General features: G+C 54.1%; 47 protein-coding genes. 21 read left to right on the top strand and 26 right to left on the bottom strand.

Annotation, left to right across the window (positions count from 1 at the left end):
- Positions 1 to 46 precede the first annotated feature (46 nt).
- Genes HMPREF0494_RS08530 through amaP form a run of 3 tightly spaced genes read right to left on the bottom strand, consistent with a single transcriptional unit; the run spans position 47 to position 1,223 of the window.
- Positions 47 to 451: an Asp23/Gls24 family envelope stress response protein gene (locus HMPREF0494_RS08530; RefSeq protein WP_007124553.1), complete on the bottom strand. Its 405-nt coding sequence runs from the start codon at positions 449 to 451 to the stop codon at positions 47 to 49.
- 23 nt (positions 452 to 474) lie between these two features.
- Complete coding sequence (locus tag HMPREF0494_RS08525; protein WP_007124552.1) at positions 475 to 666, bottom strand: hypothetical protein; 192 nt, start codon at positions 664 to 666, stop codon at positions 475 to 477.
- A gap of 11 nt (positions 667 to 677) precedes the next feature.
- A complete protein-coding gene (gene amaP / locus HMPREF0494_RS08520) occupies positions 678 to 1,223 on the bottom strand; it encodes an alkaline shock response membrane anchor protein AmaP (RefSeq protein ID WP_007124551.1) in 546 nt (181 codons plus the stop codon).
- A gap of 403 nt (positions 1,224 to 1,626) precedes the next feature.
- Between amaP and HMPREF0494_RS08515 the strand changes: the two genes are divergently transcribed.
- The 3 genes from HMPREF0494_RS08515 to HMPREF0494_RS08505 all read left to right on the top strand — a co-directional run bounded on the left by HMPREF0494_RS08515 (position 1,627) and on the right by HMPREF0494_RS08505 (position 5,353).
- Entirely contained in the window at positions 1,627 to 2,379 is a 753-nt protein-coding gene (locus HMPREF0494_RS08515) for a LytR/AlgR family response regulator transcription factor (RefSeq protein ID WP_040458995.1), read from the top strand.
- Between the two features lie 128 nt (positions 2,380 to 2,507).
- A complete protein-coding gene (locus tag HMPREF0494_RS08510; RefSeq protein ID WP_007124549.1) occupies positions 2,508 to 4,997 on the top strand; it encodes an SEC10/PgrA surface exclusion domain-containing protein in 2,490 nt (829 codons plus the stop codon).
- A gap of 122 nt (positions 4,998 to 5,119) precedes the next feature.
- Positions 5,120 to 5,353 (top strand): hypothetical protein, encoded by a 234-nt coding sequence (locus HMPREF0494_RS08505; RefSeq protein WP_007124548.1) that lies wholly within the window; start codon positions 5,120 to 5,122, stop codon positions 5,351 to 5,353.
- A gap of 15 nt (positions 5,354 to 5,368) precedes the next feature.
- Here the strand turns inward: HMPREF0494_RS08505 and HMPREF0494_RS08500 are convergent, their stop codons facing one another.
- Entirely contained in the window at positions 5,369 to 5,836 is a 468-nt protein-coding gene (locus HMPREF0494_RS08500; RefSeq protein ID WP_007124547.1) for a hypothetical protein, read from the bottom strand.
- A gap of 133 nt (positions 5,837 to 5,969) precedes the next feature.
- Between HMPREF0494_RS08500 and HMPREF0494_RS08495 the strand changes: the two genes are divergently transcribed.
- The 3 genes from HMPREF0494_RS08495 to HMPREF0494_RS11740 all read left to right on the top strand — a co-directional run bounded on the left by HMPREF0494_RS08495 (position 5,970) and on the right by HMPREF0494_RS11740 (position 8,697).
- Positions 5,970 to 7,271, top strand: a complete 1,302-nt coding sequence (locus tag HMPREF0494_RS08495; protein ID WP_007124546.1) for a replication-associated recombination protein A — start codon at positions 5,970 to 5,972, stop codon at positions 7,269 to 7,271.
- Positions 7,272 to 7,434: 163 nt separating this feature from the next.
- The gene (locus tag HMPREF0494_RS08490; protein ID WP_225430200.1) at positions 7,435 to 8,550 is read left to right on the top strand and encodes an MFS transporter; all 1,116 of its coding nucleotides are present in this window, start codon (positions 7,435 to 7,437) and stop codon (positions 8,548 to 8,550) included.
- A 15-nt stretch (positions 8,551 to 8,565) separates the two neighbouring features.
- A complete protein-coding gene (locus tag HMPREF0494_RS11740; RefSeq protein WP_007124544.1) occupies positions 8,566 to 8,697 on the top strand; it encodes a hypothetical protein in 132 nt (43 codons plus the stop codon).
- A gap of 76 nt (positions 8,698 to 8,773) precedes the next feature.
- Here the strand turns inward: HMPREF0494_RS11740 and glsA are convergent, their stop codons facing one another.
- Together glsA and HMPREF0494_RS08480 are read right to left on the bottom strand one after the other, a co-directional pair.
- The gene (gene glsA / locus HMPREF0494_RS08485; RefSeq protein WP_040458994.1) at positions 8,774 to 9,694 is read right to left on the bottom strand and encodes a glutaminase A; all 921 of its coding nucleotides are present in this window, start codon (positions 9,692 to 9,694) and stop codon (positions 8,774 to 8,776) included.
- Positions 9,695 to 9,765: 71 nt separating this feature from the next.
- On the bottom strand, positions 9,766 to 10,602 hold the full coding sequence (locus tag HMPREF0494_RS08480) for a metallophosphoesterase (RefSeq protein WP_040458993.1): 837 nt from the start codon (positions 10,600 to 10,602) through the stop codon (positions 9,766 to 9,768).
- Between the two features lie 184 nt (positions 10,603 to 10,786).
- Between HMPREF0494_RS08480 and HMPREF0494_RS08475 the strand changes: the two genes are divergently transcribed.
- From HMPREF0494_RS08475 to HMPREF0494_RS08455, 5 genes are all read left to right on the top strand, one after another.
- Positions 10,787 to 11,887, top strand: a complete 1,101-nt coding sequence (locus tag HMPREF0494_RS08475; RefSeq protein ID WP_040458992.1) for an AAA family ATPase — start codon at positions 10,787 to 10,789, stop codon at positions 11,885 to 11,887.
- A 104-nt stretch (positions 11,888 to 11,991) separates the two neighbouring features.
- Positions 11,992 to 13,845 (top strand): DUF6933 domain-containing protein, encoded by a 1,854-nt coding sequence (locus tag HMPREF0494_RS08470; RefSeq protein WP_007124540.1) that lies wholly within the window; start codon positions 11,992 to 11,994, stop codon positions 13,843 to 13,845.
- Positions 13,846 to 14,033: 188 nt separating this feature from the next.
- Entirely contained in the window at positions 14,034 to 14,333 is a 300-nt protein-coding gene (locus HMPREF0494_RS08465; protein ID WP_007124539.1) for a KxYKxGKxW signal peptide domain-containing protein, read from the top strand.
- 130 nt (positions 14,334 to 14,463) lie between these two features.
- Complete coding sequence (locus tag HMPREF0494_RS08460) at positions 14,464 to 17,100, top strand: serine hydrolase (RefSeq protein ID WP_007124538.1); 2,637 nt, start codon at positions 14,464 to 14,466, stop codon at positions 17,098 to 17,100.
- Between the two features lie 13 nt (positions 17,101 to 17,113).
- On the top strand, positions 17,114 to 20,056 hold the full coding sequence (locus tag HMPREF0494_RS08455; RefSeq protein WP_040458991.1) for a peptidoglycan amidohydrolase family protein: 2,943 nt from the start codon (positions 17,114 to 17,116) through the stop codon (positions 20,054 to 20,056).
- Between the two features lie 87 nt (positions 20,057 to 20,143).
- On the opposite strand, the gene HMPREF0494_RS08450 is transcribed toward HMPREF0494_RS08455, so the two are convergent.
- Positions 20,144 to 20,980: a DegV family protein gene (locus HMPREF0494_RS08450; protein ID WP_007124536.1), complete on the bottom strand. Its 837-nt coding sequence runs from the start codon at positions 20,978 to 20,980 to the stop codon at positions 20,144 to 20,146.
- A 147-nt stretch (positions 20,981 to 21,127) separates the two neighbouring features.
- Here HMPREF0494_RS08450 and HMPREF0494_RS08445 point away from each other — a divergent pair, with 147 nt between their 5' ends.
- A complete protein-coding gene (locus HMPREF0494_RS08445) occupies positions 21,128 to 21,613 on the top strand; it encodes a DUF1836 domain-containing protein (RefSeq protein ID WP_003711362.1) in 486 nt (161 codons plus the stop codon).
- 186 nt (positions 21,614 to 21,799) lie between these two features.
- Here HMPREF0494_RS08445 and HMPREF0494_RS08440 read toward each other — a convergent pair whose 3' ends face one another.
- Together HMPREF0494_RS08440 and HMPREF0494_RS08435 are read right to left on the bottom strand one after the other, a co-directional pair.
- Complete coding sequence (locus tag HMPREF0494_RS08440) at positions 21,800 to 22,228, bottom strand: hypothetical protein (protein WP_007124535.1); 429 nt, start codon at positions 22,226 to 22,228, stop codon at positions 21,800 to 21,802.
- Between the two features lie 11 nt (positions 22,229 to 22,239).
- Positions 22,240 to 23,208, bottom strand: a complete 969-nt coding sequence (locus HMPREF0494_RS08435) for a hypothetical protein (RefSeq protein WP_040458990.1) — start codon at positions 23,206 to 23,208, stop codon at positions 22,240 to 22,242.
- Between the two features lie 127 nt (positions 23,209 to 23,335).
- On the opposite strand from HMPREF0494_RS08435, the gene HMPREF0494_RS08430 reads away from it, so the two are divergent.
- Entirely contained in the window at positions 23,336 to 24,355 is a 1,020-nt protein-coding gene (locus HMPREF0494_RS08430) for an ABC transporter substrate-binding protein (protein ID WP_040458989.1), read from the top strand.
- Positions 24,356 to 24,397: 42 nt separating this feature from the next.
- On the opposite strand, the gene HMPREF0494_RS08425 is transcribed toward HMPREF0494_RS08430, so the two are convergent.
- From HMPREF0494_RS08425 to HMPREF0494_RS08415, 3 genes are read right to left on the bottom strand one after another with little or no spacing between them, the layout of a single operon-like run.
- Positions 24,398 to 25,195, bottom strand: coding sequence for an ABC transporter ATP-binding protein (locus HMPREF0494_RS08425; RefSeq protein ID WP_007124532.1), 798 nt, complete (start codon positions 25,193 to 25,195; stop codon positions 24,398 to 24,400).
- Positions 25,192 to 26,187 carry a FecCD family ABC transporter permease gene (locus tag HMPREF0494_RS08420; protein WP_007124531.1) on the bottom strand — a complete coding sequence of 332 codons (996 nt, stop codon included), beginning with the start codon at positions 26,185 to 26,187 and terminating at the stop codon, positions 25,192 to 25,194. The genes HMPREF0494_RS08425 and HMPREF0494_RS08420 overlap by 4 nt, the downstream gene beginning before the upstream one ends.
- Positions 26,180 to 26,620, bottom strand: coding sequence for a flavodoxin domain-containing protein (locus HMPREF0494_RS08415; RefSeq protein WP_040458988.1), 441 nt, complete (start codon positions 26,618 to 26,620; stop codon positions 26,180 to 26,182). Before HMPREF0494_RS08415 ends, HMPREF0494_RS08420 begins: the two co-directional genes overlap by 8 nt.
- A 131-nt stretch (positions 26,621 to 26,751) precedes the next feature.
- Between HMPREF0494_RS08415 and HMPREF0494_RS08410 the strand changes: the two genes are divergently transcribed.
- From HMPREF0494_RS08410 to HMPREF0494_RS08400, 3 genes are read left to right on the top strand one after another with little or no spacing between them, the layout of a single operon-like run.
- The gene (locus tag HMPREF0494_RS08410) at positions 26,752 to 27,153 is read left to right on the top strand and encodes a molybdenum cofactor biosynthesis protein MoaE (RefSeq protein ID WP_003711384.1); all 402 of its coding nucleotides are present in this window, start codon (positions 26,752 to 26,754) and stop codon (positions 27,151 to 27,153) included.
- The gene (locus tag HMPREF0494_RS08405; RefSeq protein WP_003711342.1) at positions 27,153 to 27,398 is read left to right on the top strand and encodes a MoaD/ThiS family protein; all 246 of its coding nucleotides are present in this window, start codon (positions 27,153 to 27,155) and stop codon (positions 27,396 to 27,398) included. The genes HMPREF0494_RS08410 and HMPREF0494_RS08405 overlap by 1 nt, the downstream gene beginning before the upstream one ends.
- 45 nt (positions 27,399 to 27,443) lie before the next feature.
- On the top strand, positions 27,444 to 28,637 hold the full coding sequence (locus HMPREF0494_RS08400) for a nitrate/nitrite transporter (RefSeq protein WP_007124529.1): 1,194 nt from the start codon (positions 27,444 to 27,446) through the stop codon (positions 28,635 to 28,637).
- Positions 28,638 to 28,727: 90 nt separating this feature from the next.
- Here the strand turns inward: HMPREF0494_RS08400 and HMPREF0494_RS08395 are convergent, their stop codons facing one another.
- From HMPREF0494_RS08395 to HMPREF0494_RS08340, 12 genes are all read right to left on the bottom strand, one after another.
- On the bottom strand, positions 28,728 to 29,633 hold the full coding sequence (locus HMPREF0494_RS08395; protein ID WP_007124528.1) for a hypothetical protein: 906 nt from the start codon (positions 29,631 to 29,633) through the stop codon (positions 28,728 to 28,730).
- A 4-nt stretch (positions 29,634 to 29,637) separates the two neighbouring features.
- Complete coding sequence (locus HMPREF0494_RS08390; RefSeq protein ID WP_007124527.1) at positions 29,638 to 30,612, bottom strand: hypothetical protein; 975 nt, start codon at positions 30,610 to 30,612, stop codon at positions 29,638 to 29,640.
- A gap of 2 nt (positions 30,613 to 30,614) precedes the next feature.
- Positions 30,615 to 30,890: a hypothetical protein gene (locus tag HMPREF0494_RS08385; RefSeq protein ID WP_007124526.1), complete on the bottom strand. Its 276-nt coding sequence runs from the start codon at positions 30,888 to 30,890 to the stop codon at positions 30,615 to 30,617.
- Positions 30,891 to 30,988: 98 nt separating this feature from the next.
- Positions 30,989 to 31,642, bottom strand: coding sequence for a response regulator (locus tag HMPREF0494_RS08380; RefSeq protein ID WP_007124525.1), 654 nt, complete (start codon positions 31,640 to 31,642; stop codon positions 30,989 to 30,991).
- A 14-nt stretch (positions 31,643 to 31,656) separates the two neighbouring features.
- On the bottom strand, positions 31,657 to 32,679 hold the full coding sequence (locus tag HMPREF0494_RS08375) for a sensor histidine kinase (protein ID WP_007124524.1): 1,023 nt from the start codon (positions 32,677 to 32,679) through the stop codon (positions 31,657 to 31,659).
- Positions 32,680 to 32,959: 280 nt separating this feature from the next.
- Positions 32,960 to 33,394 carry a GAF domain-containing protein gene (locus HMPREF0494_RS08370; protein ID WP_003715374.1) on the bottom strand — a complete coding sequence of 145 codons (435 nt, stop codon included), beginning with the start codon at positions 33,392 to 33,394 and terminating at the stop codon, positions 32,960 to 32,962.
- Between the two features lie 12 nt (positions 33,395 to 33,406).
- Positions 33,407 to 33,691: a hypothetical protein gene (locus HMPREF0494_RS08365; RefSeq protein WP_003711331.1), complete on the bottom strand. Its 285-nt coding sequence runs from the start codon at positions 33,689 to 33,691 to the stop codon at positions 33,407 to 33,409.
- Complete coding sequence (locus HMPREF0494_RS08360) at positions 33,688 to 34,245, bottom strand: molybdenum cofactor guanylyltransferase (RefSeq protein WP_007124523.1); 558 nt, start codon at positions 34,243 to 34,245, stop codon at positions 33,688 to 33,690. The genes HMPREF0494_RS08365 and HMPREF0494_RS08360 overlap by 4 nt, the downstream gene beginning before the upstream one ends.
- The gene (gene mobB, locus HMPREF0494_RS08355; RefSeq protein ID WP_007124522.1) at positions 34,242 to 34,736 is read right to left on the bottom strand and encodes a molybdopterin-guanine dinucleotide biosynthesis protein B; all 495 of its coding nucleotides are present in this window, start codon (positions 34,734 to 34,736) and stop codon (positions 34,242 to 34,244) included. The genes HMPREF0494_RS08360 and mobB overlap by 4 nt, the downstream gene beginning before the upstream one ends.
- Positions 34,715 to 35,935, bottom strand: coding sequence for a molybdopterin molybdotransferase MoeA (locus HMPREF0494_RS08350; protein WP_007124521.1), 1,221 nt, complete (start codon positions 35,933 to 35,935; stop codon positions 34,715 to 34,717). The genes mobB and HMPREF0494_RS08350 overlap by 22 nt, the downstream gene beginning before the upstream one ends.
- Positions 35,925 to 36,422 carry a MogA/MoaB family molybdenum cofactor biosynthesis protein gene (locus tag HMPREF0494_RS08345; protein WP_003715383.1) on the bottom strand — a complete coding sequence of 166 codons (498 nt, stop codon included), beginning with the start codon at positions 36,420 to 36,422 and terminating at the stop codon, positions 35,925 to 35,927. The genes HMPREF0494_RS08350 and HMPREF0494_RS08345 overlap by 11 nt, the downstream gene beginning before the upstream one ends.
- Complete coding sequence (locus tag HMPREF0494_RS08340; protein WP_007124520.1) at positions 36,419 to 37,456, bottom strand: HesA/MoeB/ThiF family protein; 1,038 nt, start codon at positions 37,454 to 37,456, stop codon at positions 36,419 to 36,421. Before HMPREF0494_RS08340 ends, HMPREF0494_RS08345 begins: the two co-directional genes overlap by 4 nt.
- Positions 37,457 to 37,604: 148 nt before the next feature.
- Between HMPREF0494_RS08340 and HMPREF0494_RS08335 the strand changes: the two genes are divergently transcribed.
- Genes HMPREF0494_RS08335 through narI form a run of 4 tightly spaced genes read left to right on the top strand, consistent with a single transcriptional unit; the run spans position 37,605 to position 44,075 of the window.
- Complete coding sequence (locus tag HMPREF0494_RS08335) at positions 37,605 to 41,270, top strand: nitrate reductase subunit alpha (RefSeq protein ID WP_007124519.1); 3,666 nt, start codon at positions 37,605 to 37,607, stop codon at positions 41,268 to 41,270.
- Positions 41,260 to 42,819, top strand: a complete 1,560-nt coding sequence (narH, locus tag HMPREF0494_RS08330) for a nitrate reductase subunit beta (RefSeq protein WP_003711383.1) — start codon at positions 41,260 to 41,262, stop codon at positions 42,817 to 42,819. Before HMPREF0494_RS08335 ends, narH begins: the two co-directional genes overlap by 11 nt.
- Positions 42,812 to 43,390, top strand: coding sequence for a nitrate reductase molybdenum cofactor assembly chaperone (gene narJ, locus HMPREF0494_RS08325; protein WP_007124518.1), 579 nt, complete (start codon positions 42,812 to 42,814; stop codon positions 43,388 to 43,390). Before narH ends, narJ begins: the two co-directional genes overlap by 8 nt.
- Entirely contained in the window at positions 43,383 to 44,075 is a 693-nt protein-coding gene (gene narI / locus HMPREF0494_RS08320) for a respiratory nitrate reductase subunit gamma (protein WP_003711345.1), read from the top strand. Before narJ ends, narI begins: the two co-directional genes overlap by 8 nt.
- A gap of 271 nt (positions 44,076 to 44,346) precedes the next feature.
- Here narI and HMPREF0494_RS08315 read toward each other — a convergent pair whose 3' ends face one another.
- Positions 44,347 to 45,240: a DMT family transporter gene (locus HMPREF0494_RS08315; protein WP_040458987.1), complete on the bottom strand. Its 894-nt coding sequence runs from the start codon at positions 45,238 to 45,240 to the stop codon at positions 44,347 to 44,349.
- Positions 45,241 to 45,567: 327 nt separating this feature from the next.
- On the opposite strand from HMPREF0494_RS08315, the gene HMPREF0494_RS08310 reads away from it, so the two are divergent.
- A complete protein-coding gene (locus HMPREF0494_RS08310; protein WP_040458986.1) occupies positions 45,568 to 46,908 on the top strand; it encodes an FAD-dependent oxidoreductase in 1,341 nt (446 codons plus the stop codon).
- A gap of 38 nt (positions 46,909 to 46,946) precedes the next feature.
- Here the strand turns inward: HMPREF0494_RS08310 and HMPREF0494_RS11500 are convergent.
- A partial coding sequence (locus HMPREF0494_RS11500; protein ID WP_204365259.1) for a hypothetical protein occupies positions 46,947 to 47,151 on the bottom strand: 205 nt, incomplete at its 5' end.

Genomic DNA, 47,151 nt, shown 5'->3' with positions numbered 1-47,151 from the left:
GTGGATTGTTTGTATTAGCATTTAGCCCTTGAAGCCTGCCCAGTGCTTACGAACGTTGGGCAGCCTTCTGGGCGTCGCTTAGTTCTGCCTTAGTTTTGACGTCGTTGATGTGGAGCTCAAACTTGACCAGTTTCAGGCCGGTCATCTGCTCAATTGCGGCGGCGACCTCCTTGCAGGCGGCTTTGAAGATTTCCGGCGCCGACTTGCCATACTCAATCGTGGCGTCCATTTTAACGGCAACCTGCTTCTCACCGGTGTCGACCTTAATCCCCTTGGTCACATCGGTCCCGGACGTGACCTTATCAGCAAATTCGCTGAACATATTGCCGTCGAGGGAAACAATCCCGTCAACGCGGCTCGCGGTAATCCCGGCGATCTTTTCAATTACCTGGTCATCAAAGGTTAATTGCTGGTCAACAGTTGGGTTGGTCGTTTGATTAGTGTTAGGCATGATAGTTCCTCCTTATTGTGCGCTTAGTCGCCAATCTTGGCGAGCAGCTTCCGTGTGAAGTGGTTGAGTGAGTATCCTAGAATGTCTAATGCGTAGCCAATTGTGCCCAAAATTGCGGTGGTGAGCAGGATCGCCAGCATGGGGAGAAAGCCCCAGGCAACCCAGCTGATGCTGATGATTAGACCAGCTACCGCGAAAATTCCCGCGAGTTTCATAAACGCACCTCCTAAACGATCGCGACTTTTTGCTTATGGTTATATGGCGTGAGCTTAACCTTCAGCTTGCGCAGGTCAATGTCAAACTGCTGCTTTAAGTCGTTCGCAATGGTCCGGTGAAGGTCAGCCCGCAAGTGCCGGGCCTCGCTGCGTTGGGAAAGCATTCCCGTAATCGTCACGTCGGCCTGCCGGCGCTTTTTATGCATCCGGACCTTGGCATCCGCGTTGTAGAGTTCGTAAGGTGCCAGGGTCAAACGGAGGTTCTTTTCCACCGCTCCCTGGTCAACCTTGACCTGGTAGGCTCCATCGTGAACAATCGTCAGCTGCTTAACCGTGGTCGGCCGGAAAACGGCGGCCGCGATGGTCCCAAGTGCCAGGACGATGAGGTAAGCGGCCACGCCCACCATGGTTGCCTGGCCCGGCGGTGTTGCCAGCCAGCCCAGGATTAGCTGGGCTTCCGGTTCGCTCTGGAAGTACCACAGCAGGATTCCCCCACCGGCAACCAGCGCCTGGATTAAGAAGAACAGGGTGACCCACCATTTTTGCCATGCTGCCATCGGTTCTCACTCCTTTCTGTCTTGCCTGGGTTCTTGCGATGGTTTAACTATACCAGCTTGGGGACTTCAATGGGGCGGTTTGCCGGTGAACTAAAGGGATAGTTAAGCAGTCCAAGGGATAATTAAGCTGGTGTTCGTAATTCCTTCATAGTCGAACAGATCACCCAAATTCGTCTATTAAGCGATAATGCTTCAGGGAGCTGGGGACGCGGCGGCCTCCTTGGATTCTAGTTATCACAGCTGGTTAAGGACGCCTCGCTGGTCGGCAGAATGCATTCAACTGACGTTTTAATTCATTGAGCTGTAAAAAAACAAGAAGTTAAATTCGAACCCCGATTAAAGCCAAGATAGTCTGATATTATTATGGTTAATTGACTTATTCGTGGGAGGAGGTAACGACGAATTGTTAGACGTCTATATTTTAGAAGATAATCCGGTTGAATTATCGCAGATTGATAACTACGTTCGTCAAGTTGGTCAGCGGCTGAAAATCCAGTTAAATATCCACCTGTTTTCATCATTGGCGCAAATTAACCAGTCATTGCCGGAACCTTCGCTGCGCAACGTTTATATTTTAGATCTCGAAATTGGCGATGATGATCAGGCCGGACTTAAATTCAGCCAAAAGATTCGTCAGTATGATTTGGCGGCGTCGATCATTTTCCTGACGGTTCACGACGAATTACTGCCGACGACTTACCGGTATCAAGTTGAAGCCCTTGATTTTATCGTGAAGAGTCCTGAAAATGTCGAAGCTAGTCTAGCCCGGGACTTAACAAAGGTTTTGAAGAAGCTGGAAATGCCGCACCGGGGAAAGACGATTGCTCTGCGGAGTCACTACGAAATTATGAAGGTCTACGTGAACGATATCTTGTTCTTCCAAAGCAATCCGGATAATACCCACGCTTCGTTCATGTACACCACTAATAACCAGCGCATCCCGATTAATATGTCGTTGCGGGAGCTGGAAGAGCAGGCGGACGAGTTATTCCGGGTTCACCGGAGCTACCTGGTCAACGTTACCAATATTCGGAGCCTGAACGTGAAAAAACACCAGGTGCGTTTTGTCGCGAGTGAGCTTACGGTGCCCGTTTCGCGGCTCAAGATGCGCAAATTGATGGAAGTTTTGAATAACTATTCTTCCATTCAGTGGTAAGGCCGCCCAGCCCTTTAATAAAAATTCGGTTAATGATGAATATGACCGTTGGCTGAATCATCAATTTACGGTTTCTTGTACAATAAGCACTGTTAAATGGACATTATCTAATACTGGGGGATTGAAAAATGAAAGAACATAAGAAATTGTACAAGTCCGGCAAGCTATGGATGACGGCGACGGTATTGGCCGTCGCAGCCGGGGCCATGGCGACGACCACGACGGCCCATGCGGACACGGTCGGCCAAGCTGCTGGGCAGGCAGCAGGCCAGGTTGCCAATGACCGGGGCAGCCAAATTGCGGCCCTGCAGGCTGACGCCAAACAACAGCAGGCCACAATCAATGATGCCCAGTCCCAGCTGGCGACCCAGCAAGGGAAGCTGACGGACACCCAAAAGCAGCTTGATACGGCCCAAACGGATTACCAAACGGCCCTTGCTGAACAGGACCAGGCGACCCAAAACGACCCTGACGTTCAGTCTGCTACGACCGCCGTCAACCAGGCCCAGCAAAAGGTTTCTACGGCCCAGGACGGTGCTAAGCAGGCAGCAACGGCATTGTCAGACGCGCAGAGCCGGCAGCAACAGGCCAGCGACGAATTGGCCCAGGCCAAGAGCGGCAGCAGCCAGCAAACCGGCTTTCAACTTCCGGCCGGCTACACCCGGGACAACTACTACAAGCTCCAGGACGCTCTAGCCGACGGCAACATGGCTGTCCGCGACGCGTGGGATAACATGGCTGGCCAGAACTACATGAAGTTCAAGTATGTTCACAGTGCGCAGGACAAACAAGAAGCGGTTGATCCCGCCCACTTGACGAACCAGCAGCGGATCGAAATCAGCCAGTTTGTCGTTGACCTGCTCAACCCCCTGCGGGAAAAGATTGGGGCGCAGCCATTCGTCGTCAGCCAGGGATCGGTTGACCTAGCGCAAGCGGTGGCGGACCAGTACAATGCCGACCACGTTTACGGCGGCCACGATTACCAGGGCTTAAACAAGGTGGAAGTTGCTAATGCCCGCGCCTTCCGGGAAGCGGTTGAGGGGCTGGACACCAGCATCAACAACATGGACGACCTGAAAGCGGCAATCTTCAGTGCCATTGATGACATGATCTTCCACGATACGCCGGACTGGGGTCACGCTCGGACACTGCTTGGCTTGTTGAACGACGCGGACCTGAATAACGAAAGCGACCCGGTAACCCAGTCTTATTTGGGAATGTCAGTCAGCGGGGACGCCACCAACGGGATGACGATTCACTTTATTCCGACTTATGACGATGTCGATGAACTGGAAGGCACCCCGGCCCACCCGTTTGACAAGACGGTGATCAAGGAGGCCCAGCAGGACAACAGCGCCGCAATTAAGGCGGCTCAGGATAAGCTGGACAAGGCCACTACCGACGTCACGAAGGCTCAGCAGACCAAGAAGGGCGCTGATGACCAGCTTACCCAAGCCCAAGCCGAATTGGCCGCTGCCGAACAATCCTTAGCAGCAGTTAAGGCTACTGCCAGCGCCAAGACGGCCCAGCACGTCAGCGACGCTAAGGCACGGGTAACGGACCTGCAAGGTCAAGTTGCCGACTTGAAGGGCGCAATCGAAAAGACTAACCAGACGATTGCGGCTGCTCAGACCAAACTGGACCAGGACAAGCAACAGTTAGCGGAACTTCAACAGCCGCAGGTCCAACCGGACAACGAAAAGTACACGACCCTCGACCCGAGTTTGGTGGTTAAGGTCAACGTCACTGCTGGTGACACCAATGTCCCGGCACCAACGCTGTCTGCCGGTGCCTTTATCAAGGATGCCGACAATGGAACGGCTTCCGCGGCACTGTTCCTGGCGCTTGCCCAGACCAACGGGACCTACCCAGCGGGGACCAAGCTTGAATGGGCCGACCCTGCCAAGGTCCAGCGGGACGCCCAAACCGCTGGCAGCTATGACGAAGCCGTGATCCTGGACTTCCCAGACGGGACCAAGTCCAAGGCCTTCAACGTACCGGGGGTCTTGGTGGTAGCTGCTAAACCGTCTACTGGTGATGATGGTCACCAGACTAGTCCAACGACGCCAACGGAACATACCCTGACGGTGCACTACATCGAAACGGTCGGCTACCAGCCAATGGGGGCGCCGATTACCAAGGTTGTTGGGACGCAAATCTTGACCGGCAAGACCGGGACCGACTTTAGCGGTGCCCAGATCAGTCTGCCAGCGGGCTACAAGCTGGCAATGCCAGGGTTGACCCTGACGATTGGTGACCAGGACGACCTGATTGAAGTGCCGGTTCTGTCAGTTAACACGCCGACGGACGGCCACTCTGGTGCGGGTCAGTCCGCAGGCAGCGACCAGAATGCAAGTGCCCTGCCGACCGGCGCTAAGGTCGTTAACGGCCGGGTGGTTGATGCCAACGGGAACGTTCTGTCCGGCTGGACCGTGGTTAATGGCCAAGCGGTGAAGAGCGGCAGGGCAGTGGCCGTAAGCGTGCAGGAACCGGCAGCTGCATCCGCAACGCGCCTACCACAAACTAGTAATGATAACAGCCTCGCACTGGCGGGTTTAGGGGCCGCTAGCCTGCTGGGGATGTTCGGCCTGGCCGGCTTGAATAAGAAGCGCGGCTAGTTTCACAAGTAATATAGAAAAGCAAAAGGTGGTTGATGAAATCAAGTTGCGATTTCGTCAACCACCTTCTTTATTACTTGTGTGCGGATTGTGATGCTGTATGATAGGGGTGAGGTGAGAACATGAATCCAGAAACGTACCAGGCTTTGAGCAAATGGCTCGCGGGCCGCAAGTACCAACTATTGCAAACCGGCGCTGCTTACCAGCTCGTTCGCCACGGGCAAACGCTGGCAGTCATCACGCCACCCGACCGTTACCGGGTCATGAATGTTGATATGACCTTTGCCGAGTGGGTTGAGTTCAATAAGTGCATCCGCAACGTCCGCCACTACCTGCTGACCCGCCAGGAAAAATAGCTGCGGGCAACCAGCTCAACGATAAAAATTGATTACCAACACGAGCATATCGATCAGGCAAGCGTAATTGGCAATCGCAATGAAGAGGTCGAGCAGGACTTTGGGCCGTTCTAGCTTAACGTTAGTGACCCCCGGGATCGGGTAGATGAAAATGACCATGGAATTTCCGAGGATGGTTAGTAGTAGGGAGGTTGCGGCAACGTGGGTTAAGAGCGGAACGGCAAACGATTTTGACAGCCGGAATAAAGCGAACTGCACGAGGATGACCAAAATAGACGTAACACCGTATGCTGCGGCCGTTAAAATTTTAAACCGTCGTTCGCCGAGCAACGTCCGCGAATCTTGAAAGTCAGCTTTGTCGCGGCCGGTCCACTCTAAATAGTCCCGCTTGAACAAGAGGTGGTAGTAAAGACGGGTGTCGGTAAAGGTATCTAGTACCAGCACTCCGCACAGGATAATGACGAAAATAATTTGGTGAAACAAGTTAACCCGCTCCGTTCTTCGTAGTTACTAATCAATAATAGCATAGTGCTTAGGTTGTTATCAGTGGCAATCGCCAGCTGTTTACCTTATCATTAGTAAGTACAAACCACACAGAGGGAAAGGAGCGGTTAAGATGGCGTTTAAGCAACCACTGGCCGACTTAATGCGGCCAGCTTCATTGGACCAGATGGTCGGACAGGAGCACCTGCTGGCTCCGGGCCGGCCACTATACCAAATCATTACGGAGCACCTGGCGGTTAGTCTGCTCTTGTGGGGACCGCCGGGGTCAGGCAAGACGACCCTGGCCTACGTGATGTCGCAAACCCTCCAGCTGCCTTTTGAGAAGTTCAACGCGTCAATTCAAAATAAGGGCCAGCTGCAAAAGCTGGTTGACGCCCACCCCGACGAGAGTTTTGTCCTCCTCTTGGATGAAATCCACCGCCTGACCAAGCCCCTTCAAGACTACCTGCTGCCCTACTTAGAGAACGGGCACATCCTCCTGGTCGGAACGACGACCGAAAACCCGATTATGGCGATTCAGCCGGCAATTCGCTCCCGCTGCCAAATTTTTGAGTTTTTCCCGATTGGTGCCAAGGCGATTGAGCCGGTCCTGGTCCGGGCGGCCGCCGACCACCTGGGCTTCACGTTGCCGCCGGAGCAGGCCCACGCGATTGCCAACAGTGGTAACGGGGACGTCCGGGTTTCATTGAATATCCTGGACACCCTGCACGCGATGCACCCGAAAGGACTGACGATGAAGGACATCGCAGACTTTGCCCGCAACCAGCACTTCGCCTTTGATAAGGACGCGACCAGGCACTACGATTACCTGTCGGCCTTCCAAGACTCCATCGAGGGTTCTGATGCCGACGCAGCTCTCTACTACCTGGCGGTGATCCTAAAGTCGGGGGACTTAGAATCGGTCGTGCGGCGGCTCAAGGATTCCGCGGCCCTTGATGTTGGCCTAGCGGACCCCGCCCGGGCCACCCAGGTGATCACCCTGGCGAATACCGCCCTGGAAATCGGTCTGCCCCGGGCCTCGACCCATGTAGCGATGGCGACCATCCTGCTGGCGGTCGCGCCGCGGTCGGATTCGGCCATGCAGGCTTACTACCAGGCCGCCAAGGACGCTGAACACCCGGCCAGCCACCCGATGCCAAAGTACTTGCAGGATTCGCATTATCGGGGTGCGGCCAAGCTGCGGGGCGCGGGGGTAATGCAGAATATGTTTGACCTGCCGCACAAGATTGCCCGGCAGGAGTACCTGCCCAAGGACCTGGTCGGCAAGCACTACTACCTGCCAGCGCCGAATCAGGCGGAGCAGAAGCTCTATGCGCAGTACCAGGCACTGTTCAAGTACATCTACCAGCAGCCCTTTGTCCCAACCAAATTTGCCGACCACTTTGAACACTTCACGAGCGGGCATATTAAGTAAACTGGTGTAAGCCGAGCCTTACTTGCGGCCGCGGGCCGTCCGTGTATAATGGGGAACTGGAAAATACCAGTTACAATGAGGTGGAGATTACAAATTGAATAACGTAGATAGACACGCAGTTGTTAAGCGCTGGGGGACGTTTGCGCTGCTGTACCTTGGTTACATGTTGCTGTTTGCCGACCGGACCGTCATGAACATTTCGCTGGCCTACGTCGGCAGGGACTTTCACGTGGGGGCGGCCGCGCTAGGGGCCACGGCCAGCGCCTTCTTCCTCGGCTACACGCTGATGCAGATTCCGGGCGGCTACCTGACCGACCGCTTTGGCAGCAAACGGCTGATTATCGTTTCCCTGCTGGCCTGGTCAGTGCTAACGATGGTGACCGGCTGGGCCTGGTCGCTGGCCGCTCTGGTGGCGATTCGTTTCCTCTTCGGCATTGCGGAGGGGCCGTACCCGGCTGCCGCACTGAAGCGGATCTCTGAAAACTATGGTAAGGACGAGAAGTCGCAGGCCACTTCGGCGCTGATTTCATCCAACTATGCCGGAGCGGCGGTCGCACCCCTGCTGATCGTGCCGATTATCGCCAGTGCCGGCTGGCGAAACGCCTTCGTTTGGCTTGGCGTGATCGGCCTGGTTGTGCTGGTCGCCTACTACCTGGTGGAGCGGCCGATCAAACAGGCGGCGACGAGCGGAGCCCAGCGGCCGAAAATCGAGTGGCGCAACATCGACTCGCGGGTCTGGGTGTTCGTGGTCATCGGCCTGGCGCTGAACATCATCACCAAGGGGCTGGAAACCTGGATGCCGGTCTACTTCCTGCAGGCGCGGGGGATTAACCTCAAGAACCTGACCTGGCTGGTGCCGCTGCCGGTGATTTCGGGTGGGATTGCCGCCCTGATTTCCGGCTTCGTGATGGTTCACTGGTTCAAGGGGCGGGAGCGCTGGATGATCAGCATTGCGTCCTTTTTGACCCTGGTCTTCATGTTCGGCCTGTTTAAGTCTTCGTCGCTGGTCGCGGTGGTCATTTTTGACGTGCTGATTTACTTTGTGAAGTCCCTGGCCTTTACCGGGATTTTCAGCTTTACCGCCCAGATTTTGAGCGAGCAGACCTATGGCTCGTCGATCGGGATTGTCAACTTTGGCGGCCAGCTCGGCGGCTTCATCGGGCCGCTTCTGATCGGCTGGCTCGTCCAGTTTGCCGGCTCCTACTCGGCGGCCTTCCTCGGCCTGGTTATCAGTGCCCTGGTTGCCGCGGTCGCCTGTTTGTTTATTCGGAAAAAATAGGCAGGAGGCATTATAATGGCAAACCCAACTGAGAAGGTCCCGGCAACCATTGAAGAGCTGTTCGAGAATTGGCATGGTAAATATCAGATGCCCACAGATTTAAAGGGATGGCAGTCTATGGGAGCCGTGGGAAAAGAATTGTGGTAGATTCCTAATTTAATCGCAACTAGAAAAAGCCATTGGTGGCGGTACGATCCATTTGCCAATGGCTTTTCAGCTATTCTTAATACTTAAAAATATCCAATTTCAGTTCCCTGCTAATCATTTCCAGCAGGGCGAGCCCGGCGACGCTATTGCCGACCGGGTTGAGGGCCGGACTGAAAATGCCGATCCCGCAGTGGCTCGGGGCTGCGGCAACGAGGCCGCCACCGACGCCGCTCTTCGTTGGCACGCCGATTTGGACCGAGTAAGTCCCCGATTCGGTGTACAGGCCGGTGGTCATCATCACTGACTTGGTGTAGGTTGCGGCCTGGCTTGAAATAAGCCGTTCACCATTCCACGGGGCCACCCCGTCGTTTGCCAGCACGGCCCCCAGGTTAGTGAGGCTTTCGCAGGTGACCATCATCGAGCACTGGCGGAAGTAGGTATCGAGGCTGGTCGTGACGTCGTTGCTGAGGCTTCCCCGGGCCTTGAGGTAGTAGGCTAGCGACCGGTTGCGATCCCCGGTGGCCAGCTCCGAACGGTAAATTTCATGGTCCAGCGTAATCCCCGGGTCGTTGCAGATTTTCCGGCTAAAGGCCAGAATCCGCTCGAATGGCGACTGGCCGTCCCGTTCTTCAATCAGTGAGGAGATCAGGATCGCTCCGCTGTTGACGAAGGGGTTGAGCGGACGGCTTTCTCCCGTGATTTCCATATTCAGGATGGTGTCAAAGGGGAAGCCGGTCTGCCGGGTCCCAACTTGGGAGCTGACTGCTTTTAGGCCCAGCTGGTCGATTGCGTAGAGCAGTGCGATCACCTTCGACACGCTTTCAATGGCGAAACGGACTTGGGACGCCCCGGCCTGTTCCTTGCGGTCGGTGGTGACGTCAAAGAGGCAGACCCCAAGCTGGTAGGGGTTAACGTTGGCCAGGGCCGGAATATAGGTTGCCACGTGCCCCTCGTCAATTTTGCCCCAGCATTCATGAATTGCGTTTTTCAGATCCATCAAAAACTCCCCCTGCATCAAATAATTACTGACTATATCATAGTCGAAAACGCCCCGGGTCGCAAAAGGGGCTAAAGTTCAATTACCCGGACCGTCCGCTCCCACTGGGCGGCGAAGGTGGGGGTCTGCCATTCGTCATGGCGCTTCTTATGGACCCCGACCGCCTGGTTAAAGTAGGTCAGGCCGTTGCGGGTCAGCGGGGGATGAACCCCGTGGACGTGCCCGTAGAAGACCGTTTTGACGTTGGGGTAGCTTTCCAGAAGCCGGCCCAGGCGGTTGCTGCCGAGCATGGCGTTAATCATCTGGTAGAAGCGTTCCATCCGGGCCGTTTTAATCCCCGCCGGCTTCGGTGCGAGTAGGTGCTGGCAGGGGACGAAGTGGGTGAGGAAGAGAACCCGCTTGTGGTCGCGCTGGGCCTGATCGAGCAGGACCCTGGTTTGCTGGAGGACCCGTTCCATTCGTGCCTGGTCGGTTTCGTGCTGGTCGATCGAGCCGTCGAGCCAGTAGACCTTCTTCCAGGCCTCCACGGCGGCCAGCTGCTGGTAGTAGAACGAGAAGGAGTAGTCATACCAGCCGTTGTTGCCAATCAGGCGCCAGTCGCTGCCGGGCAGGTCGACGGCGCGGTTGTGCAGATAGTGCGGGTCAGCGGCGTGTTCAGCCTGGTCGGCAGTCACGTGGTTGAGCAGGTCGTGGTTGCCCAGGATGTAGTAGATTTTGGTTTGCGGCACCCGGGCTTGCAAGCGGGCAAAGTAGTCGCGGGTCTTGAGGTAGTCGTTGAAGAGGTCCCCCGCAAAGAGGTAGTAGTCAACCGACCGTCGGCTTAGCCATTCAGCCTGTAAATCCAGGGCAGTGTTAACGGGCACCCGGTTGACGTCCAGGTGGTTGTCACTGCTAACGGCGATTTTCATCATTATTCACCTCCCAGAATAATCATGCCAAGCGGCGGGTAAAAGGTCAAGACACACGGCGGGAACAATTCGCTGGCTTTTTTATTCAGCAAAGATCTAAAGAGATATAAAACTTGCGGGAAGATATAAACAGATATAAAATGAAATGGTAAATATAAACGGATATAAAACGGAGGAGGGCCAAATGAATAATCCTTTTAACCCGAGTTTTGGGATGCAGCCAACCGTACTATTGGACCGTGAGCAGACCTTGGAAACCCTCGTTGGTGACATTAAAGCAATGAATACCCCTTACCGGACCACCCTGGTTTACGGGGTGCGAGGGGTCGGCAAAACGGTCTTTATGAACGCGGTTGGTAATCGTCTAGCGGAGGATCCGCACTGGCTAGCAATTCACCTCATCATTGGTGACAACATGGTGAGCCGGCTGACGGAACTGCTTTACCAGCAGGCGACGAGCAAGGTGCAAAAACTGTTTAACGGAATTGCTGGTGTCGACATTAACATTGCTGGAGTTGGGGTCAAGTTTGACCTCAGCAACGGGCAGACGTCGAACTACCAGTATTTATTGATGCAAATGCTGCAAATCCTCAAACGGGAGGGCCAGCACGTGTTGGTAATGATTGACGAGGCGCAGGATACACCGGGGATGGTGGAGCTGGCATCGGTTTACCAAGTGATGATTAGTCAGGGCCTGCCGATCAGCATTATCATGACCGGCCTCCCCAAGAACGTCCAGGAGCTGCAAAACAACCATGTTTTGACCTTCCTCCTGCGGAGCGGCCGCGTGGACCTGTCGCCGTTAAATTACTTTGACATCCGTGCCCAGTACCAGCGGGAGCTTAGCAAGCGGGATCCGCAGATTGCGCCCGCAACTGTCCGGCGGATTGCGTTGCTGGCCGATGGTTATGCCTATGCCTTTCAGCTGCTGGGCTTCCTGCTCTGGCGGGCACCGGACGAACACATAACCGAGCAAACGGTTGATGAGGTGCTGCCTGAATACCAGGCGCAGCTAAGCCGCAACGCGTATAGCAAGATGCTGGAAGAGCTGTCGACGGTCGACCAGCAGTTTGTCATTGCGATGGCGAAGGCGCCAGACTATCCGGTTTCTACGACCTACCTGGGTAGGGTGTTGGATAAAAAGCCTGGCTACATTGGGGTGTACCGGCGGCGGTTAATCGATAGTCAGATCATCGCCACGGCTGGCTTCGGCCAGGTTAAGTTTGCCCTCCCGCTATTTAAGGAATTCCTGCTCCAAGACGGGCAGTACCTGGTGGGGCTTTAGGGAAAATGGACACCAGCGTCGGCTTGCCGAAAGCGGCCCAATGCTTTATTCTGGTATAAACGAAAACGGTACCAGTACGATTAAATGAGGGGGAGCATCACTTTATGTATATTAACGTCACCGCTAAGGCTCAGTCGGTCTTTCGCAATTACCCACCGGTCAAGGATCCAGCGGCAGCTAAGGCCGCGGCCCTTGCCAACCCGCTGTATTCTTGGCACGCGACTTACTTTTCCGTCCAGCACCACCGGCAGGTTGCCTTCATTAATGATGCTGCGGACCTGCTGGTGGTCCTGCCAAACGTTTATGCGCATGACTACCCGCGCCTGCAGGAGCTCTTTGAGGAGCAGCTAGGCAACCAGCTCCACCGCTTGGGGTTGACGAACCAGCAGATTCGCCAGTACCTGAGGCAGGCGGGACCGTGGGAAATTAACCGGACGATCAACCGCGGGGTGGTCGGCAACCTGACCCAGGCAATCCGGGATAACAAGCCGCTGGTTGGCGGTCGGGACCGGCAAACACTGGCGAGCCTGGCGCAGCAGCTAAAGCGTGCGGTCACTGAAGACAATTCCCTGACCAAGACGGTGATCTTTACCGATTTGCCGGCATGGCAAGAGAGCACAGTGCCAGCCGCCCAGCCGGCAGGTACGGACCGCCGCCTGCAAAACGCGGCCAACCAGCTTCGCTACATTGAAGACCACCGCAGTAAAATTCCCGAAACGGATTACGAAAAAAACGTGGCGCGGATTGGTGAATTAAACCAGCTGTTAATTGATGCCTTCGTTACGGCCAACCCGGATGGGCTAAGCGCCAAGACCATGCACCGCCACCAGGAGCGGCTGGAATTCTTCCTCAACAGCATTGTTGCCTACCAGCTCGGGACCATCTATGGTTCGACCGCCACTGACCTGGAGACACCGCTGGCCCACGGGGCGACCTTTAACGAAATGCGCCAGGTGCGGACGGCCTTAAAGAAGTTCTTCCAGTACCTCCATGACCAGGGCCTGCTAAGCGCTGCGGAGCTGAAGGAAAATAAGGAGGCACTGACCTACCAGCTCATGGACCCGGAACTGGAGGAGAGCAGCATTCTGGACAATTTGGACTTTGCTAATTTCTTCAGGCCGGACCAGCTGAGCCTGCCCATTTTTGATGCGGACACGGAGCAGCTGCTTGCCAGTTACTGCGCGGCCTTTGCCAACCTTTACGGACTGATTTCCTGCGACCAGGCCTACCGGATGATCCTGAAGCAGAATCCCCAGTTGCCGGCTGGTCCCCACCGCTTGGCGGACTGGTTTGAGGCCCACCGTGGTGACCAGGATCCGGCCTTCATCATTGACGAGGTCGGCGGGGACGTGTCAATTATTCATCCGGCGATTTACCGTCAGGAATTGCAGCAAAACCTGCTGACTGACCAGCTGGGCCTGCCCTTTTATCTGCCGAATAAGGACCAGCTGCTGAAGTACCGGCTTTCTGGCTACCAGGAAGATGTCCTGGCGGTTCAGAAGTACCAGCAGAGCCTTGAACAAAACGCACACGTGCCGCGAGCGGATGCTTTGCAGTGGACCTCCCGGGTGCGCCGCCTGTTTAATCACCAGTTTATTCAGTCATTTGACGACAGCCAGGCGGCCTTGGAACGGGAGCTGACCGCTCAGGGCTATACCTGGACGAATCCGGCGGACCGGGAGCAGTGGCGGGCCGCACTGCGGGAGTTGGTCCCGGGCCTGCGCTTGTTTGTCCGCCGCGGCCTGACGATGGCCGAGCGCAACCAGCGAGCATCGGTAATTGATGAAGTCCAGCGGCACCAGCAATTAACCCCCGCGGTGACGGCAGAAATCAAGGCGGCCCGGGTCGATCCATTGGATATCGTTATTGGGACGGCCTTCCTCGATGACCTGACCGAGGAGCAAAAGAACGCCATCGTTGAGCAGCTGAGTGAGCTGGACATTCCAACGTTGGGCTAGGCAGACTTGAAACCATTAATTTAAATTAGAGGACCTGCAAAGCGGCCTCCCGAAGACGGTTAACGCCAACTTCGGGGGGCCGTTTTCAGTCGTTAACTGAAACAATCAGCAGATTAATGAAAACGGTGCCGCAAACCAAGCTCGTATAGTAGAATTGACGAGAAAGTTTAAAATTGGGGGATTATTAAATGACTAAAGAGCACAAAAAACTATATAAGAAGGGGAAATTGTGGTTAACCGCGACCATCCTGGCACTGGCGTGGGGAATCGCGGCTGGCAGCGACAGTGCTGCCGCCGATACGGGCGTTCAGCAATCGCTAGCGACTGCCGCTGTGGACCAGGCGCCTGCTGGGACGACCACTAGCAAACTAAGCACGTCTGCTACTGATCAGCCAACCGCCCCGGCCGTTAGTTATGACCACCAGGACCAGGGCAACTACGCAAACCTAGATAGTGTAAAGCTGAACAATCTGGGGGGTAGAAGTTAGCGGCTGGCACGCTACGAACGCCTCCCTTGACCGGCCTAACCACTGGCTGATTGCTTACGACCAGACGACCCGGACCGAGCTTAGCCGGGTTCAGGTTACCACACCCGTTAGCCGCCCGGATGTTGCCCGGGTGCACGATGTTTATAATGCCGGGCAGTCCGGCTTTCAAGGCCAGCTGACCCTGGGCGCTGACCCGATTGCCCGCGGCGATTCGATTTCTATTATCAGCCGGTTTAGTCGCGATGCGGCCGGCAACCAGGACTACGTTGATTACTGGTTCAGTCCCTTTGCGCTGGACCGGCAAAATGTTGCCTGGCTGGATCAGGTGACGCTGAGCGATGGCCAGTTAACGCTAACCGGCTGGCACGCCAGCAACCAGGCGGCCAACAAGGCCAACCATTACATCATTGTTCTCGACAGCAGCGACCATAACCGGGAACTTACGCGAATCAAGGTTGCGCCTTGTGTACGCCCAGACTTAGGGCGGGTCTACCCCGGGATTATGAACGCGGACCAGTCCGGATTCCGCACCCAAATTGCCTTGCCAAACGACGTGATTGCCCGCGGGGATACCCTGACGGTCATCAGCCGCTACTCCGGCAGTGCGGATGGCAATAGCGACTACCTTGACTACTGGTTCAGCCCGCTTGCTTTGGGACAGCAAAACGCCGCCAGCCTTGACGGGGTCAGTGTTGTTAAGGGCCAATTGCAGCTAAGTGGCTGGCACGCAACCAATGCGGCCGTTAGCCGGCCGTACCATTGGGTAATCGTGCTTGACCGGACGACTGGTCAAGAAGTCGGCCGGGTTAAGGTCAACGCGGCGGTCGCCCGGCCCGACGTTGCGAAGGTCTACCCGTTGGTCAGCAATGCGGGTCAGGCTGGATTTTCGGTCCAGCTCAGCACGGCGAACATGAATTTCAGCCACCAGCTGCAGGCGATTAGCCGGTATAGCGGCAGCGCGGATGGCAACAGCGACTACGTTGACTACTGGTTTAACCCGATTTGCGGCAACGAAACGAACCAGGGCTACCTGGATGGCTTTGACCTATCCGACGGGCACCAGCTGAAAGTGGTCGGCTGGCACGCCAATGATATTTCTCGCTTGGAAAACAATCACTTTCTAATCCTCTTTGATAACACCGCTCAGCGTCAGGTTGCCGTTACGACCGCGGTTACCGCCAACCGTCCGGACGTGGCGAGAAGCCTGCCGAACGTTGTGACGGCCGCCCGTGCTGGATTTACCGGGAGCTTTGACCTCGCGGCCGCTTCCCTGCCAGCGGGCCACAGCTATTCAGTGGTGAGCCGCTACTCCACCAGCAGTGCCGGAAATGGTGGCGGCGGTCAATATACCGACTACTGGTTTGCACCGGTGACGCTCGACCAGCGGGCTTCCTGGCTGGATAATATTAAGATGACCAGGGACGGCCTCCACGTCGCCGGGTGGATGGTCGACGCAAAACACAGTGACCGGCAATACGCCTACGCGATCGTAATGAACGATGGCAAGGAGGTGGCCAGAAAACAGCTGACCCTCCGCGTGCGGCCCGATATTCAAAAACTCTACTGGACGACCTTCGGGAGCCTGTACAGCGGCTTTGACGACGTGGTTAATTTGGACCCCGCAATGGTGACCGGCAACCTGCAAGTGATCCTGCGCTTTACCGACGATCAAGCTGGCAACGGGAACGCCAGTGACCAGTGGAGCCAGGGCTACGCTGCTAACGTCGGCAACTTTGATACGATCAATGTCAATGGGAGCGGGATGTACGTTAGCGGCTGGCACGCTGCTAACACGTCCGTAAACCAAAAGTACCAGTACCTCATCTTCCTCGATGCCCAAAGCGGGCAGGAATTGTACCGGGTTAGTGTTCCCGATGCAAGCCGGGAGCGGGCTGACGTTGGTCGGGCTTTTCCGGCGATTTACAATAGCGACCACTCTGGTTTCCAGATCGGGTTCACAATCCCTGACCAGATGCAGCACCATGTCGTCCGGATTATTCACCGCTACAGCACCGATGCGGCCGGCAACCAGCAGTATACCGACTACTGGTCGGGACCAGTGGATGTCAACAGTTACGCCCAGCGGTTAGTTGCGGCTTGGAGCCAAATTATCAATAACTTTGGGGCCCCGGTCGATATCGCCATTCAGCTGCCGTCCACGGGTCAGGTGATCTCGTGGACTAACGCACCGGGACACCAATTCATTACGGCCAGCTCGGTTAAGGTCAGCATTTTGTCGCTCCTGATGCACAATACCGGCGGCAACCTCAACGGCTACCAGCAGGACCTGGCGCAACGGATGATTCGTTATAGCGACAACAATGCCACCTCAACGATTACCGCTAATTACCTCGGCGGTAACGGCGGGATTAACGCTATCTTCCGTGCGTTGGGGATGAACTCTTCCTACACCGGTGAGCATTGGGGCTGGACGGTAACGACGGCCGCCGACCAGTTGAAAGTACTCAACGAAATTTTCTTAAAGCCGCACTCAGACTACCTGAACGACGGTTCCCGCAACTACATTAAGTACCTGATGAATACCGTTTCACCGGCTCAGAATTGGGGAATCTCTGCTGGCAGCAGCAACTTCTACATTAAGGACGGCTGGAACTATATCGACAACCCGTATGCCTGGAATGTCAGCAGCATTGGCTACATTCCGGACAAGTACACGATTGCGATTTACACGGAAGGCAAGCCACTGGCAAACGCGCGGGTGGTAATTGAACAGCTGGCCCGGGTAACCCGGTCGATCGTTGGTTAAGGGGGAGAATAAAATGAAAGAACATAAAAAGATGTATAAGCGGGGGAAGCTCTGGGTCGCGGCAACGCTCTTTGCCCTCGCGCTCGGAATTCAAATTGGGAGCAGCACAACGGCCTCTGCTGACACGGTAACGTCGGCCCAGCAGGTGATCACGCAGACTAGCGTGGCTGCCCAGCCTGCCCCACAAACTGTAAATAGCAGTTATAATAAAGCGGATCAGGGCAACTACGCGGCCCTGGATTCGGTTCAGTTAACCCAGCAGGGCCAGCTGAACGTCAGCGGCTGGCACGCGACCAATGCGGCAGTGAACCGGCCGAACCACTGGCTGATTGCCTATGACCAGACAGCCCAGCGGGAACTCAGCCGGGTTCAAGTACAGGCCCCCGTTGCCCGCCCGGATGTGGCCCGGGTCCACGATGTATACGGAGCAGCTAACGCGGGCTTTCAGGCCCAGTTGGCACTGACCCCGACCGCGATTGCGCATGGTGACGCCATCCAAGTGGTGAGCCGCTATACCGATGATCCGGCGGGTAACGGCAACCCGGTCGACTACTGGTTTGCGCCCGTTAAAATCGATTCAAGCAACGTGGCGCACTTGGATCAGGTTCAGCTGAGTGCTAACCAGCTGACCATTACCGGCTGGCACACAACCAACCTGGCGGCGGATAAGCCCAATCATTACCTCATCGTGCTGGATTCCAGCGACCACAACCGTGAATTGGGGCGGATTAAGGTCGATAACGTTGCCCGCCCCGACGTTGCGCGGGCCTTTCCAGGAATCGTTAATGCGGGGAATTCCGGCTTTGCCGATCGGTTGACGTTAACGGCCGGGGTGGTGAGCCGCGGTGCCGAGTTAACCATCATCAGCCGCTATACCTCATCGGCGGACGGCAACAGCGACTACGTTGACTACTGGTTTCCGCCAGTCCGCCTAGGACAGGAGAACGTTGCGAACCTTGATAACATCAGCGTGGTCGATGGCCAGCTGGTGGCCAGCGGCTGGCACGCCGCTAATCAGGCTAGTGGCCGCGGGCACCACTACTTAATTCTGCTTGACCAGACCGCAAATAATCGGGAGCTTGGGCGAATTGAAGTCACCAACCTCGCCCGTCCTGACGTTGCCCTCGCGTTTCCCCTGATTAACAACGCGGCAAACGCGGGTTTTCGGGCCGGCTTTCAGGCCAACCGGCTCAATTTTAACCATCAGCTGCAGTTGATTAGCCGTTACAGCGGCAGTGCGGACGGCAACAGTGACTACGTTGATTACTGGTTCCCGCCGTTTGCCGGCCCCACGGAAAATCTGGCGCACCTGGATGGCTTTGACTGGTCCAACGGTCACCAGCTCAAGGTGACCGGCTGGCACGCCAATGATATTACCCGCTTTGAAAGCAACCACTACCTGATCCTGTTTGATAATACGGCTGGCCGCCAGGTGGCCGTAACGATGAGCCAGCCGGTCGCACGGCCCGACGTTGCCCGGGCCTTTCCGGCAATTGCAACGGCGGCCCGGTCTGGCTTTAGCGGTAGTTTTGACTTGACAAACTGGCACCTGGACCCCCAGCACCAGTATTCAGTAGTCAGCCGCTATTCAACGTCGGCTGACCCGAACGGCAACGGCGGGGACGGCCAGTACACCGATGAGTGGCTCAGCTTGCCGCTAGCAAATCGACGCAGTTTTTACTTTGACCAGCTTCAGATGACAGCTGCGGGCCTGCGGCTTGCTGGCTGGGCCGTTGATAGCAGCGCACCGGCAAGACCATATGCCTACGTGATCGTGCTCAGCGATGGTCATGAGATTGGCCGGAGTCAGCTGACCTTAACGGCCCGGCCTGATATTGCCCGCCTTTACCCGCAGACCTTTAACAGCCTGAATAGTGGCTTCAACACCGTTGTCCGCTTTGACCCGGCCAAGGTCGGCCAGCAAATGCAGGTGCTAGTCCGCTTTACCGATGACCCGGCGGGGAACGGCAACGCTTCTGACCAAGCCAGTCCGATTTATTCAAACAGTGCCGGCTACCTTGATCAGCTGGTTGTTACACCGACTACATTGCAGCTTGCTGGTTGGCACATTAGTGACCAAACCGCCGGCAAACCCTACCAGTACCTGATTGCGCTTGGGCAAAACGGGAGTGAGCTGAAGCGCTGGCGGCTGACCGACTTGGCTGCGCGCCCTGACGTCACAGTCAGCTTCCCGGCAATCCTGGGAAATGACCAGTCCGGTTTTGCCGCGTCGTTTGCGATTCCGGCTAATATGTATGGGCAAACGATCCAGCTGATCCATCGTTACAGCGATGACCAGGGCGGAAATGGTCACTATACCGACTGGTACGCCGCCCCGTTCTATATTCCAGCGGCGGTGGCCGACCCACGGGGGATTCAGCGCTTTGCGGGAAACACCTACTACTTTGACCCGACAACCCGCCAGCCAGTGACAAACCGGTGGGTAGATGGGGTCTACTTTGGTGCGGATGGCCGGATGACCAACGGCCAGTTCTCAGCCCGAATCATCAACTGGTTTGTGGAGCACGAAGGAAAGCTAACCTATTCCCAGCGTGGCGCCCGCAACGGCAGTGACGGGACCGCGGATTGTTCCGGTTCAATGACGGCCGCCCTGCAAGCGGCGGGGGCGACGGCACCCGCGTACGTCTACGCCACGAGCAACATTACGCCGTACCTGTTGCAGAACGGCTACCGGCTGATTTATCAGGGTGATAATGAGTACATCCCCCAGTATGGTGATATTGTCATCTGGGGACACATCAATAATCCATGGGAAAGCCGCCACATCGTGATTGCCAGTGGTTCGTCTGATAACCAGCGGGCGATTTCAGTCTGCTGGCTGACCCAGGGCCAACCGGGTACCGCGGTTCAAGAAGTCGGCTATGATTGGTATTGGAACAGCCACGGGCGAAAGTACCAGTACGTCTTTCGGCTGGCTGACCAGGGCCGGAATTAACCGCCTTACTGGTCCGTGACGGTTACCAATGAAACGAGGTCCAGAGTTCATCGTTTGAGCTCTGGACCTCGTTTGCGTATTACCGGACTATTTTTCAAAGCCGATCATTAAACCGCCGTTTTCCGCGTAGTAGGAACACAGGGCCCCGCAGGCTGTGATGTTAATGATGGCGTTGGGGTAGCGGGCGCTAATCGCACTCGCCAAGCGCGCCGCTTTTTCCCGGCAGTCAACGTGGTCAATGAAGACCCGGCCGCCGATGTAGCCCTGCTTTTCCATGACCATAACGATCTTTTGCAGCATTCGTTTGCCGCCCCGCAGTTTGCCGAGTAGCTTAAATGCCCCCACATCACTGGCGGTGCCGTAGACATAGAGGTTGAGCAGGTGGGTCAGCTTGGCAATTGCCGGACTCACCCGGCCGTTATTGGCGAGGTTGTCGAGTTCCGCGAGGACGAAGAGCAGGTCGGTCTGCTGGATCTGCTGGTTCATGAGCTGGATAATTTCGTCAAAGGGGTACCGGTGGTTGATGAGGGTTGCCAGCTGGGAAGCGAGCAGCCTGACCTGGGGACCGGCCGACTTGGTGTCGAAGACGTGAATCTTGGTTTCCGGGTGGTCCGCCAGGTATAACTTTGCGGCCTGCACGGCGGAGTTGTAGCTGCCGGACAGGGCACTGGTAATGGTCAGGACGTATACCTGGTCTGCGCCGGCAAAGGACTGGAGCCAAGCCCCTACACTTGGGCAGGCTGAGGAAGTGGCTGTCTTGGTGTTTTTAAGCGCTTGCTGGAAGTTGGTCAGGTCTAATTGGGGGTCGTCTGACCATGACTGGCCGTTGACGATTAGGGTCAGGGGAACGCTGCGGTGCGGAACTCCGCCAATCAGCGGTTCAAACGAATTGGCACCAGAGTCCGTAATAATTTTAACTATCATCTTGTTGATCTCCCATTGGTAATTATTTTTAACAGCATAGCCATTTTAACAAAACTTGTCAACGGTTTTTGAAAAACTTATCGTTAAGCGCGCTGTTGACACCGAAACTGGCGAATCGGTAAAATGGGACCCAGGAGGAATAGCCGAATGAGTGCAGACGAAGTCAATGAAAAATTTAACCTGCCGCCGTACCAGGAGCTGCCAGACATGGGGCTCTACTTGAACCAGGTCGTGACCTACCTGCAAAAATGCGTGGCGCCCTTTCCGAGCGTCAAGGTCACCAGCTCGATGGTTAGCAATTACGTTAAGCACCAGTTGGTGACCCGGCCGCAGAAGAAACTGTACCGGCGCGAGCAGATTGCCCAGCTGCTGTTTATTGTGGTCGCGAAAAACGTTCTGGAGCAGAGCAACTTGTACAAGGCAATTCAAATCCAGCGCGAAAGCTACCAGACCAGGGTGGCCTATAATTACTTTGCTGAGGAGCTGGGCAACGTTTCCCGGTACGTCTTTGGCCAGCAGGACCAGTTAGAACGGGTGGGGCATGAGCAGACCAAGCAAAAGCAAATGCTGCGCAACGTGATTATGGCCTTTGCTTATCGGGAATACCTTTACCAGTTCTTTGAAGGGCAGTAAGCGATGGGGGCAGCTAATTGTTTACCGGAGGGCGCTGTTAATTAAAAATAGGCGAGTTTGGGAAGAAACTATGGAACGCCTTAATATGAAGAGCCGGACGATGGATCAATTGTAGATTCACCGTCCGGCTTTGCTAGTTAGGCCAGATATTTTTTAAGCAGTTTTTGTTCATTGTGGAAGCCGGTTTCAAGGCCGAAAGCGTTCAGCGATGTGCTCGTCAAAATAGCCCAGGTGGTTAACCTCTAACGTTTTGAGGTAGGCCACTAGTTCGACCGCGCCGCTGGGACTTAATTCGTTGACCGCGTTTAATCCCATCCCCGTCGGTACGGTTTCACTCATTGCGGTTACCTGCCGGTCAGCAGTGACCGTTGCCTGGGAACAAGAAATGGCCCAACGGCCGCCAACGTTGGGAGCAAAAACGAAGAAGAGGCTGAAGTCGCTTGCAAGGTAGGCCGGCAGCGCCCAAGCCACGTCATCTAACCGCTGGGGGTACAGGTCGCCTTGGATAGCAAAGCGGTCAATATTGAGTTCGGTCGGCGCAGTTGTCAGCATGAACATGGTATTTTCAAATTCCTTCATTCCCAGTTTCATTTCGGGGCGGATTTCAGGATGCATTTTTCATTCTCCTAACTAAAGTGTTCGCGGTAGTATTGGTACTTTTGACGAATGTCTTTGACCGGGGCGTCTAGGACGTGCTCGTGGCCTTGGTCATCGACTAGGAAGTGCTGGTCTACGAGCTGCCCAAACTTGATCCGGAGGAGGGGAGCATGCCTAAACAGTTCGTCGAGGTTGGTCGTCATAATGTCGACGTGGTCCAGGTAGTTGGGAACAACCAGGTGGGTGAAGTCGGTAAAGCAATCCGCAAGGACGTCGGCATAGGCGTGGTCGACGTATTTCAGCTCATTGGTTTCAAGCTGGTTGTAATATTCCCGGCTGGTCAATCCGCGCCGGTTTTTAATGTTATGCTGCTCATCGTACTGGTGGGTCAGGTAGGCATCCCAGTCCCGGTAGGCATAGACGGTCAGTCGGGCGACCAGTTGACGGCCCTCCTTATTGACGTTTTGGGGAACCATGGCCCCCGCCTGATCGATTAGGTAGGGGCGGACCAGGTGCTGAGCAATCAGGTAGTAGAAGGTATGCGGCCGTAATTCCCGGTCGTGGCCATCTTCGTACAGCTTTCCACTCCCGACCAGGGGCGGCAGTTTGCTGAGGCTCAGTCGGGTCTGGTTGACGGCGTAAATAATGTCTTCGATTTCCTGGTCAATGATAGGACGCTGGCTGATTGCCTGGAGCAGTCGGGTATAGAGACGGGTCAAGTTACCCAATTCATTTTTTTGATTGGGATAGACCCCGCCCTGGGATTGGTACTTACGAGTTTCCCGTTCTAATTGGCGCTCAAGTTCGATAGTCAGCCGCTCTACTTGGACCGGCAGTACAGGGTGGTCAACGCCTTGCCGGGCGATCGTTTGGACAGCCTCCCGGATGACCGGCCGCATTTCAACGAAGTCGGGGAAATCAAAAACGTTTTGAAAAGCCTGCTCCCGTTTGAGGCGGTGGTAGGCTGCTTCCTTAAAGTCATACTGGTGTGGTTTCATGATCGTCCTCCATTCTAGTCCCATTATAAAAAAGACCGGCGGCAAATAGAATTAGGGATATTGATGAAAACCCTGATTATCTTTTAACGCGCAAAATAGTATGATGAAGAAGAAGGAGTTGAATGTGATGAAAAAAAGATGCTGGGGGGTCCTGCTAGCAGCGCTCGCCCTTTTGCTGGCTAGTCCCGCTGTCAAGGCAAGTTCGACCCGGACGGTTAAGGATATGGACGGGCAGACGGTTCGTATTCCACGCCATGTCCGACGGCTGGCTGACCTGTGGCACGCTAATAACCAGGTCGTTTTGCTATTAGACGGGCAAAAAAAGCTGGTGGCCACAACCCCATTAATTAAGAAACAATCCTGGTTTACAACCGTTGACCCGGGGATCAAAAAGGTGACGGCGCCCTTTGCTGGTAACCAGATTCAAGTTGAGGAACTGCTAAAGACGAAGCCGGATGTGGTAATCGCCGCGGATCCGGCCCAGGTTAAAACGGCCCGACAGGCTAAACTGCCAACCGTGAACGCAATGTACACTGATTTTGCCGGTCTGAAACGGTCCGTAACCCTAACGGCCACGATTCTTGGCGGCCGGGCACCCCAACTTGCTCGACAGTATAACCAGGAACTAGATAGCAACATCAAGCTGGTCAACCGCCGTTTAGAAGGGATCCAGCAGCGCCCAACGGTGGTTCACTTTGTCAATTCTGCTGACTTGACAAAGGTTGATGGCCGACACACAATCGTTGACCAGTGGATTAAGATCGCGGGCGGGCAGAACGCGATCACCAGGCGGGGCAACCAGGTTACCGTGACGGCGGAAGAACTAGTCAAGGCTAATCCGGACGTGATCATTGTTGGCAGCAGCTCTAACCAGGCGGCCCGGCGTGCTTTAAAGAGGGACCCGCAGCTCCGTCACCTAACGGCGGTTAAGCAAGGCCAGGTTTATGGGAATCCTCAAGGTACGTTCCCTTGGGATCGTTACAGTGCAGAAGAAGCACTGCAGGTGTTGTGGGCGGCGCAGAAGCTGCACCCGGCCCAGATGAAGGGAATGGACATGATTAAGCAGACACAGGACTTCTACGCCCGCTATTACCACTATCAATTATCGAAACACCAAGCTCAACAGATTTTAGCGGGCGAAAATTAAGTCCTAATTAAAGCACGAATTAAGAATCCTTCACCGGTTTTCCTAATCCGTGCTTTTGTTTGTTGATAAGGCCAGCTGGCAGGTATAGCGACCCAGCTGCGGCAGGTAGACAACGCTAAGTGGGGTCTGATAAACAGCTGTCAATTTTTCCTGGGTCAGCAGGGCATCCTGACTGCCGACGACAACCTGCTGGTCATTCGTGAAGAGGCCGACTTGCCCGCCAAGCATAAAGGCGTGATCTGGGAGGTGGGTGGTAAGGATAATTGCCATCCCCTTGGCCGCTATTTTTTTGAAGAGGGTAATCAGCTCCGCCTGCCGGCCAAGGTCGAGGGCCGCCATTGGTTCGTCTAGAACCAGAACCCGAGGTTGCTGCACAAGTCCGTGAATGATGGCAATTAGTTGTTGTTGCCCACCAGATAAGCTGGCAAAAGGGATCGTGGCCAGGTCAGCCAGTCGGAAACGCTGGAGATAGTGCTGGACGAGGGCTATCTCCGTGGGACCAGGGGTTTGAAAGGGCCTGAGGTAGGCGGCCCGCGCAGTTAAGAGGTAGTCCTGGACGGACAGTGTGGATGCGGCATGGTAATCCTGAGGAACGTAGGCCAGGTGGTGGGCGATCTCCCGGCGGCTTAACCGGTCGAGGGGTGTTGAAGCGAGGGTGATATTCCCGCTAGCAGGGGGGACTAAGCCGAGCAGGCAACGCAATAGGGTTGATTTTCCCACTCCATTCGGGCCAAGCAGGGTTAAAATTTCGCCGGCCCGAATGTTAAACGAAACACGCTTAAAGATGGGGACTTGACCCGGATAGGCAAAACTAAGTTGGTTAACACTGAGCAGGTTCATGGATACTGGGCCTTCTTTCTGACGAGGAGGTAAATAAACAGGGGAGCACCGATAAAACCGGTGAGGATGCTAAGGGGAATTTCCCCAGCAGAGATGGTTCGGGCTAGGGTATCGATAAGGAGTAAGAAGAGGGCTCCCACCAGTGCAGAAAGGGGCAGGGCATACCGGTCGTCAGTGCCAACGAGCCGCCGGGCCATATGGGGAATGACCAGACCAACCCAGCCGATATTGCCGCTGAGACAGACAGTTGCCGCCGTGAGCAGGGTACCCGCAACGATAATCAGCAGGCGCTCCAGCCGGACGTTGAGTCCCGTGCTGGTCGCCAGGTGGTCGCCGAGCGAGAGGACGGTCAGGTGCCAGCGGAGCAAGCCAAAGGTAATACCCCCAATCAGTAGCGCTGGCAGAGTGGCCGCAATGCTGGGCAGGTCAACCTTGGCAAGGCTGCCGAGCTGCCAGTAGACGATGCTTTGCAACTGGGAGTCGGGGTCGGCAATGTATTTTAACAGCCCGAGGATGGCCTGCATGAAGCCGGAGATGACGATTCCAGAAAGCACCAGGATCAGCATTCCCTGCTGCCCCAGGATCCGGGCGACAAACAGGGTGAGGACGACGGCGATAATACCGCCGGCAAAAGCCCCCAGTTGAGTCGGCCAGATCCCACCGCCGGCCAGGATGGCGATTGCTGCACCGACTGCCGCCCCGTAAGAGACCCCGAGGATATCTGGGGAGACGAGCGGATTTTGAAAGACACTTTGAAAGGCACTCCCAGCCGCTGCTAGGCCGGCCCCGATTAGCAAAGCGCCGAAGATTCGGGGCAGCCGGATCGTGTAGAGAATATTGGTAATCGCCGGGTTGCGGGACGGTTGGGTCAAACCGGTCCAGATTTCAACCGGGCTAAGGCTGATCCGCCCACACCCGAGGGCAATTACCGCTAGGAGGGGGACCAGGATTATGGTGCTGAGTAAAATTAACCGTGGTGAACGCTTAGCCATGCTCGGGCTCCTTCCTTGCTCGCTTGAGTTGGGCGACCGCCTGCCGAGCTCCACTGGTAGTTTCTTCATAGTCAACTCTGATGGGTGCTCCCAGCCGCCGGGCCCCCTGGTCATGCAGGGCCCGGTCAAAAATTAAGACGGCTCGGGCAAAAGCGGCGTGACCATAATCCAGGTCGCCGGCTCCGACCACCAAGTAGGATAAGTGCGGGAGGGGCATTCCCTGGACCTGGTGGAAAAATTGTTCTTCCAGCGGTGTTAAGTAACCGTCGCCATACGTGCACGGACAGAGAACCAGACGGTTGCAGTTAGCCAAGGCGGCAGCACTGGTTTCAGCTAGTCCGCATCGGGTCATTTGCGGGCAGTGCTCAGCAATTAGTTGGCTGAGTTCAAGGTTATGTCCAAACAGGGTTGAGTATAATATTAATTCCCGCATATTCGTCTTCATCCTTTCGTTACTTATTGTAGTATAGCACCGGGAATCCGGGACGATTATTAGGGAATTAACCGATTCTAAGTTGCCCGTTTTTTTGGCATAATGGGAGTGTTGAAAGCGGGTGATTGAGTTTGTACTATTTACGGATCAGCGATGCGCCGATTGAGGTCGCGCCCTTGTACCAAAAACTGGTCGATCCCCAGTTTGGCGGCATTGATATGTTCGTTGGTACGATTCGCCAATGGACGGGCAGTATTGAAACAAAGCGAATTGACTACACTGCCTACCATGGGATGGCGGAACGGCAATTAGAAAAGATTGCCCAGCCGATTGAAGCGCAGGGGGGCCGGGTCGTGGTTGTCCACCGGACTGGTCAGTTAGCACTGACTGACATCGCCGTCTTTGTCGGGGTGGCCGCCCCACACCGCGCGGAGGCGTTTAAATGGTGCCAGTACGTGATTGATACTTTAAAGCAGACGGTACCAATTTGGAAAAAGGAGTACGATACTGATAAGGTAAGGTGGGGAAACTGATGGAAATAACGGTTAAATTATTCGCATTTCTCCAGGATCGGTTAGGACCGACCGTGACGGTCAGGGTGTCCTCACCAGTGAAGGTGGCTGACCTCTTTGATCAAGTGGCCAAGCAGGACCCGACGCTTGGGCCGACCCTGAATAACTCGCGACTGGCGGTTAACCAGGAATTTGTGGATGCGGCGACGGTAACGTTGACGCCCACAGATGAAGTTGCAATTATTCCGCCGGTTAGTGGCGGCTAACCACTAACCGTTTTGCAAGTTTACTTTTGGAGGAGGACTGATTATATGTCTAATGTTAAAAATGTTGCTCATGGCAGCCGTGCCAATGCGTATACAGCACTTATTCTTTCAACCTTGGCAATGATTGTTTGTTTCATGTCCTGGTCAAACTTTGCCCCGTTGGCGTCACAAGTGGCTCAGATGTTTCATTTGTCCGTGGCTGAACGGACACTTCTGTTAGCGACGCCGGTCTTGCTGGGTTCGATTATGCGGATCCCAGTGGGAATTTTATCCGACCGCTATGGTGGTAAGAAAGTTTACCTGATTTTGATGGCCTTCATTCTCATTCCACTACTGATGATTCCCCACGTTCATTCCTTTGGGATGCTCCTGTTTGCGGCCCTGCTGGTCGGGATGTCCGGGACCTCCTTTGCCGTAGGGGTTTCCTATGCCTCTGTATGGTTCCCCGCTGAGCAGCAGGGACTGGCGCTGGGAATCGTTTCGATGGGGAACATGGGGAATGCCGTCGCGGCGATGACCCTGCCATACATTTCTAAGACGGCTGGTTTTGATGCTGTATACTACTTTTTGATTATCCTGACGATCATTTTTGGACTCCTGTTTGCCATCTTCTGTAAGGAAATGCCGGTTGACAAGAGCAAGACGATTGCGGGGGCGCTATCCGTAGCGAAGGATAGCGGGACCTGGTACCTGTCCCTCTTCTACTTCCTGACCTTTGGTCTCTTTGTGTCCTTTACTAATTTGACGCCTACTTTCCTGACGGGAATGTTTAAGTTTAACCCGGTCACGGCGGGCCTTTATTCCGCCCTCTTTGCCTTTGTCTGCACACTGGTCCGGCCAGTGGGTGGCTACTTAGCAGATAAGAAGCGGCCAATGAGCCTTTTACAGTGGACCTTTATTGCAATCATTGTTTTTGGACTGTGGATTATGTTGAGCTTCCACAGTCAAGGCTTCTTCATCGCCGGAATCGTCCTGATCGGCCTGTCCGCCGGAATTGGTAACGGGGTTGTTTTCAAGATGGTTCCATACATCTCCAAGGGCAATACCGGTGCTGTCACTGGTTTCGTTGGTGCTATGGGTGGTCTGGGTGGCTTTTTCCCGCCGCTGGTAATTGGTTACATCTACCAGTGGACGGGCAGCTACGAACTGGGGATTGGCCTGCTCGTCTTGACGGGGGTCATCTGCTGGTTCGCCCTGTGGAAGCACTACATTCATGGCGATGTGCACATCGTTAAATAAGTATTATTAAAAGAGACTGGAAGAAGAAATTCAACCAGTCTCTTTTTGAATGGGGCATACTGACCCGCGCGGTTTAAACCGCCAAATTTATTACTGCACCGCCTTCGCCAGTTGGTCAACTAGGGTCAATAGCTGCTTGCGGCCATTACCGGCGGGCAGGACCTTAATGTCGAGCCGGGCCTGGCTGAGCATTTCCGTGATGATCTCTGCTGCCTTTGGCCGGGCCGTCATGGTAAATTGGTAGGCTTGATCAAAGGCCGCCGGAGTTGGCCGATGGTCCTGGCCGAAGAAGTTCTTGAACCAGGCAGGGTGGTCCTCAATAGCAAAGAGAAGGGGTAAGGGATATTGCCCGGTCAGGATCGCAGTGGTCAATGTTGTAGGCTGCTTAAATAGGGTGGCAAGTTCGTTCACCATCGTTCCCGCGCTACCAATGGTTTGACCAATCTGCCCGGCCAGACTGACCAAGTCGGGCCCCAGATTCGCGAATACTGCCGCTTGTTTAGCAGTGATTGCTGCGAGCAAACCTGCTCGAGACTTGACGTCTAGCAGGTAATCAGCAACTTGGAAGTGCTGGTTGTAGTTGAATTGCAGCCGCTGCAACTGGGCAATCATAAAATCGCCACCGTCAACAGTTAGCTCTTCGACTACCTGGGGTGGATTGCCGACCTTGCCTAGGCGGTTAACAAATTGTCCCATTAAGTAACTGGCAGCAAAGGCCCCGGCTTTTTGTTGGGCTACTGTCCCCACGGTAAGCTGGTTGGGTAAAAAAGCTGGCGGACAGGTGCTGGCCCCCAGCGACAACAGTTCTGGAAGCTGAGCAGCCGTAACCTGGTCGACCGTCAAGTCTTCAGCTGTGAATTGACTAAGAGCCGCAAACAGCTGATAGCGGGTATGTCGCGCTGCCTGGTCGCTGTTAGGGTCCAGGAGGCGCTGAATTAACGGCGGTAGTTGGCTGACGATGACAGCTAGTCCGCCGGTGAGACGTTCATCAATCATCAAATCAGTCCTTAAACTTGTTAATTTCGGCAGTTAACTGTTCGGCGACCGGAATAAAGATGTCGGTCAGGTACTTATTAAAGTCGACCTTGAGCTGTGGTGTTTCGGTGAGCCGCTGGGCCCGCTGAAAGGCATCATTGCGCATATTAACGATTAGCGTTTGCCGTTGGTGGCGGAGGTACTTGGCGAGTTTTTCGTGCCGCGCCTGGTAGCGGAGTAAAAAGTAGTAGAAAATTTCGTAAAAGGTATTATCAAGAACCCAAAAGACGGTGCTGCGGCGGACATTGTCACTCATCATTTCCGTAAAGGAGTTGTCACCGAGCAGTTCGTGGTTAGCAAAGGCCCCAGCGGATAAAACAATAGCTTGGACTTCGTGCATATCGGCCATATACTGACAGAACTGGTCGAGTTCACTATCGTCCAGAGTGAAACCCAGCTGCTCTTCCCACTCGCTGGCGGCCATTTTGCCAAAAGTAGCTTGATACTGCCGGTTGACGTCCTTGCTATCGGCGATGAGGTCAGCGCAAACGGCAGTCAGGGTTTGGAAGTTCTTTTGCAAAAACCCGTGCACCGTTTGCCAAACTAGTTCGATTTGTTGGTTAAAATTACCAAATAACTCCTGGACGGTACCCACCAGCTGCTTTTCGACCTGGCCATCCTCGGTATGGGGCGCGTACTGAACGACTAGTGGGAGACTATCATCAGCGTGGTTAAGCCCATGCTTGCTCCGCTGGTCCCGTTCATATTCCTTCAGTTCGTTGAGATCCAGCAAGCCCAGCGGCATGATGTTGATTTCACTGTTGGTCGCCATGATTTGCAGGGAAAACGGACTGGTATCAGTCTGGTTAGCGGTTAGTGACTTGAGGGCGTCAAAGAGCTTCTTGCGGTTGGCAAGGTCGTCTTCTGGGTCCGCGTAAAAGCCTGACGTATAGATGGCTTGGTTATTGTATTCGCGATTGAGTTTGTCTTCAGCATTCATGATTAATGATCCTTTGTACTTGTTGTTTGCATCAGAGCAGCGAGTTTTGCTTTGCCAGCACTGGTCAGTCGGGCACTGGTCAGGTCCATGCCTGCCAGGCTGGTGGAAAATGAGCTATCAAGCTTGGCCCCCATGATTAAGCCTTCTTGGACCGCATAGGCCGTCGTTTGAAAGAGGTTTGACTGGGGGTTGATTTGCCGCCGGGTCGAGAACCGCCCCCGGGCAACGTCACTGAGGATTCCCCGTAGTTCATCGTCTTGACTAAGGTTGCTTGCCATGATTAATCCCCTCCGAGTAAATAGTCTTCTCCTTTATTGTAGAAAAGAGCTGAGCAAAATAAAATCGGGGATTCCGCTAATTTGGAATCCCCGAATCCTTAAAAATCAATTAGGTGGTGGTGAATAGCATACCGAACCAGCTCAACCCGGCTATGGAGGTGGAGCTTGCGGGAGATGTTGGCCTTATGGGCCTCAACGGTCTTCGTGGAGATAAAGAGCTTTTCGGAAATCTCTCTGTTGGAATAACCGAGGGCCACCAGTGGGAAGACTTCTTTTTCCCGCTTGGAGAGGACGTTATACCCCTTTAAGTTTACGTCGGCACCACTGGCGTTGATCTGTTTGAGGTCGGACTTGCTGATAAGAATGTTAGCATCAAGATAGTTTTCCCCGTTGACAACGTGTTTGAGGGCGGTGAGGATCTCACCGTCAGATGAGCTCTTCAAAATGTATGACATGGCACCGTTGGACATGGCCCGGTTGATGTACTCCTGTTCCTCGTGCATGGACAGGATGATGATCTTAACCTTGGGAAATTTATCATGAATCCGCTTGGTCGTGATTAGGCCGCTTTCGCCAGGAGGCATACTGAGGTCCATGATTAATATATCGATCCCGCCCTGTTCGATTCGCAGGTAGGTGTCAGTACCGCTAGCCGTACCGTCGACCACCGTAAAACCGGGTTGCTGGTTGACCAGGTAAGAAATCCCCGAACGGACGATGGCATGGTCATCCGCCACTAATACTTTATACATAATTATCGCTCCAATTAATTTGTTTGCTGGTAAGGAAATTTCACCGTGATGGTTGTTCCAGCATTAGGCTTGGAATGAATACTGAAGGCGCCGTTAAGGGCCTCGACCCGTTCATTCATGTTCATCAGGCCGAGGGAATGCCCATTAAAGCCGTGCTGCTGGGGGTCAAAGCCCCGCCCGTCGTCAAGAACCTCGAGCTGGATGAAGCGGGGGTGGTCCGTGATAATCACATTAATTTCGTTTGGCGATGCGTGCCGCAGAGCATTGTTAATGGCTTCCTGGCAGATCCGGTAAAGAACGTTCTCGACGTCAGTCGTCAGCTGGTCGGTACTGGCGTTGCCAATTACGTTAATCGTAACTCCAGAATTTTCCTGCAACCGTTTGGCGAGGGCCTTAACAGCCGGAATCAAGCCGAAACTGTCGAGAACCGAGGGCCGGATGTCAAGGGCCATCCCCTTAATCGCTGCCAGGGTTTCCTGCAATTGGATTTCGACTGCCTGGCTGATTTGGGCACGTTGGAGGGTGGATAGATCTTCATGGTGTAAGCGCCGGACCCCCATAATGGCGGAGTAGACCCCCTGAGCGATGCTATCGTGGAGGTCCTGGGAAATCCGTTGCCGTTCCCGTTCGTGAGCTCGGTTTACATACTGGTTTAGCTGGCGTTGCTCTTCAATTTTCGTCAGCCGCTGCTGCTGTTCGCGATTTTCTAAGATCAGGGCGAAGACGCCCTTCTTGCTTTCGAGTGGTTTATACACGAGTGAAAAATGGATTTTTTGTCCTTGAGGGTTCCGGGACGAGATTGGGACCGCCACAAAGTCCATCCGGCTTTTTATCTGGCAATTCGCGCAGTCATTATGGCCGTGCTGCTGCCAAGCATTTTTAGCAATTTGGAGAATGTAGTCAGGACTAAGCCCAATTTGATTAGTCAGGTGCTGGGCCAAGCGGTTGCTCAAAACCAGTCCGTCGTTTTGAAAAATCATCACGGCATCCGGGGACTGGTCAAAATAGTCTCGAATCCAGTTAATGCTTTCGAGCATGAAAATCTCCTCCCCCTAAACATTCAAGTTTTATCTTATAATAATAGTAGTGAAAGCGCAATTGATCCGCCAGTCAGAGGAAAGCGTTGAGGGCCCGTGACAAAGCCATATTTTGCCGCAGGCCCTCCTTTTAGTTCTGAATGTTTTAACAATATCGTGTGCCCCGTCTCAGAGGTCTAGGGGCTAGTGCTACGGAGCAAAATAATTTGCTTACGGACAATCCACTGGTCCGTGCCAGTGATTGTTCTAAGTTAGCCTGACAGCTCCGTTTTAACATTAACTAATGAATAAAGCCCTGCAGTTGTTTTACAGATTCCTGGCTAACCTGTCGCTTGCCGTCACGGTAGCCGGCAAGCAGGACCCCCGTCACAACCCCCATCGTGCTAGATGAAAGGGGAATTGCAGCGGCAGCAGTAAGTGCTTCGGCCCCAGCGATCGGGGTGTACATAGCACTGGAAAGGGTATATTTAGGCAGGTCGTTGCTATAAAATGGCTTCCCTGTTCGTAAAACCAGCCCGGCAATTCCAAAGCCGCGACGGAGCGTTATCTTACGAAAGCGTTCATTGCGGTTACCTGCGACAAAACACCATTTGATTGGGTAGGGATACAATTCCGCCTGGAGAGCAATTCCAACAAATTCAAAGTCGCTGTGGTGGTAAACACGATTAACTAGTTTTTGATAGTCATAAATCGTACTTGGTTCTTCTGTAACCATAGTGAAACCTCCTCACGGTTGCTGGGGCAACCCCATTGATGGTCCTTGAAAGTACCTTTGACTATTGAACTTGAAAGCGGGATCTTGAAACTGCCGGTAGTGGTCGTAGTCGCGTTGGAGCTGCTGAATTTGATCATCCAGTTGTTCCAGTTCAGCGTCCCGTTCGAGTGAGCTAAGCTGCTGGTTAACTTCTTGCTCCCGATTTTCCAGCATGGTCCGTCGCAGGGCAAGGTCGTTTAGGACGAGGGCGACTAGTTTCTGAAAATCCGGCTCGGTAATCTGCTCTTTACTCTTCATGGAATATGCTCTCCTTGGTCATAGTTGAGATTAATAAATTCGTGGCTGTCAGGGAATAATAACGGTTGGCAGTGGCAGCAATCAATGATGAAGTGCCGCAGCCGCCAGTCACCGTGTGCCAGCCAGTTAACGACTTGCCGGTGACTGCATCTGAAATGGGCGATGGTGTAGTGGGCGTGGCCTACGGTCGCTGCAACGGTGTTCGGCTGGTCAGCAATCCGATTGACCGTCGCTGGGGTGAGATTAGGGTAGTCAACCGGTAGCATTTGGTAGTCGACATCGCCGGTCCGTAAACTGGTGGCGGTCGCAATGGCAGCCAGCGGGCCGTGGTTGGCATACTCAGCGAGGTCACAAACGATGGTGATGCCGCTGCCCAGTTGGCTCTTAATTTTACCCTGGTTAGCTCGGTTAGCGCAAACAATAATCTGTTCACAAGCGCTTAGTTTATTGACCGCGAGCTGGACGTTACTGTACTTTTGTCCTGGTAGCTGACAGGTAGCCTTGTCACGACCAAAGCGGAGCGACTGACCGCCGGCAAGGACGATTCCAATCATGGCTGCGGCCCCTCCTCTCGACGGCGAATTAGATAGTCAAGACACCAGTTGACGGTTTGCTCGAGGCCAACCAAGTCGGCAGCAGGATTGGGCGTCAGGCTAGCTGTTACGACGACTCCAGCCTGGGGGACAGTTTTTAACGTTTCGTCAGGCGCCAGCATTACCAGTTTTGAGTAGTTGGCGGCTTTATGGCCCTCGATGACTACAAGATCATTCTTCTGGCGAAGCCGGTTGACTAAGAACGAGAGCGGGGGAACTGGCGCTTGCTGGTGATAAAAGAGCCCTTGGCTAGACTCTAGGACCACCTGATGAGCCCCGGCCCTGCTCATTAGGTCACTGTCTGTTCCGGGAACGTCCATGGCTCCCGTATGGGCATCATGTTTGATTGCCGCTACCCGCCAACCCTGGGCGGTGAGGGCGCTGATCAGTTTAGTAGTAACTAAGGTTTTACCACTATTCTTGTGACCAACTATTTGAAAGGTAATAGCCATGCGTCTGTCTCCGTTCCAACTTCCATCGGGGTGGTGCTATGGGGAATTAAGGCCAGGCAGGTGGTTGTTTGCAGATTAGCTAGCGAGCCGGACCGGTTAATCCCATTAGGATAGACCCGGTAGTGACCGTTATTTTCCTGGTAGGTACACCGGAGGTAGCGGTCAAAACCATTCGTTTTATTATAAGGTGCTGCCAAGGTGGCCCGGACCTTCTTAACCCGGCTCAGTTGATGCTGGTAGCGGCGGATTAAAGGCTCCACATATAAGTAGAAACCGGTAAAGCAGGCGCCCGGGTTCCCGGAGAGGGCCATTACAAAGGTGTGATCCTGGATAAAAGCAGTGGTGACGCTGCCAGGACGTTGTTTAATCTTGTTAAAGAGTAGCTGGTCAGCGTTGCGGGCAGTATCGCCAAGGTAGTCAAAGTCGCCAACTGAAACGCCGCCGTCGGTGATGACGATGTCATGACTGGCAATTTGCTCGTTGAGGACCTGCTTAATGCGATTTTTGTCATCAGGGAGCTGGGCTGTAAAGTCGACGATCCCCCCGTTTTCTTCAATCAGCCGTTGAAGCATTAGACCATTACTGTTGTAAATCTTGCCGGGTGTGATCGGGGCACCGGCCGCCAATAGTTCAGTCCCGGTAGCGATGATGGCAATCCGGGGCCGTTGGTAGACGGTAACCTGATCGATGCCGAATGCGGTCAGAACTGCAAGACCACCGGGATTAAGCTCCTGGTCCTTATCTAGGATGACGTTGCCCTTCTTGCCGTCGGTCCCCTTTTCCGTAATGTTGGTTTTGCTTTCACTAGTCAAAATTTGGACCTTGTTTTCCTGACCCGTGACTGGGCGAGTTTTTTCAATCCGGATAACCTTACTGGCATCGTCAGGAACAAAGGCGCCGGTCATAATCCGGACGGCGTCACCTGGCCGGAGAGGGGCCGTCCAAGTCGCGCCGGCTTGAATTTCGCCCCGGACGGTAAATTCCTTGGGGAAGTCATGGTCATCGTCGGCTAAGATAGCGTACCCGTCCATTCCTGCCCGGCGAAAGTGGGGATAATCGTAAGGGGCAAGGACCGCGGTGGCGAGGACCCGGTGGTTGGCCTGGGCGGTCGGGATGACCTCAGTTGCGGCCGTTAGCGGGACCGCGGCGATTTTGGCCTGGGCCTGGGCAACTGAAATTGGTGTTCTTCTAGTGAGCATGGTGGTGAACTTCCTTTCGCTGGTTGCTGCTTTCAAATAAAAGGTGCTGATATTCGGGGATGATAAGGCGGTCGAGCGCCGTTTGGCACGCATTCGGCGACCCTGGCAGGCAGTAAGTAAGCTGGTTACGGTAGTTAAAACCAGCAAGTGCCTGGGAGGCGAGTGCCCGCGTGCCGATTTCCGCCAGCGAAATCTGGCGGAAATATTCGCCAAAGCCGGGGATGACCTTGACCAGGAGGGGGCGGATCGCAGGAATTGTGGTGTCCCGCTGGGCGACTCCGGTTCCCCCATTGGTAATAATAATGTCCGGCCCGGCTTGCTCAAGTTGGAGAAAGGCGGCCTGGATATCGACCAGGTCATCTTTGACCAGAATGCGCTTTAGAATAGTGAATTGATGGCTGGTTAGGCGGTCGGCGATTAGGTCTCCCGATCGGTCGGTGGCTAGTTGGCGACTGTCACTGATGGTTAAAATAGCGGCGGTTGTCATGGTTGACCTCCCTTGCTGACTTCGTTCGCAACTTGTTTGATGCTGGTTAATAAGTGGTTAGCGGCCTCTGGCGTAGCGAGTTGGTACATGATGAGCCGGCCCGTCCTAAAGAGGCTGACGGGATGGTCCTGCCACTGAAAATGGATGAACAGCGGGCTGGTACCGACCAGCAGAGAGCGCTGCTTCAACCACTCCTGCCAGCTGACCAGGTCGACCGGGGCAGTTAAGGTCGTGTAAAAAGCGCCCTCTCCGCAGAGCATTTTCAACTCCGGCTGCTCTTGTTCGAGCTTGGTGAAGAGCTGGTCAGTTGGGGTATGGCAGGTAGGGCAGTCCGACCGCTTTTTGATCTTAAACCGGTTCCAGGTCAGTGCCCAGTTATCGATGGTGTAGAGACGGCTGAAGTCGATACTTGCCCGGTCCACCAGGTAGTGGAGGGCGAGTGAAACCTGGAGCCCAGCGATCACCGGGATGAGGGCCGTGTTGACCCCGATGACGTCACAATCGGCTTGCTTTAGCTGGTCGAGGTTGGGAAAGAGACAGTTAAGGCACGGGTGTTTATGCGGCGACACGGCCATAACGTTGCCGTAGGTCCCAGCACAGCTAGCAAAGAGGTAATCAAAGTGCTGGGCGATTGCCAACCGGTTTAGCAGGTCCCGGGCGGTGTAATTGTCGAGGCAGTCGAGACAGAGGTCAAAGGACTGTTTTTGGATAACGTCGGTGGTGAGCGGCGCCGGGATTGCTGTGACCGCCACCGTAGGGTTAATCGCTTGCAGGTGCTCTTTGGCTGCTAGGACCTTGAAACACTTCTTGGCGGCGTCGAAGGTTGTGTACAGCGCCTGCCGCTGCAAGTTGCTGACCGTGACGACATCGGGATCGACGAGGATCAGCCGTTTGACCCCTGCCCGGACCAACTGGCTGGCGGCATAGCTTCCCAGTGCGCCCAGGCCCACGATGAGGATGGTGGCCTGGCTGATCTTCGCCTGGCCGGCGGGACCGATCTGGCGGACCCGTTCTTGACGGTCATAACGGTTCATGTCTAATTAACACCTCATTTAAGTAAAAATATAGGTAATTCCCTAGTCGTAGTATAGCAGGATTGATGATAGTCTTTACATTAGGGAAAAGGCTTACTTTCAAAGTCTAAGTGGAAGGGCCCAATTTAGTAAGGGAGGTAAGACAACGATGAAGTCGCGGTTCTTTAATAAGGTTGAGAAATTTAATGGAACCTTTACGCAACTCGAGGAAAATAACCGACGTTGGGAAAAGCTTTATCGGCAACGCTGGGCACATGATAAGGTCGTGCGGACAACCCACGGGGTTAACTGTACGGGGTCATGTTCCTGGAACGTCTACGTTAAACAAGGAATTATCACCTGGGAGCACCAGGCAACTGATTATCCGGAGTGTGGCGCCAATATGCCGGGGTATGAACCACGGGGATGCCCGCGGGGTGCTAGTTTCTCCTGGTATGAGTATAGTCCGGTGCGGATTAAGTACCCGTATATCCGGGGACGGCTGTGGAAATTATGGACGGCGGCCAAAAAGGAACACGATAACCCCTTGACTGCCTGGGCCAGCATCGTTGAAGACCCAGCGAAAGCTAAGGAATACAAGTCGGTTCGTGGTCACGGCGGCCTAATTCGGGTTCACCGAAACGAGGCCTTAGAACTGATTTCCGCTGCCTGCCTGTACACGATTAAGAAGTACGGACCCGACCGGATCGGCGGCTTCACGCCAATTCCAGCAATGTCGATGATGAGCTTCAGTGCCGGAGCACGCTTTCTCGCCCTCCTTGGTGGGGAGCAGATGAGCTTCTACGACTGGTATGCCGACCTGCCACCGGCTTCACCACAGGTTTGGGGTGAGCAGACGGACGTGCCAGAGTCAGCAGAGTGGTACAACAGTTCTTACATCATTATGTGGGGGTCCAACGTCCCGCTAACCCGGACACCGGATGCGCATTTTATGACGGAAGCCCGGTACAAGGGGGCTAAGGTAGTTGCCGTTAGTCCAGACTACGCGGAAAACGTTAAGTTCGCTGATGACTATCTCGCCCCGCATCCGGGGAGCGACTCGGCCGTTGCCCAGGCAATGACCTATGTGATCTTAGACGAGTTTTACCAAAAGCACCCGGTAGATCGCTTCATCAAGTATTCCAAGCAATTTACTGACCTGCCGTTCCTGGTTGAATTAGGGCCGAGTGCCGCCAATAGCAACCACTTCACCGCGGGCCGCTTTGTCCGGATCAGCGACCTGGTACATGACGATACGGTGGTGAACCCCGAATGGAAGACGGTGGTTTACGATACCCGTCAGCAAAAGATTGTTGTGCCTAACGGGACCATGGGTCAGGAATATGATGCTAAGGAAAAGTGGAACCTGGAATTGAAGGATCAGGAGGGAAACGAAATTGACCCGGCCCTGTCCGTTAACGACCAGGATGCTACGACTACCCAGGCGGTAATTGACTTCCCCGCCTTTAGTAACGAGGGTAATGCCGTGGTTATCCGGCACATTCCGGTGCGCAAACTAACCTATGCGGACGGCAGTGAACACGACGTTACGACCGTTTATGATTTGATGATGGCCCAAATGGGGATTAACCGGACCGGCGATGATGAATTGGCTGCCAAGGATGCTCATGACGCCACCAGCTTCTTTACCCCTGCCTGGCAAGAAAAACGCTCCGGAGTCAAGGCTGACCAGGTAATCCAGATTGCCCGTGAATTTGCCCAAAACGCTGCCGACCATGATGGCGCCAGCATGGTCATCATGGGTGGCGGGGTCAACCACTGGTTTAACGCTGACATGAACTACCGGACGATTATCAACATGCTGATGCTCTGCGGCTGTGTTGGTAAGACCGGTGGCGGCTGGGCCCACTATGTTGGTCAGGAAAAACTGCGGCCGCAAGAGGGCTGGGCTAACATCACCTTTGCCAACGACTGGGAAAAGGGCGGTGCCCGGCAGATGCAGGGAACAACCTGGTACTACTTTGCCACTGACCAATGGCGGTACGAGGAAATTGATAACCAGGCCCAAAAGTCCCCGGTATGGAAGAGCAAGCATACTTATCTCCATAATGCCGATTACAACCAGTTGGCAATCCGGCTCGGCTGGCTGCCATCTTACCCGCAATTCAACCGGAACCCGCTGTCCTTTGCCAAGGATTACGGGACCACTGACCTGGCGAAAATTACGCCGAAGTTGGTAGAAGAATTGAAGAAGGGAAGCCTGCATTTCGCAGCTGAGGACCCAGATGCCAACGAGAACCAGCCTAAAGCCTTCTTCTTGTGGCGGTCCAACCTCTTTGCCTCATCCGGTAAGGGAGCTGAATACTTTATGAAGCACTTGCTGGGTGCGGAAAACGGTCTACTGGCGAAGCCAAACTCACGCCGCAAGCCAACTGAAATGGTTTGGCATGACCAGGCCGCTACCGGGAAGCTCGACTTGGTTGTCGATATGGATTTTCGGATGGTATCGACCCCGATGTACTCTGACGTGGTCTTGCCAGCGGCAACCTGGTACGAGAAGAAGGACCTCTCATCGACGGATATGCACCCGTTTATTCACCCATTCAACGATGCCATTAGTCCGATGTGGGAGTCCAAGTCCGACTGGCAGCAGTTTAAGCTGCTGGCCAAGACCTTCTCTAAGATGGCCGCAAAGTACCTGCCGGGAGTGCACTATGATTTGAAGAGTGCTCCGCTCGGTCATGATACTCCAGGAGAGATCGCCCAGCCCCTTGGCAAAATCAGGGACTGGAAGAAGGGGGAGGTTGAACCAATCCCTGGCAAGACGATGCCGTCATTAACGCTGATCCCGCGTGATTACAGCAAGGTTTATGAGAAGTTTATTACCCTGGGACCAAATGTCGTTAATAACTACGGCTACGAAGTTCAGGACCAGTACGACTACTTGAAGGACCTCAACGGGGTGGCGGCAGAAGGTATCGGTGCCGGCTGTCCGCTGCTGGACGAAGACGAGAAGGTTTGCGACGCGATCTTACGGCTGTCGACGGCTTCCAATGGTAAGCTGGCGGACCGGGCCTGGGCAAAGAAAGAAGCCCGGACTGGTGAGCACCTGACCGATATTGGCCGGGGCCACGCGGATGACGTGATGTCGTTTAAGAAGATTACGGCCCAGCCGCAGGAAGCTTACCCGACCCCGATTGGGACCTCGGCTAAGCACGGTGGCGACCGGTATACGCCATTCTCCCTGATGACAGAGCGGAAGGTGCCAACCCGGACTCTGACCGGCCGGGAGCAGTTCTACGTTGACCACGAGGTCTTCCGTGAATTCGGCGAAGGTCTAGCAACCTACAAGCCATCACTGCCACCGATTGTATTGGCACCTGAGGATACCGACGTTAAGCCAGTCAAGGATGAAATTACCTTAAAGTACATGACCCCGCACGGGAAGTGGAACATCCACACGATGTACTATGACAATCTTGAGATGCTGACGCTCTTCCGGGGTGGCCCGACCGTATGGATCAGCCCAGAAGATGCCGACCGGCTGAAGGTGAAGGATAACGACTGGTTGGAAGCCTATAATCGAAACGGGGTCGTGACTGCCCGGGCCGTTGTTTCTCACCGGATGCCGAAGGGCTCGATGTACATGTACCATGCCCAGGATAATGAAATCTACGAACCACTCTCCACAATTACTGGTAACCGTGGTGGTTCGCACAACGCGCCAACGCAGATTCACGTAAAACCAACGCACATGGTCGGCGGCTACGGCCAGCTGAGTTATGCCTGGAACTACTATGGTCCGACTGGAAACCAGCGGGACCTCTACGTCAACGTACGAAAGTTAAAGAAGGTGAACTGGAGTGAAGATTAAAGCACAAATTGGGATGGTACTGAACCTTGATAAGTGTATCGGCTGCCATACCTGCTCGGTAACTTGTAAGAATACCTGGACGAACCGGCCCGGGGCTGAGTATATGTGGTTTAATAATGTTGAAACTAAGCCGGGGGTCGGCTTCCCGAAGCGCTGGGAAGATGAAGACCAGTACCACGGGGGCTGGACGCTCAATGCCAAAGGGAAGCTCCAATTGCGGGCTGGAAACAAGCTCAACAAGATCGCCCTGGGAAAGATCTTTTATAACAATGATATGCCTGAGATGGACAACTACTACGAACCATGGACTTACGATTATAAGACCCTTTTTGGCCCTGAACGCAAGCACCAGCCCGTGGCGCGGCCAAAGTCCCAAATTACGGGTGAAAACATGGAACTAACGACGGGCCCAAACTGGGACGACGACCTCGCCGGTTCGACAGAGTATGTTCAGCAGGACCCGAACATGCAAAAGATCGAGGGCGATATCAAGAAGAACTTTGAACAGGCCTTCATGATGTACCTGCCCCGGCTATGTGAACACTGTCTTAACGCCCCCTGTGTGGCTTCTTGTCCGTCTGGCGCGATGTACAAGCGGGATGAAGATGGAATCGTCTTGGTAGACCAAGAACGGTGCCGGGGCTGGCGATTCTGCATGACCGGCTGTCCATACAAGAAGGTCTACTTTAACTGGAAGACCCATAAGGCGGAGAAGTGCACGTTCTGTTACCCGCGGATTGAAGAGGGGCAGCCGACCGTCTGTGCTGAAACCTGTGTGGGCCGGATTCGTTACATCGGTGCCATGCTGTATGATGCCGACCGGGTTGAACAAGCTGCGTCAACCCCGGACGAAAGCAAACTTTATGAAGCCCAGCTGGGCTTGTTCCTGGACCCGAACGACCCAGAGGTGGTCAAGCAGGCACTTAAGGACGGAATTTCAGAGGAAATGATTGCGGCAGCTCAGAAGTCGCCGATTTACAAGCTAGCGGTGAAGGAAAAGATTGCCTTTCCGTTGCACCCAGAGTACCGGACGATGCCAATGGTTTGGTACATTCCACCGCTATCACCAGTGATGTCCTACTTTGAAGGACGCAACTCGATCAAGGACCCAGACATGATCTTCCCCGGAATCGACCAGATGCGGATTCCAGTTCAGTACCTGGCAAACCTCCTGACTGGCGGTAACGTGCCGGTGGTCAAGAGTGCCTTGTATAAGTTAGCCATGATGCGGTTGTACATGCGGGCCAAGACCAGCGGTAAGGACTTTGACACTAGTAAGCTGACCCGGGTTGGTTTGACCGCGGCCCGGGCAACGTCCCTTTACCGTCTGCTCGCGATTGCGCGTTACGAGGACCGTTTTGTGATTCCGCGGAGCCAAAAGGCTGAGTTGGAAAACGCTCAGAGTGAGCAGGGCGGCTTGGGTTACAACGAATGTGAAGGCTGTGCCTTAGCACCGCAGCACCGGAGTATGTTCCAGAAGGCCGAAGCTGGCAAGTCTACTAATGAGATCTATGCCGACAGCTTCTACGGGGGGATTTGGCGTGATTGATTTTAAGCGACTAGCGCAATTACGGCCGACATTTGCTATCTTGTCACGGCTGGTTGACTACCCGACAACGGATACCTTTTCAGCAACGACCCGCCAGCAGCTGGCAACAGACCGGGCGCTGGCGCAAGCAACCCGGAAGCAATTACTCGGGTTGTTTGATCAGTTGGCTGCGCCCACTTATTTGGAGCAACAGACTAACTATGCTCAACTATTCGAAATGAACCGGCGCTACACTTTGTATATGTCGTATTACAAAATGACCGATTCTCGTGAACGGGGAACGGTCTTGGCCAAACTCAAGATGCTCTACGAGATGTTTGGGGTGGCGGAGACGACTAGTGAGCTGTCTGACTACTTGCCATTACTATTGGACTTTTTGGCCTGCGGCGACTACTTGGACGATCCGCGCCGGGTAGATCTGCAGCTAGCGTTAAGTGTAATTGAGGACGGCACGTACAACCTCCTCGCTAACGCGGCAGCTGACAGTGATCATCCGTATATTAAATTAATTCAAATGACGCGGGACATAATTGGTTCCTGCGTGAAAGCAGAGGTGAAAACAGATGCATAATGGTTGGTCAATCTTTTTATGGGTTGTGTACCCGTATGTCATGTTGGCATCCTTTATCATTGGTAACTTTGTCCGTTTTAAGTATTTCCACTGTTCGATTACGGCAAAGTCGAGTGAAATTTTTGAAAAGAAGAAGTTGATGATCGGCAGCATTACCTTCCACGTTGGAATTATTCTGGCCTTCTTTGGCCACTGCCTGGGGATGCTGGTACCACAGAGCTGGACGGCTTTCTTTGGTATTACCGAGCGCATGTACCATCTTTATGGCTCACTAATGATGGGAATCCCAGCTGGACTGCTGGCTTTTATCGGAATTGCCATTCTGACTTACCGGCGGATGACGGTGATGCGGGTTTTTAAGACCAGTGACCTCAATGACATCATCATTGACTGGGCGCTATTGATTACGATTGCACTGGGCCTGTCTTGTACGATTACCGGTGGCTTTATCGACTATAATTACCGGCTTACGATTGGTCCGTGGGTGCGGAGTCTCTTTACGCTTCACCCGCAATGGCAGTTGATGGCCAACGTCCCGCTGATTTACAAGGTCCACATCCTGTGTGGCTTTGCCATCTTCGGTTACTTCCCGTATACCCGGTTGGTTCACGCACTGACCTTGCCATGGCAGTATATTTTCCGTCGTTACATTGTTTACCGGCGGCGGGTTAACGCTTCGTATTAATTGAGTGGCAATATTAAGGAGGCTGGGAATCAGCCTCTTTGCTATTTTAAAGATAGTAATGCAACAGCGCAGTAGCTGGCTGGTAGGTTAAACGCTAATAAATCGGCATTTGACCTACCCTAAATAGGCTTGCTGCGCGCCGAAAGACAAACACCGAAAATCAGCTTGCCAGTCGATTTTCGGTGTTCTTTTCCACTCTTTTGTTTAGTTAAAAAGATTACGTGATGCCAGGTCCATAACCATGGCCTGGATAATAGCTCCTTTTGATTGACTATGCCCGTTCGCGGGTCTTGGTAAAGGTGACGATGGTGCTTGCACTGATCACCAGCAGGGCCCCACCAATCAGAGATGGTGTGATTTGAACCGGGAAGAAGAAAGCCGAGTAGATGATTACGATGACCGGCCCAAATGCCCGGACGATGTTAGCCTTACCTGCGGAGATGAAGCGCAGGCTAGTGTAGAAGAGTAAGAGTGACATGAAACCGTTAAAGAAGGCTCCAGCGAAGTTAAAGGCGACAGCCTGGCCGGAGATATTCTTAAAAGAAGTTCCGCTGGCCAGTGCGTAGCCCACCAGCAGCAGTGCAGACGTCAGGTGGTTATAAAACAAGACGTTGCTGGGCTGGGCGTCCTTGACCAGGTGCTTGGCAGTGATGTTGTTGGCGGCGTACATCAGCGGGTAGATAAAAGCACAGATAATTCCCCAGCCATTATCACTCAACTGGATTCGGCCGCCGGAAATCAGGAATGAACCAAGAATACAAAGAATAATTGCCAGGTAGTCCCAGCCCCCGATGCGTTCCTTTAAGAAGAGGTAAGAGAGGACGAAGACGTAGACGAGGTACATCCGAGCAATTAAAGTGACCGTAATCGGGCTGAGAAGGGAGAGTGCCACATATTGGAGGATAATTCCGACGGCGTTGGTACCCCCGAGCAGCCACAGCCACGGATTTTTAAGTGTGGTTAGCGAAACCTGCCGATGGCTCAGCAAGACGACGATGAGAACAAAGCCCGCTGCAAAACAACTGGTAAAGATCCCCCCGATGACCGGACTAAGGCTGGTTAATGAAAATTTATTCAGGACCGGGCTGATGCTGCTAAAGAGTAGTGAGATGAGGTTTAACTCGACGCCCCATAGCTGGCCCTTATTAATGGCTGCTTGCTTCAATGGAGTCACTCCTATCGATTGATTTAATACCCCCTATTATTGGCGATTAGCGGGGGGAAAGCAATCGGGGAAAGACCTATAAACGCCAGCACCGTTTCTACGTGACTGCTGTTTAAGTAACTGGGTGGCTCAACACTTACTATAAATTAGTAATAACGCCAAATTTATAAAAAGGGGGCTGCACGCACAGATAACAGTGTTTATCGAATGATAAATGTACAGCGGTAGTTACTGAATTCACAAATTCTTCTGGACAACGGGTAATAGGTTGCTATAATTACGGTGTGTTAGAAGTAAACACTTATCGAACGATATAGGAGGATGACTATGAAGATCGTAATTATTGGTTGTACCCATGCGGGAACCATTACTGCCAGTCAAGTACTCAGCCAGCACCCGGATGCCGAGGTGACCATCTACGAGAAGAACGACAACGTTTCCTTTCTCTCGTGCGGCATTGCAACCTACTTGGGCGGGGTTGCTAAAAACATTGATGATATGTTCTACTCAAGCCCGGAAGCCCTGTCCCAGCTTGGTGCAGCCGTTCACATGCAGCATGAAGTTACCGCGGTGGACCTGCAAAAGAAGACCCTGCAAGTTAAAGACCTGGTCAGCGGTGAAGAAACTGAGGACCACTATGACAAGCTGATGGTAACGACCGGTTCCTGGCCGGTAATTCCGAACCTGCCAGGAATTGACGATCCGAATGTTTACCTCTGCAAAAACTACAACCACGCCCAAAAGCTCTTTGAGGTCGCACAAAATGCACAAAAGGTGGTCGTGATTGGCGGCGGCTACATCGGGGTTGAACTGGTTGAAGCGTACAGCAAACAGGGCAAGCAGGTAACCCTGATCGACGGCAACGACCGCCTGCTCAGCAAGTACTACGATGCCAAGTACACCGACATTGTCACCAAGGACTTTGAAGACCACCAGGTGACGCTGGCCCTTGGCGAACTGGTTGCCGGGTTTGAACCAGCGGACCAGGGAGTCGTGGTTAAGACCGATCGGGGGAGCTACGACGCCGACATTGCCATCCTCTGCATTGGCTTCCGCCCGAATACCAGCCTCTTCAAGGACCAGCTTGAATTCAACGCGGACGGCTCAATCAAGACCAACGCTTATATGCAGACTTCGGACCCGGACGTCTATGGTGCAGGTGATTCGGTCGCGGTTCACTACAACCCGACGAACCAGGAAGCTTACGTTCCGTTGGCGACCAATGCGGTCCGGCAGGGAATCATTGCCGGTACCAACCTCTACGGCAATACCATGACTTACATGGGAACCCAGTCGACCTCGGGCCTGCAGCTGTACGACAACGCGATGTCCTCGACTGGGATGACCCTGGAAAGTGCCAAGGCCGCGGGCTTTGATGCCGATGCTGTGACCTTTGAGGATCACTACCGGCCGGAATTTATGCCGACCAACGCCACGGTGATCGGGACGGTGGTCTGGGACCGGAGCAACAACCAGATTTTGGGTGCCCAATTTATGAGCAAGTTGGACATTTCCATGTACGCGAACGCGGTTTCCGTGATGATTCAAAACCATAACACGATTGACTTCATGGCGATGGTTGATATGTTGTTCCAACCGAACTTCGACCGGCCATTCAACTTCATCAACTTACTGGGCCAGCAAGCTGTTGCCAAGGCGGTCAAGTAGTAAGAAAAAGCCGGTGCTTGGCAGCGTTACGGCATAAGTTAAGAATGGAATCTGGAAATTAACTCAGTCTCTTTACTGTTTTTAAGATAAAAATGCCTCAGCGCAGTAGCTGGCTGGCAGTTCAAACGCTGATAAACCAGCGTTTGACCAACCCCAAATAGGCTTGCTGCGCGGCGTAGCCATCCTTGCGGAGGTTCCCAGAGGCTAGCTTCGCGTCGAAAGACAAACACCGAAAATCGGCTG

It is taken from the genome of Limosilactobacillus antri DSM 16041 (genome assembly GCF_000160835.1).
GTDB classification, from domain to species: domain Bacteria; phylum Bacillota; class Bacilli; order Lactobacillales; family Lactobacillaceae; genus Limosilactobacillus; species Limosilactobacillus antri.
The sequence above is the reverse complement of the archived record's forward strand: the minus strand, read 5'-3'. Positions and strand labels throughout refer to the sequence as shown.

What these genes read in the sequence shown, in the direction of transcription:
- HMPREF0494_RS08530 (WP_007124553.1), bottom strand. Translation starts at nt 451, where the DNA reads ATGCCTAACACTAATCAAACGACCAACCCAACTGTTGACCAGCAATTA.
- HMPREF0494_RS08525 (WP_007124552.1), bottom strand. Translation starts at nt 666, where the DNA reads ATGAAACTCGCGGGAATTTTCGCGGTAGCTGGTCTAATCATCAGCATC.
- amaP (WP_007124551.1), bottom strand. Translation starts at nt 1,223, where the DNA reads ATGGCAGCATGGCAAAAATGGTGGGTCACCCTGTTCTTCTTAATCCAG.
- HMPREF0494_RS08510 (WP_007124549.1), top strand. Translation starts at nt 2,508, where the DNA reads ATGAAAGAACATAAGAAATTGTACAAGTCCGGCAAGCTATGGATGACG.
- HMPREF0494_RS08505 (WP_007124548.1), top strand. Translation starts at nt 5,120, where the DNA reads ATGAATCCAGAAACGTACCAGGCTTTGAGCAAATGGCTCGCGGGCCGC.
- HMPREF0494_RS08495 (WP_007124546.1), top strand. Translation starts at nt 5,970, where the DNA reads ATGGCGTTTAAGCAACCACTGGCCGACTTAATGCGGCCAGCTTCATTG.
- HMPREF0494_RS08490 (WP_225430200.1), top strand. Translation starts at nt 7,435, where the DNA reads ATGTTGCTGTTTGCCGACCGGACCGTCATGAACATTTCGCTGGCCTAC.
- HMPREF0494_RS11740 (WP_007124544.1), top strand. Translation starts at nt 8,566, where the DNA reads ATGGCAAACCCAACTGAGAAGGTCCCGGCAACCATTGAAGAGCTGTTC.
- glsA (WP_040458994.1), bottom strand. Translation starts at nt 9,694, where the DNA reads ATGGATCTGAAAAACGCAATTCATGAATGCTGGGGCAAAATTGACGAG.
- HMPREF0494_RS08480 (WP_040458993.1), bottom strand. Translation starts at nt 10,602, where the DNA reads ATGAAAATCGCCGTTAGCAGTGACAACCACCTGGACGTCAACCGGGTG.
- HMPREF0494_RS08475 (WP_040458992.1), top strand. Translation starts at nt 10,787, where the DNA reads ATGAATAATCCTTTTAACCCGAGTTTTGGGATGCAGCCAACCGTACTA.
- HMPREF0494_RS08470 (WP_007124540.1), top strand. Translation starts at nt 11,992, where the DNA reads ATGTATATTAACGTCACCGCTAAGGCTCAGTCGGTCTTTCGCAATTAC.
- HMPREF0494_RS08465 (WP_007124539.1), top strand. Translation starts at nt 14,034, where the DNA reads ATGACTAAAGAGCACAAAAAACTATATAAGAAGGGGAAATTGTGGTTA.
- HMPREF0494_RS08455 (WP_040458991.1), top strand. Translation starts at nt 17,114, where the DNA reads ATGAAAGAACATAAAAAGATGTATAAGCGGGGGAAGCTCTGGGTCGCG.
- HMPREF0494_RS08450 (WP_007124536.1), bottom strand. Translation starts at nt 20,980, where the DNA reads ATGATAGTTAAAATTATTACGGACTCTGGTGCCAATTCGTTTGAACCG.
- HMPREF0494_RS08445 (WP_003711362.1), top strand. Translation starts at nt 21,128, where the DNA reads ATGAGTGCAGACGAAGTCAATGAAAAATTTAACCTGCCGCCGTACCAG.
- HMPREF0494_RS08440 (WP_007124535.1), bottom strand. Translation starts at nt 22,228, where the DNA reads ATGCATCCTGAAATCCGCCCCGAAATGAAACTGGGAATGAAGGAATTT.
- HMPREF0494_RS08435 (WP_040458990.1), bottom strand. Translation starts at nt 23,208, where the DNA reads ATGAAACCACACCAGTATGACTTTAAGGAAGCAGCCTACCACCGCCTC.
- HMPREF0494_RS08430 (WP_040458989.1), top strand. Translation starts at nt 23,336, where the DNA reads ATGAAAAAAAGATGCTGGGGGGTCCTGCTAGCAGCGCTCGCCCTTTTG.
- HMPREF0494_RS08425 (WP_007124532.1), bottom strand. Translation starts at nt 25,195, where the DNA reads ATGAACCTGCTCAGTGTTAACCAACTTAGTTTTGCCTATCCGGGTCAA.
- HMPREF0494_RS08420 (WP_007124531.1), bottom strand. Translation starts at nt 26,187, where the DNA reads ATGGCTAAGCGTTCACCACGGTTAATTTTACTCAGCACCATAATCCTG.
- HMPREF0494_RS08415 (WP_040458988.1), bottom strand. Translation starts at nt 26,620, where the DNA reads ATGCGGGAATTAATATTATACTCAACCCTGTTTGGACATAACCTTGAA.
- HMPREF0494_RS08405 (WP_003711342.1), top strand. Translation starts at nt 27,153, where the DNA reads ATGGAAATAACGGTTAAATTATTCGCATTTCTCCAGGATCGGTTAGGA.
- HMPREF0494_RS08400 (WP_007124529.1), top strand. Translation starts at nt 27,444, where the DNA reads ATGTCTAATGTTAAAAATGTTGCTCATGGCAGCCGTGCCAATGCGTAT.
- HMPREF0494_RS08395 (WP_007124528.1), bottom strand. Translation starts at nt 29,633, where the DNA reads ATGATTGATGAACGTCTCACCGGCGGACTAGCTGTCATCGTCAGCCAA.
- HMPREF0494_RS08390 (WP_007124527.1), bottom strand. Translation starts at nt 30,612, where the DNA reads ATGAATGCTGAAGACAAACTCAATCGCGAATACAATAACCAAGCCATC.
- HMPREF0494_RS08385 (WP_007124526.1), bottom strand. Translation starts at nt 30,890, where the DNA reads ATGGCAAGCAACCTTAGTCAAGACGATGAACTACGGGGAATCCTCAGT.
- HMPREF0494_RS08380 (WP_007124525.1), bottom strand. Translation starts at nt 31,642, where the DNA reads ATGTATAAAGTATTAGTGGCGGATGACCATGCCATCGTCCGTTCGGGG.
- HMPREF0494_RS08375 (WP_007124524.1), bottom strand. Translation starts at nt 32,679, where the DNA reads ATGCTCGAAAGCATTAACTGGATTCGAGACTATTTTGACCAGTCCCCG.
- HMPREF0494_RS08370 (WP_003715374.1), bottom strand. Translation starts at nt 33,394, where the DNA reads ATGGTTACAGAAGAACCAAGTACGATTTATGACTATCAAAAACTAGTT.
- HMPREF0494_RS08365 (WP_003711331.1), bottom strand. Translation starts at nt 33,691, where the DNA reads ATGAAGAGTAAAGAGCAGATTACCGAGCCGGATTTTCAGAAACTAGTC.
- HMPREF0494_RS08360 (WP_007124523.1), bottom strand. Translation starts at nt 34,245, where the DNA reads ATGATTGGAATCGTCCTTGCCGGCGGTCAGTCGCTCCGCTTTGGTCGT.
- mobB (WP_007124522.1), bottom strand. Translation starts at nt 34,736, where the DNA reads ATGGCTATTACCTTTCAAATAGTTGGTCACAAGAATAGTGGTAAAACC.
- HMPREF0494_RS08350 (WP_007124521.1), bottom strand. Translation starts at nt 35,935, where the DNA reads ATGCTCACTAGAAGAACACCAATTTCAGTTGCCCAGGCCCAGGCCAAA.
- HMPREF0494_RS08345 (WP_003715383.1), bottom strand. Translation starts at nt 36,422, where the DNA reads ATGACAACCGCCGCTATTTTAACCATCAGTGACAGTCGCCAACTAGCC.
- HMPREF0494_RS08340 (WP_007124520.1), bottom strand. Translation starts at nt 37,456, where the DNA reads ATGAACCGTTATGACCGTCAAGAACGGGTCCGCCAGATCGGTCCCGCC.
- HMPREF0494_RS08335 (WP_007124519.1), top strand. Translation starts at nt 37,605, where the DNA reads ATGAAGTCGCGGTTCTTTAATAAGGTTGAGAAATTTAATGGAACCTTT.
- narI (WP_003711345.1), top strand. Translation starts at nt 43,383, where the DNA reads ATGCATAATGGTTGGTCAATCTTTTTATGGGTTGTGTACCCGTATGTC.
- HMPREF0494_RS08310 (WP_040458986.1), top strand. Translation starts at nt 45,568, where the DNA reads ATGAAGATCGTAATTATTGGTTGTACCCATGCGGGAACCATTACTGCC.